The sequence below is a fragment of the Geodermatophilus telluris genome, from assembly GCF_900102745.1.
Lineage (GTDB): Bacteria > Actinomycetota > Actinomycetes > Mycobacteriales > Geodermatophilaceae > Geodermatophilus > Geodermatophilus telluris.
In genome coordinates, this window is the sequence record NZ_FMZF01000003.1 from 452681 (window position 1) to 510351 (window position 57671).

At 76.3% G+C, this 57671-nt stretch carries 53 protein-coding genes and 1 pseudogene (1 of these 54 cut by a window edge); 28 read left to right on the plus strand and 26 right to left on the minus strand.

What is annotated here, in order from left to right; all coding sequences use genetic code 11:
* The 4 genes from BLQ97_RS12540 to BLQ97_RS12555 form a co-directional block, all read right to left on the minus strand.
* The coding region (locus BLQ97_RS12540; RefSeq protein ID WP_245692118.1) for an enoyl-CoA hydratase-related protein at positions 1-182 on the minus strand (182 nt) is incomplete at its 3' end.
* A gap of 11 nt (positions 183-193) precedes the next feature.
* Entirely contained in the window at positions 194-1492 is a 1299-nt protein-coding gene (locus tag BLQ97_RS12545; protein WP_091366187.1) for a sensor domain-containing diguanylate cyclase, read from the minus strand.
* 68 nt (positions 1493-1560) lie between these two features.
* Positions 1561-2814, minus strand: coding sequence for a formamidase (gene fmdA / locus BLQ97_RS12550; RefSeq protein WP_091366188.1), 1254 nt, complete (start codon positions 2812-2814; stop codon positions 1561-1563).
* A gap of 15 nt (positions 2815-2829) precedes the next feature.
* Positions 2830-3108, minus strand: coding sequence for a zinc ribbon domain-containing protein (locus BLQ97_RS12555; protein ID WP_091366189.1), 279 nt, complete (start codon positions 3106-3108; stop codon positions 2830-2832).
* A gap of 196 nt (positions 3109-3304) precedes the next feature.
* Here BLQ97_RS12555 and BLQ97_RS12560 point away from each other — a divergent pair, with 196 nt between their 5' ends.
* The 6 genes from BLQ97_RS12560 to BLQ97_RS12585 all read left to right on the plus strand — a co-directional run bounded on the left by BLQ97_RS12560 (position 3305) and on the right by BLQ97_RS12585 (position 9577).
* Entirely contained in the window at positions 3305-3742 is a 438-nt protein-coding gene (locus BLQ97_RS12560; RefSeq protein ID WP_091366190.1) for a VOC family protein, read from the plus strand.
* A gap of 24 nt (positions 3743-3766) precedes the next feature.
* Complete coding sequence (locus BLQ97_RS12565; RefSeq protein ID WP_175471714.1) at positions 3767-4720, plus strand: hypothetical protein; 954 nt, start codon at positions 3767-3769, stop codon at positions 4718-4720.
* 75 nt (positions 4721-4795) lie between these two features.
* Positions 4796-6340: an acyl-CoA synthetase gene (locus BLQ97_RS12570; protein WP_091366192.1), complete on the plus strand. Its 1545-nt coding sequence runs from the start codon at positions 4796-4798 to the stop codon at positions 6338-6340.
* A gap of 95 nt (positions 6341-6435) precedes the next feature.
* Positions 6436-6897: an ester cyclase gene (locus BLQ97_RS12575; protein ID WP_091366193.1), complete on the plus strand. Its 462-nt coding sequence runs from the start codon at positions 6436-6438 to the stop codon at positions 6895-6897.
* A 167-nt stretch (positions 6898-7064) separates the two neighbouring features.
* A complete protein-coding gene (locus BLQ97_RS12580; RefSeq protein ID WP_091366194.1) occupies positions 7065-8159 on the plus strand; it encodes a hypothetical protein in 1095 nt (364 codons plus the stop codon).
* Between the two features lie 125 nt (positions 8160-8284).
* Positions 8285-9577, plus strand: coding sequence for a Fic family protein (locus BLQ97_RS12585; protein ID WP_091366195.1), 1293 nt, complete (start codon positions 8285-8287; stop codon positions 9575-9577).
* Between the two features lie 288 nt (positions 9578-9865).
* Here the strand turns inward: BLQ97_RS12585 and BLQ97_RS12590 are convergent, their stop codons facing one another.
* Entirely contained in the window at positions 9866-13120 is a 3255-nt protein-coding gene (locus BLQ97_RS12590) for a DEAD/DEAH box helicase (RefSeq protein WP_091366196.1), read from the minus strand.
* 129 nt (positions 13121-13249) lie between these two features.
* Here BLQ97_RS12590 and BLQ97_RS12595 point away from each other — a divergent pair, with 129 nt between their 5' ends.
* Together BLQ97_RS12595 and BLQ97_RS24485 are read left to right on the plus strand one after the other, a co-directional pair.
* Positions 13250-13699: a hypothetical protein gene (locus tag BLQ97_RS12595; RefSeq protein WP_091366197.1), complete on the plus strand. Its 450-nt coding sequence runs from the start codon at positions 13250-13252 to the stop codon at positions 13697-13699.
* Positions 13696-14211 (plus strand): annotated as a pseudogene (locus BLQ97_RS24485) (hypothetical protein); the annotation flags it as partial. The gene BLQ97_RS12595 and the pseudogene BLQ97_RS24485, both read left to right, overlap by 4 nt.
* 14 nt (positions 14212-14225) lie before the next feature.
* Here the strand turns inward: BLQ97_RS24485 and BLQ97_RS12600 are convergent.
* Entirely contained in the window at positions 14226-15302 is a 1077-nt protein-coding gene (locus BLQ97_RS12600) for a DUF2332 domain-containing protein (protein WP_091366198.1), read from the minus strand.
* Positions 15303-15306: 4 nt separating this feature from the next.
* Positions 15307-16050, minus strand: coding sequence for an enoyl-CoA hydratase-related protein (locus BLQ97_RS12605; protein WP_091366199.1), 744 nt, complete (start codon positions 16048-16050; stop codon positions 15307-15309).
* A 122-nt stretch (positions 16051-16172) separates the two neighbouring features.
* Here BLQ97_RS12605 and BLQ97_RS12610 point away from each other — a divergent pair, with 122 nt between their 5' ends.
* Both BLQ97_RS12610 and BLQ97_RS12615 read left to right on the plus strand, forming a co-directional pair.
* Complete coding sequence (locus BLQ97_RS12610) at positions 16173-17252, plus strand: WD40 repeat domain-containing protein (RefSeq protein WP_091366200.1); 1080 nt, start codon at positions 16173-16175, stop codon at positions 17250-17252.
* A 65-nt stretch (positions 17253-17317) separates the two neighbouring features.
* Entirely contained in the window at positions 17318-18496 is a 1179-nt protein-coding gene (locus BLQ97_RS12615; protein ID WP_091366201.1) for an LLM class flavin-dependent oxidoreductase, read from the plus strand.
* A gap of 68 nt (positions 18497-18564) precedes the next feature.
* Here BLQ97_RS12615 and BLQ97_RS12620 read toward each other — a convergent pair whose 3' ends face one another.
* Together BLQ97_RS12620 and BLQ97_RS12625 are read right to left on the minus strand one after the other, a co-directional pair.
* Entirely contained in the window at positions 18565-19404 is an 840-nt protein-coding gene (locus tag BLQ97_RS12620; RefSeq protein ID WP_091366202.1) for an SGNH/GDSL hydrolase family protein, read from the minus strand.
* A 95-nt stretch (positions 19405-19499) separates the two neighbouring features.
* Positions 19500-20066: a TIGR03086 family metal-binding protein gene (locus BLQ97_RS12625; RefSeq protein WP_245692119.1), complete on the minus strand. Its 567-nt coding sequence runs from the start codon at positions 20064-20066 to the stop codon at positions 19500-19502.
* Positions 20067-20145: 79 nt separating this feature from the next.
* On the opposite strand from BLQ97_RS12625, the gene BLQ97_RS12630 reads away from it, so the two are divergent.
* The 6 genes from BLQ97_RS12630 (at position 20146) to BLQ97_RS12655 (ending at position 24475) form a co-directional block, all read left to right on the plus strand.
* Positions 20146-20919, plus strand: a complete 774-nt coding sequence (locus tag BLQ97_RS12630) for a DUF6308 family protein (RefSeq protein WP_091366204.1) — start codon at positions 20146-20148, stop codon at positions 20917-20919.
* A gap of 67 nt (positions 20920-20986) precedes the next feature.
* Entirely contained in the window at positions 20987-21568 is a 582-nt protein-coding gene (locus tag BLQ97_RS12635) for a hypothetical protein (RefSeq protein ID WP_139173619.1), read from the plus strand.
* A gap of 128 nt (positions 21569-21696) precedes the next feature.
* The gene (locus BLQ97_RS12640) at positions 21697-22479 is read left to right on the plus strand and encodes a hypothetical protein (protein WP_139173621.1); all 783 of its coding nucleotides are present in this window, start codon (positions 21697-21699) and stop codon (positions 22477-22479) included.
* A gap of 108 nt (positions 22480-22587) precedes the next feature.
* The gene (locus BLQ97_RS24350) at positions 22588-22887 is read left to right on the plus strand and encodes a type II toxin-antitoxin system VapC family toxin (protein ID WP_425402618.1); all 300 of its coding nucleotides are present in this window, start codon (positions 22588-22590) and stop codon (positions 22885-22887) included.
* Positions 22884-23306 (plus strand): DUF1810 domain-containing protein, encoded by a 423-nt coding sequence (locus tag BLQ97_RS12650; protein WP_342670507.1) that lies wholly within the window; start codon positions 22884-22886, stop codon positions 23304-23306. The genes BLQ97_RS24350 and BLQ97_RS12650 overlap by 4 nt, the downstream gene beginning before the upstream one ends.
* A gap of 110 nt (positions 23307-23416) precedes the next feature.
* Complete coding sequence (locus tag BLQ97_RS12655) at positions 23417-24475, plus strand: glutathione S-transferase family protein (protein ID WP_091366208.1); 1059 nt, start codon at positions 23417-23419, stop codon at positions 24473-24475.
* A gap of 4 nt (positions 24476-24479) precedes the next feature.
* Here BLQ97_RS12655 and BLQ97_RS12660 read toward each other — a convergent pair whose 3' ends face one another.
* From BLQ97_RS12660 to BLQ97_RS12675, 4 genes are all read right to left on the minus strand, one after another.
* Positions 24480-24728: a hypothetical protein gene (locus BLQ97_RS12660; RefSeq protein WP_139173623.1), complete on the minus strand. Its 249-nt coding sequence runs from the start codon at positions 24726-24728 to the stop codon at positions 24480-24482.
* A gap of 344 nt (positions 24729-25072) precedes the next feature.
* Positions 25073-26854: a hypothetical protein gene (locus BLQ97_RS23350; RefSeq protein WP_091366210.1), complete on the minus strand. Its 1782-nt coding sequence runs from the start codon at positions 26852-26854 to the stop codon at positions 25073-25075.
* 53 nt (positions 26855-26907) lie between these two features.
* The gene (locus BLQ97_RS12670; protein ID WP_091366211.1) at positions 26908-27651 is read right to left on the minus strand and encodes an alanyl-tRNA editing protein; all 744 of its coding nucleotides are present in this window, start codon (positions 27649-27651) and stop codon (positions 26908-26910) included.
* Positions 27652-27663: 12 nt separating this feature from the next.
* On the minus strand, positions 27664-28383 hold the full coding sequence (locus BLQ97_RS12675) for a type 1 glutamine amidotransferase (protein ID WP_091366212.1): 720 nt from the start codon (positions 28381-28383) through the stop codon (positions 27664-27666).
* Between the two features lie 127 nt (positions 28384-28510).
* Here BLQ97_RS12675 and BLQ97_RS12680 point away from each other — a divergent pair, with 127 nt between their 5' ends.
* On the plus strand, positions 28511-29131 hold the full coding sequence (locus BLQ97_RS12680) for a putative quinol monooxygenase (RefSeq protein ID WP_091366462.1): 621 nt from the start codon (positions 28511-28513) through the stop codon (positions 29129-29131).
* Between the two features lie 43 nt (positions 29132-29174).
* Here BLQ97_RS12680 and BLQ97_RS12685 read toward each other — a convergent pair whose 3' ends face one another.
* The 5 genes from BLQ97_RS12685 to BLQ97_RS23355 form a co-directional block, all read right to left on the minus strand.
* Positions 29175-30248 (minus strand): acyl-CoA dehydrogenase family protein, encoded by a 1074-nt coding sequence (locus BLQ97_RS12685; protein ID WP_091366213.1) that lies wholly within the window; start codon positions 30246-30248, stop codon positions 29175-29177.
* Positions 30245-31414, minus strand: a complete 1170-nt coding sequence (locus tag BLQ97_RS12690; RefSeq protein ID WP_091366214.1) for an acyl-CoA dehydrogenase family protein — start codon at positions 31412-31414, stop codon at positions 30245-30247. Before BLQ97_RS12690 ends, BLQ97_RS12685 begins: the two co-directional genes overlap by 4 nt.
* Positions 31415-31473: 59 nt before the next feature.
* On the minus strand, positions 31474-34095 hold the full coding sequence (locus tag BLQ97_RS12695) for a SpoIIE family protein phosphatase (RefSeq protein WP_091366215.1): 2622 nt from the start codon (positions 34093-34095) through the stop codon (positions 31474-31476).
* 14 nt (positions 34096-34109) lie between these two features.
* On the minus strand, positions 34110-34907 hold the full coding sequence (locus BLQ97_RS12700; RefSeq protein ID WP_245692123.1) for an alpha/beta fold hydrolase: 798 nt from the start codon (positions 34905-34907) through the stop codon (positions 34110-34112).
* Between the two features lie 88 nt (positions 34908-34995).
* The gene (locus BLQ97_RS23355) at positions 34996-35139 is read right to left on the minus strand and encodes a hypothetical protein (protein WP_175471715.1); all 144 of its coding nucleotides are present in this window, start codon (positions 35137-35139) and stop codon (positions 34996-34998) included.
* 188 nt (positions 35140-35327) lie between these two features.
* Here BLQ97_RS23355 and BLQ97_RS12705 point away from each other — a divergent pair, with 188 nt between their 5' ends.
* Together BLQ97_RS12705 and BLQ97_RS12710 are read left to right on the plus strand one after the other, a co-directional pair.
* Positions 35328-35996, plus strand: a complete 669-nt coding sequence (locus BLQ97_RS12705) for a hypothetical protein (RefSeq protein ID WP_091366216.1) — start codon at positions 35328-35330, stop codon at positions 35994-35996.
* A gap of 203 nt (positions 35997-36199) precedes the next feature.
* Entirely contained in the window at positions 36200-38509 is a 2310-nt protein-coding gene (locus tag BLQ97_RS12710) for a HelD family protein (RefSeq protein WP_091366217.1), read from the plus strand.
* Positions 38510-38653: 144 nt separating this feature from the next.
* Here BLQ97_RS12710 and BLQ97_RS12715 read toward each other — a convergent pair whose 3' ends face one another.
* From BLQ97_RS12715 to BLQ97_RS12725, 3 genes are all read right to left on the minus strand, one after another.
* Positions 38654-39916: a cytochrome P450 gene (locus BLQ97_RS12715; RefSeq protein ID WP_091366218.1), complete on the minus strand. Its 1263-nt coding sequence runs from the start codon at positions 39914-39916 to the stop codon at positions 38654-38656.
* Between the two features lie 51 nt (positions 39917-39967).
* On the minus strand, positions 39968-41587 hold the full coding sequence (locus tag BLQ97_RS12720; RefSeq protein ID WP_091366219.1) for an SIR2 family NAD-dependent protein deacylase: 1620 nt from the start codon (positions 41585-41587) through the stop codon (positions 39968-39970).
* Between the two features lie 71 nt (positions 41588-41658).
* Entirely contained in the window at positions 41659-42246 is a 588-nt protein-coding gene (locus tag BLQ97_RS12725) for a hypothetical protein (protein ID WP_091366220.1), read from the minus strand.
* Between the two features lie 156 nt (positions 42247-42402).
* Between BLQ97_RS12725 and BLQ97_RS12730 the strand changes: the two genes are divergently transcribed.
* From BLQ97_RS12730 to BLQ97_RS12740, 3 genes are all read left to right on the plus strand, one after another.
* Positions 42403-43257: a DUF1206 domain-containing protein gene (locus tag BLQ97_RS12730; RefSeq protein ID WP_245692125.1), complete on the plus strand. Its 855-nt coding sequence runs from the start codon at positions 42403-42405 to the stop codon at positions 43255-43257.
* A gap of 67 nt (positions 43258-43324) precedes the next feature.
* Complete coding sequence (locus BLQ97_RS12735) at positions 43325-44167, plus strand: DUF1206 domain-containing protein (RefSeq protein ID WP_091366221.1); 843 nt, start codon at positions 43325-43327, stop codon at positions 44165-44167.
* A 23-nt stretch (positions 44168-44190) separates the two neighbouring features.
* Positions 44191-45057 carry a DUF1206 domain-containing protein gene (locus tag BLQ97_RS12740; RefSeq protein ID WP_091366222.1) on the plus strand — a complete coding sequence of 289 codons (867 nt, stop codon included), beginning with the start codon at positions 44191-44193 and terminating at the stop codon, positions 45055-45057.
* Between the two features lie 66 nt (positions 45058-45123).
* Here the strand turns inward: BLQ97_RS12740 and BLQ97_RS12745 are convergent, their stop codons facing one another.
* The 3 genes from BLQ97_RS12745 to BLQ97_RS12755 form a co-directional block, all read right to left on the minus strand.
* A complete protein-coding gene (locus tag BLQ97_RS12745; RefSeq protein ID WP_091366223.1) occupies positions 45124-45885 on the minus strand; it encodes an SDR family oxidoreductase in 762 nt (253 codons plus the stop codon).
* A gap of 68 nt (positions 45886-45953) precedes the next feature.
* Positions 45954-47165 (minus strand): acetyl-CoA C-acetyltransferase, encoded by a 1212-nt coding sequence (locus tag BLQ97_RS12750; RefSeq protein ID WP_091366224.1) that lies wholly within the window; start codon positions 47163-47165, stop codon positions 45954-45956.
* Positions 47166-47267: 102 nt separating this feature from the next.
* Positions 47268-47639 (minus strand): STAS domain-containing protein, encoded by a 372-nt coding sequence (locus BLQ97_RS12755; RefSeq protein WP_245692126.1) that lies wholly within the window; start codon positions 47637-47639, stop codon positions 47268-47270.
* A gap of 262 nt (positions 47640-47901) precedes the next feature.
* Between BLQ97_RS12755 and BLQ97_RS12760 the strand changes: the two genes are divergently transcribed.
* A complete protein-coding gene (locus tag BLQ97_RS12760) occupies positions 47902-48216 on the plus strand; it encodes a hypothetical protein (RefSeq protein WP_091366225.1) in 315 nt (104 codons plus the stop codon).
* A gap of 218 nt (positions 48217-48434) precedes the next feature.
* Entirely contained in the window at positions 48435-48800 is a 366-nt protein-coding gene (locus BLQ97_RS12765) for a hypothetical protein (protein WP_091366226.1), read from the plus strand.
* 58 nt (positions 48801-48858) lie between these two features.
* Here the strand turns inward: BLQ97_RS12765 and BLQ97_RS12770 are convergent, their stop codons facing one another.
* Positions 48859-51891, minus strand: a complete 3033-nt coding sequence (locus tag BLQ97_RS12770; RefSeq protein ID WP_091366227.1) for a sacsin N-terminal ATP-binding-like domain-containing protein — start codon at positions 51889-51891, stop codon at positions 48859-48861.
* A gap of 85 nt (positions 51892-51976) precedes the next feature.
* Here BLQ97_RS12770 and BLQ97_RS12775 point away from each other — a divergent pair, with 85 nt between their 5' ends.
* A complete protein-coding gene (locus tag BLQ97_RS12775) occupies positions 51977-53530 on the plus strand; it encodes an aldehyde dehydrogenase family protein (RefSeq protein ID WP_091366228.1) in 1554 nt (517 codons plus the stop codon).
* Between the two features lie 166 nt (positions 53531-53696).
* Positions 53697-54041 (plus strand): nuclear transport factor 2 family protein, encoded by a 345-nt coding sequence (locus BLQ97_RS12780; RefSeq protein WP_091366229.1) that lies wholly within the window; start codon positions 53697-53699, stop codon positions 54039-54041.
* Positions 54042-54060: 19 nt separating this feature from the next.
* Here BLQ97_RS12780 and BLQ97_RS12785 read toward each other — a convergent pair whose 3' ends face one another.
* Positions 54061-55383: an MFS transporter gene (locus tag BLQ97_RS12785; RefSeq protein ID WP_245692128.1), complete on the minus strand. Its 1323-nt coding sequence runs from the start codon at positions 55381-55383 to the stop codon at positions 54061-54063.
* A gap of 97 nt (positions 55384-55480) precedes the next feature.
* Here BLQ97_RS12785 and BLQ97_RS12790 point away from each other — a divergent pair, with 97 nt between their 5' ends.
* Both BLQ97_RS12790 and BLQ97_RS12795 read left to right on the plus strand, forming a co-directional pair.
* Positions 55481-56464 (plus strand): GlxA family transcriptional regulator, encoded by a 984-nt coding sequence (locus BLQ97_RS12790; protein WP_245692129.1) that lies wholly within the window; start codon positions 55481-55483, stop codon positions 56462-56464.
* Between the two features lie 259 nt (positions 56465-56723).
* On the plus strand, positions 56724-57671 hold the 5' portion of the coding sequence (locus BLQ97_RS12795) for a DEAD/DEAH box helicase (protein WP_245692131.1). Its footprint extends 660 nt past the window's final position; 948 of the gene's 1608 nt are visible here — the first part of the coding sequence; it begins with the start codon at positions 56724-56726; its stop codon lies off the right edge, out of view.

Consider the following 57671-nt stretch of genomic DNA (forward strand, 5'->3'; position numbering starts at 1 on the left):
GCGATCAGGCGGGCGTCGCTCGCGACGATGCGCAGGTCGGTGGCCAGCAGCATGTTCATGCCCGCGCCCACGGCCGACCCGCGCACCGCCGCGATCGTGGGCACCCTCACTTGGCCCAGCCGGTAGAAGGAGTCGTAGATGCGGCCCATGCCCTCGTAGGCGTCGGGCGCGACCGGGTCCATGCCGGCGCTGGTCAGCGTCGCGGCGTTGTTGCCCGTGCAACGGCACGGCGCTCCGCCGGCAGGTCCTCGGCCTCGACCACGTGCAGGACGCCGCGGCCGCGCTCCTTCGCGCCGTACATCGCCCGGTCCGCCAGGGAGAGGACCTCGTCCAGCGTCGTCCCGGCAGCGGCCATCGCCAGCCCGATCGACGCCGACACCCGCACGGTCCGCCGTCCTACCTCCACCTCGTCCACCAGCACCGCGGCCAGCCCGTGCCCGATCGCCTCCGCCGCGGTGGCGGACACCCCCGGCAGCACCGCCACGAACTCGTCCCCGCCCAGCCGGCCGACCACTGCCCCCGGCAGCTCCTTCTCCACGTACCGGCGCATCCGCTCGGCCAGCCGCACCAGCAGCTGGTCCCCCACCGCGTGCCCGCCGCGGTCGTTGACCTCCTTGAACCGGTCGACGTCCACGAACAGCACCGCTCCCCCGGCGGCCAGCGCCGCGCGGCCGGTGTCGAGCAGGTGGCTGCGGTTGGCCAGCCCGGTCAGCGGGTCCTGCCGGGCCGAGCGCAGCAGCGCCTGCTTCCAGCCGTCGGCCTTGGTGGCCACGGCGGTCAGCCGGTCCACCGTCTCCTGCAGCCGCCGCGACTGCGCGGCGTCTGCCTCGGAGTCCAGCTCGGCCGTGGCGGAGGCCAGCAGGTCGAGCGTGTCCTCCAGCGGCCGCCCGGCCGCCACCGCCTCGAGCGTGCGCCCCTGCGCCGCCAGCAGCCCGGCGTCCCACCGGTGCCAGGCCACCTGCCGCCGCAGCGACAGCACGCTGCGCACCAGCCGGACCTGGATCTCCAGCACCGCCTGCTCCGCCGGCGTGAACTCCCGCGGCTCGTCGTCGAACACGCCCAGCGAGCCGAGCACGAAGCCGTCCTCGTCGATCAGCGGCACCCCGAGGTAGGACCGGATCGCCCCGGCCACCACCGCCGGGTTGTCGCGGAACACCGGGTGCTCGGCCGCGTCGGCCACCTCCAGCGGCGCCCGCAGCGCCACCACGTACGCGCAGAACGACAGCTCGTCAGGAACGTGCGAGTACGGCGCGCCCGCGCCCTTCTCGGCCGGGTAGCACTGCTCGTCCGGGCCGACCAGGTTGATCATCGCGATCGGCGCGTCCACCGTCCCGGCCATGTAGGCGACGACGGCGTCGAGGTCCTCGATCCCGGCGTGCCCCGGCACCTGGTAGCTGGCGATCGCGGCCAGCCGTGCCTCCTCGGCGACCGCCAGCCGCGGGTTCGGTAGCTCGGTCACGGGCAGGCGGGGCGTCGGGATCAGGGCGCTCACGCGCGGCCACGCTAGCTGCCCAGCGTCACCAGCGGAACACGTTCCGGCACGGCACTGCCCAGGACCACTCAGGCGGACGACCTCGGTGCGCCCATGCCCGGGTCTATGCGCACCGGCCCCGACGCCGACGGCTCGACGTCGAAGTCGAAGATCCCGGTCGGGATGTAGACGGTCGCGCACGAGTTCGGGATGTCGACGACGCCCGACAGCCGGCCCTCGATCGGCGCCGAGCCCAGCAGGAGATAGGCCTGCTCGGGGCTGTAGCCGAACTTCGTCAGGTAGTCGATCGCGTGCAGGCAGGCCCGCTGGTAGGACAGGTCGGAGTCCAGGTAGTGCTGCTCGTCGTCCAGCGTCACCGAGGTGCCCGAGAAGGCCAGCCACCGGTCGTAGCGGGGCTCGACGTTGCCGGGCAGGAAGATCGCGTTCTCCGCCACCCCGTACGTCTCCATCCCGCCCTTGAGCAGGTCGACGTGCAGGTCGATGAAGCCGCCCATCTCGATCGCGCCGCAGAAGGTGATCTCGCCGTCGCCCTGGGAGAAGTGCAGGTCGCCCACCGACAGCTTCGCCCCCGGCACGAACACCGGGTAGAAGACGCGGCTGCCGCGGGTGAAGTTCTTGATGTCCTGGTTGCCGCCGTTCTCCCGCGGCGGCGCGGTCCGGGCGGCCTCCGCGGCGACCCGGTCGAACTCCGCGCCGGACAGCGACCCCAGGATCGCGTCGTCCGGCAGCGGCGGCAGGGCCAGCGGCGGGTTGCGGTCGGGGTCGGTGGCGATCAGCGCGCCCTCCCGCCGGTTCCAGCGCGCCAGCAGGTCCGCCGACGGCGCGGTGCCCATCAGCCCGGGGTGGGTGATCCCGGTGTAGGACACCCCGGGCACGTGCCGCGACGTCGCCGTCTGCCCGCGGAAGTCCCAGATCGCCTTGTACGCGTCGGGGAACTGGTCGGTGAGGAACCCGCCGCCGTTGGTCCTCGAGAAGATGCCGGTGTAGCCCCAGCCCTGGCCGGCCAGCGGGCCGGAGTCCTCCTGCGGGATCGGGCCCAGGTCGAGGATGTCGACCAGCAGCAGGTCGCCGGGCTCGGCTCCCTCCACCGCGATCGGCCCCGACAGCGCGTGCACCCGGGACAGCGGCGCGTCCCGGACGTCGTCGGCCGAGTCGTCGTTGTGGATGGCGCCGTCGAACCACTCGCGGCAGTGCACCCGGAAGACGTCGCCCGGGCGCACGGTCACCGCCGGCGGGATGTCGGGGTGCCAGCGGTTGTGGCCGACCAGCTCCTGGTCGGTGAACGACCTGCTGGAGTCGAGCGGGAAGACGACCTCGGGCACGGCGGACCTCCAGGATCAGGGACGGGGCAGGCGGGCGTGGACCGGGTTGTGCACCCGTGGAGCGGCCGGCCGGGACGGCGCCGCGGAGACCACGGCGGGCTGGTCGGCGGTGCGCTCGGTGCGGTCGATCAGCGCCCGGTTGCGGGCCGAGCCCAGCGACAGGCGCGGCGCGGTGAAGACCCGGGGCGCGGGGGTCGCGCAGTCGGGGCAGGGTTCGGCGTCGGCCGCGGTGCCGATCGGCCGGGCGACCTCCAGCACGCCGTGCTCGGCGCACCGGTACTGGTAGACGGCCACGCGGTCCCCCCTCCGCTCCGACCCGGAGCCTCGGGGGTCGCAGGACGGCAGGCCAACCCCCCGACGGCCCGCGACCTGCGCGTGCTCACCCGGTGACACGAGCAGCTCACCCCGCGGCGTCGGGGCCGTCCGCCTCTGTCGCCGCGGGCGTCGCCGGCACCACGCTCCGGACCCCACCGGTTCTCAGGAGGACGACGTGACCGTCTCCGCAACCCGGCCGGCCATCGCGGGCTTCCACCACTTCTCGATCACGGCCACGGACCTCGACGCGAGCGTCGCCTGGTACCGGCGAGTGCTCGGGCTCGAGCCGCTCCCGATGACGTTCCCCCACTACGGCGCGGAGGAGTCCGGGCACGCCGTCGTCCTCCTCGAACCGGCCCAGGGGTGGGCCATCGGAATCCACCGCCACGCCGCCAACCCCGGCACGCCGGCCAGCGAGACGGTGACCGGCCTCGACCACTTCGCGCTGGCGGTCTCCTCCCGCGAGGACCTCGACGCCTGGGCCGCCTGGCTCGACGAGCAGGGCGTGCCGCACGCCGGCGTCACCGACACCACCGACCCGATGCCGTACTCGGTCCTGGTGTTCCGCGACCCGGACAACATCCAGCTAGAGCTGGTGCACCTGCCGGGCTGAGCCACGGGCGTGTCGCGCGCCGCCGTGACCGCACTGGCCGTCCTGCTCGCGGCCGGCTGCACCGGCGGGGACGCGCGGGAGCGCCTGCAGGTGCAACGCACCGTCGACCTCGACGCGGCTGTCGGCACCGACGTCACCGTCCTCGACCTCGCCCCCGGGAGCCCGCCCGTGGCCCTCGTCCGAGGCGGCGACGGCGGCAGCTGGCTGGTCACCCCGACCACCGGTGTGGTCCAGGAGGTCCCCGCCGCCGAGCCGGGCAGCGAGCTGGTGATCGCCGACGACGGCATGCCGCTCGTCGTCGGCACCGTGCTCACCCGCCCCGACGGCACCGTCCTCCCCCTGCCGGGGACCGGACCCCCGAGCGCCGCCGTCCTCGACGGCGACACCCTCTACCTCGCCCACGACGAGCAACTGACCGCCGTCGACGCGCGCACCGGCGAGGCCGGGACCACCGCCACCGCGCCCGGCCGGGTCACCCACCTGGCGCGTACACCCGACGGCCTCGCCGCCCTCGTCCACCGGGACGGCGTCGAGCTCCTCCGCCTCACCCCCGACCTGCGACACGTCGGCGACCCGGTCGCGGTCGTCCCGGAGGAGGTCGGCACACCCACCGACCTGCAGGTCACCGCCGACGGCACCGTCGTCGTCACCGCCTACACGAACGAGGCGCAGGACGCCGGCCGGCTGGTCACCGTCGTCGACGGCGTGGTGCGCACGCAGGTCGACCTCGAGGGCACCGACGACACCGCCCTCGACGTCGCCGTCGACGGCGACCTCGCGTACCTCGTGCTGTCCGCCTCCTACCACCCGGCCGAGCTGACGGCGGTCGACCTGGCCACCGGCGAGGTCACCACCGTCGCCGGGCTGTGCGGCGGCGCCGGCGCCTTCGGGGCGATCGCCGCGGACGGCGGCACGGTCACCGTCGTCGGCTCCTGCCTCGGCGCCCACCCCGCCACCACCGCCTTCGTCATCGGCTGACCGGGCCGTCCGCCCCTGGCCCGCCGCACCCCGCCGGCGCGACGCTGCGGACCCGCACCGGAGGGAGAGGTCCCCGTGTACGTCACCCAGGGTCTGCACCGCCACGTCCAGCAACGCCCGCACGATCCCGCCACCGTCTGCGCCGGCCGCACCCGCACCCACGCCGAGTCGGTCGACCGCATCGCCCGCCTCGCGGCCGCCCTGCAGGAACTCGGCATCCGCGACGGCGAGCGCGCGGCGATCCTGTCGCTGAACTCCGACCGCTTCCACGAGTTCCTCGCCGCGACGCTGTGGGCCGGCGGCGTCGTCGTCCCGGTCAACATCCGGTGGAGCGTCCCCGAGATCGCCGACTCCCTCGCCGAGGTCGACGCCCGGGTGCTCGTGGTGGACGACGTCTTCACGGCGTGCGTCGACGGCATCCGCGCGGCGCACGGAGGGCTGCGGTCCGTCGTCCACGCGGGGGACGGGCCTCCCCCCGACGGCCTGCTGTCCTTCGAGGAGCTGGTGGCGGCGCACGAGCCGGTCGAGGACGCCCGCCGCGGCGGCGCCGACCTGGCCGGCGTCTTCTACACCGGCGGCACCACCGGCCGGTCCAAGGGCGTCAAGCTCAGCCACGACAACCTGCTGACGTCGTCCATGGGCGGGCTGGCCACCGTCCCCTTCCCCCGCGACTGCGTCCTGCTGCACGCCGCGCCGATGTTCCACCTCGCCGCCTTCTCCACCTGGGTCAGCGGCGGCGTGGTCGGCGGCACGCAGGTGATGATCCCGGTGTTCGACCCGGTCGCCGTGCTCACCGCCGTCCAGGAGCACGGCGTCACCGACCTGCTGCTGGTGCCCACGATGGTCCAGCTGGTGGTCGACCACCCGCGGGTCGACGAGTTCGACCTGACCAGCGTCCGGCGGGTGCTCTACGGCGCCTCCCCGATGTCCGACGCCCTGCTCGGCCGGACGATGAAGGCGCTGCCCAACGCCCGGTTCATGCAGGCCTACGGCATGACCGAACTCGCCCCGGCGGCCACGGTGCTCACGCCCGAAGACCACGAGGACCCGCGGCACCGGCGCTCCGTCGGCCGCGCCGCCCCGCACGCCGAGGTGCGCGTGGTCGGCCCGGACGACGCCGAGCTGCCGCGCGGGGAGGTCGGCGAGGTCGTCGTCCGCGGCGGCAACGTGATGCTCGGCTACTGGGACCGGCCAGCGGAGACCGCCGAGGCGCTGCGCGGCGGGTGGATGCACACCGGCGACGCCGGCTGGATGGACGAGGACGGCTACCTGTACCTCACCGACCGCCTCAAGGACATGATCATCTCCGGCGGGGAGAACGTGTACTCGGTCGAGGTGGAGAACGTCCTCGCCCAGCACCCGGCGGTGGCCACCTGCGCGGTCATCGGCGTCCCGGACGAGACGTGGGGCGAGCGCGTGCACGCCGTCGTCGTCCCGGCGGCCGGCGCCACCGTGACCCTGGAGGACCTGCGGGCCTTCTGCGCCGACCGGCTCGCCTCGTACAAGACGCCGCGGTCGGTGGACGTCGTCGACGCGCTGCCCGTCTCCGCCGCCGGGAAGGTGCTCAAGCGGACGCTGCGCGAGCCGTACTGGGCCGGGCAGGAGCGCGCCGTCCACTGACGCCCCGCTCAGGTGGCGGAAGTCTCTGGTCCGGCACGTCGGCCCGGGGAGCATCGGGGACGTCATCGAGGACACGCGCGGAAGGAGCTGCTGCCATGACCCAGACCACGGGTTCGACGGTCTCGAAGGACCGGGCGCGCGAGGCGATGATCCGCTTCATGGCGGCCTGGGAGCAGGGGGACGTGTCCGCCGTCGACGAGGTGTTCGCCGAGGACCTCGTCTACCACGGGCCCCCGTTCCCGGACATGGGCCGCGACGGGTTGCGGGACTTCGTCGCCGCCTTCCGATCAGGCTTCTCCGGCATCCACGTCCAGGTGCACGAACACGTCGTCGACGGGACCACCTCCGTGCACCGCTGGACGGCCGAGGCCGACCTCTCCGGGACGACGCCGCTGCTCCCGGGGGTGGAACCGACCGGGAACCACGCGTCCGCGGACGGCGCGCACGTCCTGCACTGGACCGGGGACAGGGTGTCCGAGGCCTGGCACATCGGTGACTGGCTCGGCTGGCTGACCAAGGCCGGCGTGCTCCCGCCCGCTCCGGGCATGGGCGGCTGAGCCGGGTTCCGGGCGGAACGGCGGTGCGGCGGCCTCGGGGACGGCCGGCCGAGGTCCCACCGCACCATCGCCGCCCTGACCCCTCCACGGCCACCCCGGGCGGGTTGTCCACAGGTCCTCTCGGATCGGACGGGTCGTGTCGGCGGACGCTCCTAGCGTCCGCCGACATGACCACGACCGGACGACGTCACTCCCTCCCGATCGACCCGCAGGTCGCCGCCGACTGGCAGGCCATGGTGGCGAACGCCCTGCGCGCCGGCGCGGACTCCCCCACGCCCGGTCCGCTGCTCGCCACCGCGGCGATGCTCCTGGGCATCCCCGCGGGCGCGATGGAACCCGCCGTGACCGCCACCGTGGTTCGCGGGATCGCCGCCTGGGACCGGCCAGAGTGCTCCGCCGGCGCCGTGGCGACGGCCGCGCTCACCGGCGACGAGGGCCTGCGACGGGAGATGCGTCGCGCCGCCGCCGACCGCGGGCACGCCCTCCCCCGGTGGCTCGCTGAGCTGCACCGTGCCGAGCCCGTGAGCCGCGCCGTCGAGCTGAGCGGGCCGTTCCGCGACGTAGACGAGTTGGTCGTCGGCGCGACCGTTCCCGGTGGTCACGCGCTGACCGCCGTCGTCCGGGTCGACAACGAGCTCGGCTCCCGGGCCGTCGGAGGCGTCGCCTACGAGGAGCGTCTCGACGACGTCGTGGCGCGGATCGCCGGAGGCACCCCGGACCTGTCCGTGCGGGACATCGCGCCCGCCGACGCGCGTGCCCGGCTCACCGGTGCACTGCGCGGACCGGACCTCGATGCCCTGCTCGGCAGGGAGGCTCCCTGGCCTCGGCTGCGGCCGCTGGTCCGCTGGCTGGTCGCGCGGCTGCCCTCCGGTGGCGACGCGACCGTGCCGGGAGCGGTCGAGGACGTCGACCTCGACGACGTCGCCGCGGCCTTCCTCGCCAGTCCCTGGGGACGTCCGTGGACCAGTGGGCACCTGGCGCCGCTCCTCGAGGCGGTCCTGGGCGACGGCCTGGCCAACGGGCTCGGCGACCCGCTGTCGTGGGCGCCGCACCACGTCGCCCGGCTGCTCGATCCCCAGAGCTCCGCGCTCCTCGACGTCGATGCCGGGCGTGCGCCGGAGCTGCTCCGCGACCTGGTCCGGTACGGCCACGCCGAGCGCGGTCTGCGGCCCGGGCTCACGGACGAGACCCTGGCCGCGATCGACCGGTGCTCCGCCCCGTTCCTCTCGGCCGTCCGCTCGTGGCAGGACGAGGGCCGGTGAGCCGCTGGCCCGTTCCACGTCGCGCGGGCGGCCGAGCGCCACGCGATCCTTGAACGAACACACCGACCATCAAAGGATCGTGTCGGAAACTTTGACGGGCGCCTCCCGCGTGCAAGGTTGAGGACGTGGCTGAGTGGCTCGACGCGGTCTGGGACCACTCGGACCTCGAGATGGTCCCCCGCTCCGACCGACGTGCCGGTCCCTACCGGCAGTACCGCCCCGACCTCGTCACCTCGCGACCGCTCAGCATGTCCGCCGAGGTCAATCGCCGGGCAACCGTCGCCGAACGGGCCGTCCGCGACCTGGCGAGCGGACCAGGGGCGCGGGCACTCGAGGGGCTGTCGCGGTTCCTCCTGCGCTCGGAAGCCATCGCCAGCTCGCTGATCGAGGGCATCGCGCCCTCACCGCAGCAGGTCGCGCTCGCCGAACTCGCTCAGGACGAGGACGTCCGCGGCTTCGGCGACCAGGCGCGCCTGGTGGCCAACAACATCACGATCCTCCGCAGGGCGGGCGAGGACCTCGCGGCCGGCGATGCCGTCACGGTCGCCGACGTCGAACAGCTGCACGCCGCGCTGTTGCCGGACGAGAAGCACCACGGACTCCGGCGGGTCCAGAACTGGATCGGCGGCTCGAGCTGGCATCCGCTGTCCGCCGACTTCGTCCCGCCCCCGCCCGACCTGGTCCCGGGGCTGATGGGTGACCTCGTCGAGTACCTGAACGGCTCCGTGCACGCGCCTCTGGTCCAAGCGGGCATCGTCCACGCGCAGTTCGAGACGATCCATCCCTTCACCGACGGCAACGGCCGGGTGGGACGAGCGCTCATCCACACCGTGCTCACCCGGCGCGGCCTGACGCCGTCAGCCATCCTCCCGGTCAGTCTGGTCCTCGCCACGCTGCGCGGGCGCTACGTGGACGGCCTGACCGCCTATCGCTACTCCTCGGCGCCCGACAGCGCGGAGGCCGCGTCCGCCGTCGCCGCCTGGCTCGACCTCTTCCTCGAGGCGACGACCGTCGCCGCCGAGCAGGCAGCCACCTTCGCCGAGCAGGTCACGCAGATGCAGGACGAGTGGGAGACGAGGCTCGCCGAGCACCGAGCGGCCCGAGGGCGCCGCGAGACACCGCGAGCGGACTCGGCGACGTCGCGCATCCTCCGCACGCTGCCCGAGATCCCGATCCTCACCACCCGCACCGCTCAGCGACGCCTCGGGGTCTCCTTCCCCGCTGCGCGCGCTGCCCTGGAGGAACTGGCCGACGCGGGCATCCTCGGGCGCCGCTCGGTCGAACGCGGGACCACCGGCTACACCGCCACGGACGTCTTCTCGCTCGTCACGGTGACCGAGCGACGCCTGGCCAGCACGCGCTGGGACACGCGGGTGTCCGAGCCGAACCGACCCGTGGCGGCGCCGCCGCCCGGCTGACCTCCCGCTCCGCAGGACCGCACGGACCTCGGTGACCGGCCTCCACCCGTCGTAGGTCCCCGGCAGGGTCGTCGTCGTGCGGACGACGCGGCCCCGGGCTCCCACAAACCCGGGTCCGCACCCGGGCGCGTCCAGCGCTGTCATCGCCGAGCGCATGCGGCGGGTGGCCAGGCGGGACAACGTCCGTCGCCGGGAGGGCGAGCCTCCGACCTCGCTCCTCCGACGCCGAGGTCGCGCCTCGCGGGGGCGCCCACGGGCAGGCCACGAGTCCGTCGGCGGTCGCCCGGCTCAGGTGAACAGGCCGCGGATGTCCTCGGCGGTGAGCGGGCCGGTCAGCGCGTCGTCCGCGTCGTCCATCACGCGGGCGAACAGATCGCGCTTGCGCTCCTGCAGCGCCAGCACCTTCTGCTCGATCGTGTCGGCGGCGACGAGCCGGTAGACCATCACCGTCTTGTCCTGACCGATGCGGTGCGCGCGGTCGACCGCCTGCGCCTCCGCGGCCGGGTTCCACCACGGGTCGAGCACGTACACGTAGTCGGCCTCGGTCAGGTTCAACCCGAACCCACCGGCCTTGAGGCTGATCAGGAAGACCGGCGCTCCGCCGTCGCGGAACGAGGAGATGACCGCATCCCGGTCCCGTGTCGACCCGTCCAGGTACGCGTACGGCAGGCCGGTGGCGTCCAGCCGGCTGCGCACCGCGCCCAGGAAGCCGGTGAACGAGCTGAACACCAGCGCACGGTGACCCTCGGCGACCACTTCCTGCAGGTGCTCGAGGAGCGCGTCGGCCTTGCTCGACCCGATCCCGGCGTACCCGTCGTCGACCAGCGCGGGATCCAGCGCCAACTGCCGGAGCAGCGTCAGCGAGCGGAAGACGGTGAACCGGTGGGCCTGCAGGTCGTCGACCAGCCCGAGGACCTTGCGACGCTCCCACTGCAGGTGCGTGTCGTACACCTTCCGGTGCTTCGGGGTGAGCACCACCTCCAGGACCTGCTCCTGCTTGGCCGGGAGCTCGGCGGCCACCTGCTCCTTGGTGCGCCGCCGCATCAGCGGCCGGATCCGCCGCCGCAGCGCGTCCAGCCGCTCGGGGTCCCGACCCCGCTCGACGGGGTGGCGGTAGTGCTCGGTGAACCGCTGCGGGCTCGGGAACAGCCCCGGCGCCACGATCGACAGCATCGACCAGAGGTCCATCAGGCTGTTCTCCAGCGGCGTGCCGGTGATCGCGAGCTTGAACCGGGCCGGCAGCCGCCGTGCGGCGGCGTACGTCTTCGCCTGGTGGTTCTTCACGAACTGCGCCTCGTCCAGCACCAGCCCGCTCCACGGCAGCGCCCGGTACTCCTCCTCCCCCAGCCGCAGCAGCGTGTACGAGGTGATCACCAGGTCGGCGCCCTCCGCGACGGCGGCCAGTGACGTCCCGCGTCGTCGGCCGGTCCCCTCGACCGTCCGCACCCGCAGGCCGGGCGCGAACCGCTCCGCCTCCCGCGCCCAGTTCGACACCACGCTGGTCGGCGCCACCACGAGCACCGGGGCGGTCAGCTCGCCGGCCTCGGCCGCCCGGCACACCAGGGCCAGCGTCTGCAGCGTCTTCCCCAACCCCATGTCGTCGGCGAGCACCCCGCCCAGTCCGACCTCCCACAGCGCCGCCAGCCACTGGTAGCCCTCCAGCTGGTACGGGCGCAGCTGCACCGCCAGCCCGGCGGGCGCGGCGGGCCGCGGCAGGGTGTCCACCTCGAGCAGCGTCTGCACCTCGCGCGCCCAGCGCTCGCTCTGCTCCTCGACCACGCCCAGCTCGACGAGCTCCTCCCACAGCCCGGCCTGGTAACGGCTGATCCGCAGCCCCGGCCGGTCGGTCTCCTGCAGCGCTCGCGCCTCGTCGATCAGCGTCCGCAGCCGGTCGAACTCCGGACGGCGGACGTCGAACCACGTGCCGCTGGGGAGCAGCAGGTGCTCCTCACCCGCCGCGAGTGCCGCGAACAGGTGCACGAACGGGATGTCCTCGCCGTCCACGGAGACCGTGACACCGAGGTCGAACCAGTCGCCGTCGTCGCGGTCCACCGCCGACACCGCGACCACCGGCGCGGACCGCGCCTGCCGGAAGTCCGGTGCCGCACCGCTCTCCTCGACCAGGACCCCGGCGTCGGCCAGCCGCGGGAGGAACTCGGTGACGAGGACGACGGTGTCCATGCCGGAGAGCTCCGCGGTGGCGATCGGCCGCGGCGGTGCGACGTGCCACAACCGCAGCAGTCTCTCCGGTGGGGCGGGCAGGGCGGCGAGCAACCGGCCCTCGGCGGCGGTGTCGCGGCCGGCGTCCGGGGTGACGCCGGTGCCGGGCGCCAGGGGCACCCGTCTGACCGTGTCCCCCGCCCGGTACAGCACCGACCAGGCGAGCCGCGCGCGGTGCCCGGCCTCGTGGGCGACGGACAGGCACAGTTGCGGCGGCGCGATCTCCGGCAGCTCGACCGACCCGTCGGAGGAGCGCACGGGAAGGCCCCGGCTCAGCGCCGGGTAGAAGGCTTCGAGAAAACGGGCGCGGTCGGCTGCCGGCACCCGGACCGACCCCCGGGCCACCAGCCGCTCGACGCTGCGCGGCACCCGCTGCAGGGGGACCAGCACCAGCCCCTCGTCCGCCACCGGTCCCGCGGGCACGCCGTCCGCGGCGGGCGGGACCGCGACGCCGTGCGGGGGGCTGCCGATCGGCAGCACCGACTCGACGGGGACCCGGACGCCGTCGCCCAGCTCGACCACCGCCTGCATCCGCAGCCCGCCACCGTCCTCGGCGCGGACGTCGACGACCAGCTCCCCCGGCTCGGCGACGCGCACGGGGCCGCCGCGCGTGGTCAGCAGGGCGACGCCGTCGTCCACCGCCTGCCGCAGGCCCGGCCACAGCCCGGGACCGAACTGCTCCAGCAGCACCGGTGGCTCCGAGCCGCCGTACCAGTAGTTCTGCACGCCGCTGCCCGCGTGCGACGCCTGGTACAGCGCCTGCAGCGCCGCGGAGTGCGCCTCGTTCCGCCGACCGGTGAAGTCGTAGGGCAAGGTGCGCCACGACACACCGCTGCGCACCCAGCGGCCCCGCGCCCCGGGCACGACCGGGCGCAGCCGCACCGACCGCCTCGTCTGCGGGTACCGCGCCGCCTCGACGTCGAACTGCAGCGCGATCGGGGTGGCCGCACCGGACGGCCCGGAGGTCCCGACCAGGTCGGCCAGCGCGTCCTCCCACTGCGGCGCGCGGGGCGCCACCGGCGCGGCCGGGGAACTCCCGCGGGCCGCCGTCAGCAGCGCGGCGACGTGCTTGCAGTCGACCTGCACGGGGCAGCTGCACTCGCCCCACCACCGCGCGTGGTCGCCGTCGTAGGACGCGACCGTCCGGTACACCCGCCGCTGGCTGCCCGTCACGAAGGCCGTCAGCTCCGCGGTCACGGGCACGTACTCGATCCCGTGGACCCGGCCCTCGAGCGCGTACGCCCGGCCGCGACCGAACGCGTCGCCCTCGACCGACCGCCGGATGGCGGCGTCGGTGAGGACCGACCTCAGCTCGGGGAACACGGCCGCGAGAGTAGGAGCGTCGTGCGACGAGCGGGCGGCCGTCCACAGACTCGGTCTGGTCAGGTCGCTCCCGCCCGGAGCTGTGGAGAACCTCCGGAGACGGTCCCGGCCGGTGCCACGGTGTCCCGCGTGACGACACCTCCCCTCGCCGACGTCCCCGTCCACTCCTCCCTCGCGTTGACCCGCCGCTGGGTCGACCTCTTGCGTCCTCCGTCGTTCGACGGCCGCAGCCTCTGGCTGGCCTGGTTCGCCGCCGACGGCCGGCAGTCCCCCGTCCTGGTCCCCGTGGAGGACGTCCCCCTGCTGCCCGACCGGCAGCTGCTCGCCGGGCTGCTCGACGTGCACGCTGAGGTGGCGGCTTCCCTCGGCCCGGACGGCGCGCACCTGGCCATGGCGCTGTGCCGTCCCGGCGAGCCGGCGGTCACCGAGGACGACGACGGGTGGGCCGTCGCCTGTCACGAGGTGCTCGACGACGCGCTCGACGGCACGTGGAGCCTGCACCTGGCCGCCGGGGGCCGGGTCGAGCCGCTCGTCGACGTGCCGTGGGCCTTCCTGCGGCAGGCCGGCGGTGCCCGGTGAACGCCGAGGAGCCCTGGTCGCCGGGGCAGGCCGCCGTCCCGCAGTGGACGCCGCAGCCGGGCGCCCGGGCGGTCGACGCCGTCCCGGCCCTGCCACCGGCCGGTCGTCGCCGCCGTCGTGGCGGACTCCTCGTCGCCGCGGCGGTGCTCACGGTCGCTGCGGTGGTCGGCGGCGTGGTCGCCCACCACGTGCTCGGTTCGCGGCCGGCCTCACCGTCCGAGGTGGTCGAGCAGTACCTGACCGCCGACCAGCGCCACGACTGGACCGCGTCGTGGGCACTCCTCTGCTCCGCCGAGCAGGAGGCGACCGGATCCTTCGAGCAGTACGTCCGCCTGAAGAACGCGGTGATGGCCAGCACGGGACAGGACGTCGCCGATGTCACCGTCGTCGTCGGAGGATCCCGCACCCGGGCGGTCTCTCCCTCACGGTCCTACCTGGTCACCTTCTGGGTCGGGCACGACGGCTCCATGCACCGCGAGGAGATCGGCGTCGTCGAGCAGGACGGCGAGTTCCGCGTCTGCAGCGGTCAGCCGGCCGTCACGTGTGCCTCCCCGTCGCTTCGAGGGACCTCCGCCAGCCAGGACAACAGCCGGCCCCGCGACCAGCACCGGCCCACGGCCTCGGCGCGCACCACCGCCCCGTCGAGCACCGTCACGCCGACGGTGCTGTGCCCGGACGCCCGGCGGTCGCCCAGCGTCGGGACCGCCGGCGCGACGCCGACCCCCTCCACCGACACCCACGCCACCGCCCGGTGAGCCGCGACCTCGTCGAGCCGGTGCAGGAAGCGCAGCCGGCTCTGCAGCGGGTACCGCGACAGCGCCCACGTCGTGGTGACGACGGGCAGCGCGCCGCCGGGCACCCGGGCGACGGCGTCGGGCAGCACGTCGACGGCGTCCCCGCGCACGAGCTGCGGAGGGTCGGCCGCCACGAGCGCGAGCTCGGCCGCGAGCTGCGCCGCCCGCTCCGGCCGGTCGGGCGGCACGCAGGCGCGCAGCCAGCGGACGTCGTCCGGGTCGCTCACGTCGACCGGGTCGGGGTCGACGGCGACCCGCGCGACCACCTCGGGCACCGCTGTCGACGGGACCGGCCGGCCACCCACCACCGACGCCGACAGCCGCACCGGCGACGCCGGGTCGCCCACCACCTGCCCGGTGTCGTAGGCGATGCCCAGCCGGTCGAGGTGCGGGTTCAGCGCCGGCGAGCCGACGTCGACCAGCCCGACCGCGTCCGCGCCCGCCCGCCGCGCCGCCTCAGCAACGGCCGGGTACAGCACGGCGCAGCGGGTGGCCTCGACGGTCCGCACCGGCCGCCGCACGGCGAGCGCGTCGGCCGACAGCAGCACCGCGTCGACCGCCGCGGCGGCGGCCGCCTCGCCGTCCCCCTCCGCGTGGGCGGCGGCGAGCGCCGGGGCACCGCCGGCCAGCGCGAGGTCGTGCAGCGCGGCGAGCACGCCTGCGGGCTGCCGGGCCCGCACCGCCTCCAGCGCCCGCAGCGCCTCGGCGGACCCACTCAGCGCGAGGGCCACCCGCGCCTGCAGCGGCGACGTCCCGGCGTCCTCGCCGAAGCGCCGGAGCGCCTCGGCGAGACCGCCGCGCGAGGCCACGGGGTCAGCGGGCCTGCCGGCGCATCGACCACATCTGCGCCGGGCGCTCGAACTGGCTGGCGACCTCCCAGCTCACCGCACCGTTGACGACCTCCCGCCGGAAGTTGCCCACCGCCACCCGCGCCAGCTCCGGGTCGGCGGCGACGCGGCGGGCCAGCTCCAGCGCGCGCGGCTCGACGTCGGCGTCGTCCACCGACTCCCACGCCAGGCCCAGCTCGACGGCCTTCGTCCCGTTGACCTCCTCGCCGAACAGCGCCATCGCCGCGACGGCCCCGCAGCCGATCAGCCGCAACAGGATCACGAAGTGCCCGCCGCCGGGGTGCATGCCGCGCTTGAGGAAGCCGGCGATCAGGCGGGCGTCGCTCGCGACGATGCGCAGGTCGGTGGCCAGCAGCATGTTCATGCCCGCGCCCACGGCCGACCCGCGCACCGCCGCGATGGTGGGCACCCTCACCTGGCCCAGCCGGTAGAAGGAGTCGTAGATCCGGCTCATGCCGTCGTAGGCGTCGGGCGCGGCCGGGTCCTGGCCGGCGCTGGTCAGCGTGGCGATGTCACCGCCCGCGCAGAACGACTTCCCCACCGCGCGGACGACCAGCGCGCCGACCTCCGGCTGGGCGTCGACCTGGTCGAACACCTCGATGAGCCGGCCGGCCATGTCCGGCGTGAGCGCGTTGCGCCGGTCGGGCGCGTTGAGCGTCACCACCGCCACGCCGCCGTCGACCTCGAGCAGGACCTCGGCGTCAGCCACGAGCGCACCTCCACGTCGGGGGCCCGGCACCGCCGCCGGCCCGTCAGCGCATCAGACCACGACGCCCGGTTGCCGCCCCCGCCGGGACGGACCCACACTCGGCTCCCGACCCCGGAGCCCGCATGCCGTCCGCCCGCCGCGCCGCCTGTTCCGCCCTCGTCGCGCTGGTGGCCGTCACCGGGTGCACCGGTGTCGAGGGCGAGCCCGGCCCGGCACCGCGGACGTTCACGGAGAACTTCGGCAGCGCCGACCTCGACAGCGTCGCGCCTGCCGGCGTCGACGTCCTCGACCTCGCGGCCGTCCCCGACGGCGGGAGCCTCGCCCTGGTCGCCGACACCGCCGACCCGCGCGTCGGCTACCTGGTGCCGATCAGCCAGGAGGGGCTCGGCGACGTCCGTCGGGTCGAGGACGTCGGCACGCAGCTGTTCGTCACCCCCGACGGCACCGCGCTCGTCACCGGCCCGGGCCGGCTCACCCGGGTCCCGCCCGGCGGGGCGCTCCCCACGGTGGTCGAGGTCGGCGTGGTGGGGGATGCCGCCGCCCTCTCCCCCGACGGCCGCCGCCTCTACCTGGCCACGGACGACGGCCGGCTCGCCGCCGTCGACGCCGCAACGGGCGAGGTCACGGCCACCACCGCCCTCGCCGAGGGGCTCACCGTGCAGTCCCTCGCCGTCCGCCCCGACGGCGGCCCCACCGCGCTGCTCAGCGACGCCCGCGCCCCCGACCTCGCCGACGTCGCCGCCCTGGCCACCTGGGACGACGACCTCCAGCAGACCGCCGGCCCGATCGAACTCGCCCCCGACCAGCCGGCCAGCATCCCGTCGGCCCTGCAGGTCACCGACGACGGCACCGCCGTCGCCACCCTCACCGCGGGCTCGGGCGACGACCCGTTCCGCGTGGTCACCGTCGCCGGCGAGGAGGTCACCACGTTCCCGATCCCCGGGACCGACCGCACGCCCGCCGACCTCGCCGTCTCCCCCGACGGGCGGGTCGCCTACCTGCCGGTGGTCGGCTTCGAGGTCGAGTCCGGGGTGGTCACGCTCGACCTGTCCGACGGCGACCAGCTCGCCGCCGCGCAGCTGTGCCCCGGTCAGGGCGCGTTCGGCCAGGTGGCGCTGGCCGCCGACGGCGCAACGCTCACCGTCGTCGGCTCCTGCACCACCGCCCAGGCACCGACGTCACTCGCGTTCATCGCGGGCTGACCCTCGCCAGCACCGTGTGACCTGCACCACCATGTGCAGCATCCCCGAACCGAGGAGGACCCCTCATGGACCGGCTGCGTTTCGGCACCTTCCTGGCCCCGTTCCACCCCGCCGGCGAGAACCCGACGCTCGCCCTGCAGCGCGACCTGGAACTGGTCGAGCACCTCGACCGGCTCGGCTACGACGAGGCCTGGATCGGCGAGCACCACTCGGCCGGCACCGAGATCATCGCCTCCCCCGAGATCTTCATCGCCGCGGCCGCCGAGCGGACCCGGCACATCAAGCTGGGCACCGGCGTCACCTCGGTCGCGTACCACAACCCGCTCTGGGTGGCCGAGCGCATGGTGCTGCTCGACCACCTCACCCGCGGCCGCGCGATGCTCGGCTGCGGCCCCGGCTCGCTGCCCACCGACTCGATGATGCTGGGGCTCACCCCCACGGACACCCGCGAGCTGCTCGAGGTCGACCTCGACATCATCATGCGGCTGCTGCGCGGCGAGACGGTCACCGAGCAGACCAAGACGCACAACCTGGTCAACGCCCGGCTGCACCTGCGCCCCTACACCCAGCCCTGCTTCGACATCGCCGTCGCCGCGGTCGCCTCCCCGACCGGCCCGCGGATGGCCGGCCGGCACGGCGTCGGGCTGCTCTCCATCGGCGCCACCCTCACCAAGGACGGCTTCGACGCCCTGGCCCACCACTGGAACGTCGTCGAGGAGCGGGCTGCGCACTTCGGCCAGACCGTCTCCCGGCGCGACTGGCGGCTGGTCGGGCTGATGCACATCGCCGAGACGCGCGAGCAGGCCTACGCCGACGTCCAGTACGGCATCGAGACGTGGTTCCGCTACTTCCAGAAGACGGCGGCCTTCCCGCAGATGGCCGTCGAGGGCGGCGACGCCAAGGAGATGATCGACTTCATCAACGAGGCCGGCATCGGCGCCATCGGCACCGTCGAGGACGCCCGCGCGCAGGTGCAGCGGCTGTGGGACCAGTCCGGCGGCTTCGGCGCGATGCTGCTGCTCGGCCACGAGTGGGCCAACCCGCAGGCCACCAAGCGCTCGTGGGAGCTCATCGCCCAGCACGTCATGCCGCACTTCCAGGGCGGGGAGATCAGCCACGCGCAGGCGACGCTCGACGCCAAGGAGTACGCCGGCGGCAAGCGCGAGGACTACGCCGCCGCGCAGCTGCAGGCCGTCGCGACGATGACCGAGCGGTACGAGAAGGAGAAGGCCGGCCAGAGCTGACGGCGGTGGTGGGGTGACGGTCCGGCCGTCACCCCACCGGCCCGCCGGGCAGCTCCCGCGCCCGGACCTCAGCGGGCCAGCGTCGCGTAGAGCTGCGCGGCGATCTCGGCGTGCCCGGACGGGTTCGGGTGCAGGCAGTCCCGCCCGCCGACGTACTGGCTCGCGTCCAGCTCGCCGTACAGGTCGGTCACCTGGGCGCCGGTCTCCCCCGCGACCGCGCGGATGACGTCGTTCAGCCCCGACTGCAGCGAGAGCACGCCCGGGACGGTGCCGCCCTCCAGGACGACGTCCGCGATCGCCGGTGCGGCGGGGTTCACCCCGGTCAGGAAGCAGGAGCCGATCGGGTTGTAGTAGGTCGTCACGACGACCTCGGTGTCCCGTCCGGCGGCGGCGACCAGCGACCCGAGGACCTCGGTGAGGCGCTGCCGCACGCCGGCCAGCGCGGCGTCGACCGTGGCCCGGCAGCCCGCCGGCGCTGTCGTGGCGATGCAGGCGGCGACGATGGGCGTGAAGACGTCGTTCCCGCCGATGGTCACCGTGACGACCTCGACGTCGTTCTTCGGGTCCTGGTCGGCGTCCCGCTCCGCGATGACCTCCAGCGCCCGGGGCAGCTGCTGTGCCAGCAGGGACGCCGTCGTCGCGCCGGGCACGGCCAGGTTCACCAGCTCGACGTCCGCCAGCGACTGCCCGGTCGCCTTGTCGGCCGCCGGGTTGTAGTCCTCGTCGAGGAGGTCCTCGAGCAGCGCGGGGTAGCCCGCACCCGGCGCTGCACCGACACCGGCGGGCACGGAGTCGCCCAGCGCCAGGTAGACCGGCGACCCGAGCGGGGAACCCGGATCAGCGATCGCCGGAGCCGCTGCCACCAGCGGCAGGAGCGCCGCCAACCCGACCACCAACTGCCTGCGCATGATCTCCCCCGATCGTGGACCGCCCCGTGCCGCTTGCACGCGGTGTGAGCACCTCACCGCCGGCAGCACTCACGGACCAGGGTCCGAGGACCGTGTCAGGCCGGCGGTCGCCACCCCGGGTGGCGGCCGGTGGCGCCGAGCAGCCGGTCGAGCGCCGGGGCGCCGTCGGGCACGGGGACGCGCGGGCCGTAGAGGCCGGGCGGGCGGTCGTCGCCGAAGGAGTCGGCGAAGGCGCGGCACGCCTCGGCGCTCGCGTCGTCCACGGCGTAGGGCTGGCCGGTGGCGACGGCGAGGTCCCAGCCGTGGACGACGACCTCGTCGAGCGCGACGACGGCGGCCACCTCGGCGGGCATCTCGACGCCGCCGGCGGCGGTCGCCCCCTCGTGCGCCGCGGGGTCCCGCCACGCGGCGGCCAGCGCGTCGAGCTGTGCGGGGACGTAGGTGCGCCAGTCGGCGGGCAGGTGCGCGGGGTCGGTGGAGGCGGTGCCGTCGACGGGCGTCTTCTCCGCCGCCATGCGGAAGGCGTAGGCGAGACCGGCCAGGTGGCCGAGGACCCCCGCCACGGACGTGCCCTCGCACGGGGTGGGCGCGGACAGCTGGTCGTCGCGGACCCCGGCCACCACGCGCGCCACCGCGGTCGCCGCCGGTCCCAGGTCGAGCATCGGCATGTCGGTGGTGACCCGCCGCGCCGCCGGGACTCATCGGCCACCGGCGCCGAGTTCCCGGGGCGAGAATGGCGCCGTGACAGGGGGACGGCGGGACGACGCTGCCCTGGTTCTCCCCTCCGCCGGTCCCGACCCGATCCCGCTGGGCACCGCGCTGGCCGCCGTCCTCGGCTACGCCCGCGGACGCCGCCCGCTCTTCTTCCGCTCCCCCAGCGCGCCGCACGGCCGCTGGTTCCAGGTGCTCGCCTACGGCTTCGACCGCTTCGACGGCCAGCCGCCGGAGACCGCCGACCGGCCCACCGACCGCGACGTGCTGCTGGCCGAGGGCCTGCACGGCCGGCTCGACCCGGTCGGGTGGCGGGCGGTGCGCACCGACCTCGACGAGGTGTGGCCGCTGCTCGGCGACCTGCGCGCCCGCGCCGGCGGCCGACCGTTCTGGGAGCTCCCGGACGACGAGTTCTCCGTGCTGGCCGAGCCGGGCACCGCGGGCGCCGTCCTCCGCTCGCTCACCGACCGGCCGACCGCGCGCCACGTCGTCGCCGCGCTGCACCACCGCCACCCCTCGCTGGTGCCGCTGGTCGACGGCGTCACGCGGCGGCAGCTGTGGGGGCACCTGCGCGAGGGCGACAGCGGCCCGGAGGCGTGCATCTCCCGGGAGGTGCACGCGAACGCGGCGGCCTTCGCCCGCCTGGAGACGGCGACGGCGACGCTGCTCGGCCGGCCGGTGACCCGCCTGCGACTGCATGACGTGCTGGTGTGGCTGGCCGGGTCGCTGCGGATGACGCACGCGGTTGCCGTCGGGCGCGCGCTGGCCGCGGAGTCGGGACTGGAGGCCGCGCTCGCGCGCTGACGTCCTTCGGGTGGCTCTCCACAGGGTCGGCCCACGCGGCGCGGCGATCTGGCTATCGTGCCCAGCCGTGCGTGATCACAGGGGGCGGATCCGACTGGCGGCGGCGCTCGTGCTGGGGACGGCGCTGCTGGCGGGCTGCTCCGAGGACGCCGCGGCGCCCAGCGAGAGCCTGCCCTCGGCCACATCCGCGCCGACGACCGAGGCGCTGCCCGTGGTCGGTCCGGCCGACTTCCCCGTGCCGCCGGCGGCCCGCACCCAGGACGCCGCCGGCGCCGAGACCTTCCTCCGCTACTGGATCGACCTGCTCGAGCGGCAGCAGGCTGTTCCGGCAGGCCAGCCCCTCCGCGACCTCGGACCCGACTGCGGCGAGTGTCAGCGCATCGCCCGGGTCTTCGACGAGACAGCGGCCAGCGGGTGGAGGTACCAGGGCGGCGAGTTGACGCTCAACGACGTGCCCGCGCCCGTCATGGAGGGCGAGACCGCCTACGTCAGCTTCGGGATCCGGCAGGAGGCCGTACAGCGGGTCGACGCCACTGGAGCTCCGGTCGACGACGGTCAGGACGTCGCGCCCAATGTCTTTGGTGGCATCAACCTCATTTGGTCGGCCGCGAGTCAGTCCTGGGTCGTGACGGGCTTCGGCTACGGATGATTAAAACTGCACTTCGTAGCCTGTTCGCGTTACTGATTGTGTCGGTCATCGCCGTTGTGAACGCCGACTCCGCCGCAGGCGACTGCAGCTACTCAAGATGTCCCGAGACGGAGCTCGATGCAGGCTCGGTGACAACCGAGTACTCCGGCGCCGCTATCGGCGGGTTGATCGGCGACGACGGCAGCGGAGGGGACGGGCTCGGCCCGTTCTACGTGTACCGGCTGCGCCAACCGTGTGTCCTGGTCGAGGAGCGGGGCGACCTCTGCAACGCGCTCGACTTCCAGGCATGTCCGGCCGATCCGGGCCGGGTGGTCCGCTTCCTCACCGTCCAGCAGCGGGCCGTGGTCCGCGCCAACGGTAGCGCTGCCATCCCGGTCCCTGGAGGAGCACAGCCCGGCGACTTCCTCGGGGACTGGGTCGACCTCCGGACCGAGTGCCTGGACATCACCGCGCTCAACCCGCCGCCGTCGCCGGACGAGGTGTTCAGCTACTTCCAGCGCCTGCCGCTCCCCCAGCTGACCACCCGGCACGCACCGCCCGGCGACGGCCTGTCCGGGCTCCCGGTCGCCTTCTGGACCGACTCGCCCACCGCCCAGACCTTCACCGTGGACATCCGCGGCTTCACCGTCGTCATCGCCGCGGAGGCGCAGCAGTTCACCTGGCGCACCGGAGACCCCGCCGTGCCGACGCTCACCAGCACCGAGCCCGGCGGCCCGTACCCCGACCAGGCCGCCGAGCACCTGTACCGCTCGGGCACCTGGACGGCCGGCCTCACCGTGACCTGGGGTGCCACGTTCACCGTCGACGGCAGCGCGCCGGCCGACGTCCCCGGCACCACCACGACCGACGGCCCGCCCGTCACCTTTGACGTCGTCGAGGCGACCGCCGTCCTCACCAACCCCTACGACTGACTGCGCAACGTCCCCGACGAGGTCGTCGAGCGCCTCACCGCGGCCCAGGGGTGGTCGGCACTCGACACCTGGCGCCGCCTGGGGGTCACCCGTCACCCGGCCCCCGGGCTGCTCGACCGCGTCTGGCAGCTCCGCGCGACCGTCACCCCCTACGACGCCACCTACGTCGCGCTCGCCGAGGCCCTGGGGTGCGCGCTGGTGACGGCGGACGGCCGGCTGGCCCGGGCGTCCGGACTCTCGTGCCCCGTGACGGTGGTCCCGCGCCAGCTCCCGGCGAAACCTCCTGCGAGAGGGTGGTTGTGGTCGCCGACACGCGCGGACATGCCGTCCCGAGCGGCACCAGGTGCCTACTCGGCCCGTGCCGTGTCCGTTCCCCCACGCGAACGACCGGGTAGGGCATGGCCGTGAGCGGCGACCCGTACGGCCTGCGCCGCTTCGTCGACGCCCAGGCCGGCAGCTACGAGCAGGCGCTGGCCGAGCTGCGCGCCGGGCGCAAGACCAGCCACTGGATGTGGTTCGTGTTCCCGCAGGTCGCCGGGCTGGGCCGCAGCCCGACGGCGCAGCACTACGCGGTCACCGGCCTCGACGAGGCGCGCGCCTACCTAGCCCACCCGGTGCTCGGCCCGCGGCTGGTGGAGTGCGCGCGGGTGCTCACCGAGCTGCCGGGCACCGACCCGGTGGCGGTGTTCGGCCCGGTCGACGCCGTCAAGCTGCGCTCGTCGATGACGCTGTTCGCGTACGCCGACCCGGACGAGCCGGCCTTCCGCGCCGTCCTCGAGCAGTACTTCGCCGGCGAGGAGGACCCGGCGACGACGGCCCGCCTGTAGTCCCGAGCCACGTCGTGCTCCGCCCCGCAGGTGTGGGCAGAGCACGACTCCGCTGGACACCAGGTGCCGCCCGGCGGGCGGAGGCACCCGGTCTCGGCGAGGCTGGGCCGGTGAGCGACGACAACAGCGGGTCCGGGTACGTCACCAGCGGTCAGGAGTACGACCGCGACACCAACTACCTGGAGGACCGGATCACCGCCGACGGGTCCAGCGGGTGGGCCGTGGAGCCCGGCCGGTACCGGCTGGTCATCGCCCGCGCCTGCCCGTGGGCCAACCGCGCGGCCATCGTGCGCCGGCTGCTCGGCCTGGAGCCGGTCATCTCGATGGGCATCTGCGGCCCCACCCACGACGAGCGCAGCTGGACCTTCGACCTCGACCCCGGCGGCCGCGACCCGGTGCTCGGGTACGAGCGGCTGCAGGAGGCCTTCTTCGCCCGCGACCCGCAGTACCCGCGCGGCATCACCGTGCCGGCGATGGTCGACCTCCCGACGAAGGCCGTCGTCACCAACGACTTCATGCAGATGACGCTCGACCTCTCCACCGAGTGGACGGCGCACCACCGCGACGGCGCCCCCGACCTCTACCCCGAGGAGCTGCGGGACGAGATGGACGAGGTGATGCAGCGCGTCTACACCGAGGTCAACAACGGCGTCTACCGGTGCGGCTTCGCGGGCTCGCAGCGCGCCTACGACAAGGCCTACGACCGGCTGTGGACGGCGCTGGACTGGCTGGAGGAGCGGCTGTCGACGCGGCGCTTCCTCCTGGGCGACACGATCACCGAGGCCGACGTCCGGCTGTTCACCACGCTGGCCCGCTTCGACGCCGTCTACCACGGCCACTTCAAGTGCAACCGGCAGAAGCTGACCGAGATGCCGGCGCTGTGGGGCTACGCGCGCGACCTGTTCCAGACGCCGGGCTTCGGGGACACCACCGACTTCCCGCAGATCAAGGAGCACTACTACGTCGTGCACGCCGACATCAACCCGACGCAGGTCATCCCCATGGGCCCGGACACGTCGGTCTGGCTGACCCCGCACGGGCGCGAGGAGCTCGGGGGCTCACCGTTCGGCGACGGGACGCCGCCGGGGCCGGTCGCGCCCGGCGAGGAGGTGCCGGCCGACCACGGGCCCGGCGGGCTCGGCCACCGTCCCGACGAGGAGCGGCACTAGCGGGTCAGCACCCGCCCCCGCCGCCGTCGCAGCCCCCGCCGCCCCCTCCGTCGAAGCCGCCACCGCCCCAGCCGCCGCTGTCGGCGGTGCCGGCGACGTAGGTGCCGCTGACGAGGTGGCCGACGTCGTGCGCGCGGCTCGACCGGCGCCCGGGGACGGCAGGACGCCGTCCGGCGCCGGCTCGGGACCGCTGCAGGCCGAAGGCCAGGAGGAGGAGCGCCGCCACCATCGCGAGGAGCACCACTGCCGTCATGGCGGAACTGTCCCGTGACGGAGGCCGGTGCGCCAGTGCTGGCGCCGCGTCGGTCGCCCCCACCTCCTCGTCGCCGTCACCGGCGTCAGCGCAGTGCGGCCGGCGGAGGTGGCGACCGTCTCGTCGGGCGCCACCTCCGCCGCCCTTCACGTCGGGCGGGGAGGTCAGGGGTCCCGCGCGCGAGCGCAGGTCGCCGGCAGCGGTACCCCCATCCCCGATACCTCCCCGCCCGGTGGCCCCGGCCCAGTCGCCCAGGTCGGGGTCACGCCGGGGAGGCGTGCACGACCGACCGGTGCGGGGAGCGGGAGGACCGGCCCCGGCGGCGGCGTGCACGCCGGGGAGGGTCAGTCGGGCGAGAAGCCGGGGTCGGCGAGCGTCGGGGCGGCGACGTGGTGGACCTGGGCGCCACCGCTGGACACCGAGGCCACGAACCCGGGCGGACCGGCCACGAGGACGGCCTCCGGGAAGGCCTGCAGCCCCGCGGACGACGACGAGGCGACGGGTCCGGGTGCCGGCGCCGGAGCGGTGGGCAGCGGCACCGGGTGGGAGGCGGGGACGCCGACGGGGACGGTGCTGTCGGCCAGCGGCGGAGCGGACGGCGTCGACGCGCGGGTGGCCCCGGCGCTCCGGTGCGACCGCTCGGGGGTCGCGGACGGGGTGTCGGACACCGACGGGGCGAGTGCGGCGACCACCAGCGACAGCGACACCTGGACCGCCGGCGCCACGACCGAGCCGGTCGCGAGCACCACGGCACGGGTCTTCTGCGGGGTGGGCGTGCCGGCCTGAGTCACGGTCGTGGTCACCGAGGTGCCGACCGGCTCTGCGGCCTCTGTCGCCGGCGCCGTGACCGCCTTCCCCGCGTCGGCGACCGGCGCGGTGACCGCCTCCTCCACGGCCGGGACGACGGGCGCCGGGGCGGGCTCCTCGACCACCGGCGTCACCGCCTCGACGACCTCCTCGGCGACGGGCGGGAGGACCGGCGCGACCACCTCGGCCGCCGGCGCAGCCACCTCGGCCACCGGTGCGACGGCCGGCGCGACCGCGTCGACCATCCCGGTCACGGGTGCGGGGTCGGGCACCACCGCGTCCACGGTGGGCACCGCTGCCTCGACGACGGGGGCGACCGGTCGCAGGACCTCGGTGGCCACGGGAGGGACGCGCTCGACGACCGGCGCCGCCACGTCGACGACCGGCGCCGCCACGTCGACCACCGGCGCCACCGAGCCGACGACCGGCGCGACGGCCTCGATGACCCGTGCCGGCGGAGCGACGACCGGCGCCGCCACGTCGACCACCGCCACGACGGCCTCGACGACGGGCGCGGCTGCCTCGACCACCGGCGCCACGGGCGGGACGACCGCGGTCACGGGCTCCAGGACCGGCGTCACCGCGTCCACCACAGGCGTCACCGCGTCGACGACCGGCGCCACGGGCGGGACGACCTCGACCACGGGCTCCAGGACCGGTGGCACCGCCTCGACGATCGGCGCGGCCACAGCGGGCAGCTCCGCGACCTGCAGCCCGGGCGGGAGGGCCCCGGTGGCGGGTGTCGCCGGTCGGGCCACCGGCGGGACCGCCCCGACGACCGGTCGGGCCACGGCAGCCACGTCCTCGACCACGGGCGTCACGGTCTCGACCACGGGCGTCACGGTCTCGACGACCGGCTCCACGGTCTCGGTCACCGGCTCGACGACCGGGGGCACGACCTCCGCGACCGGCTCGACGACCTCCTCGACAGGCGGCTCGGTGACGGCGTCCACCACCGGCGCGGCCTCTTCGACGACCGGCGCCACGTCCTCGACGACCGGCTCGACGACCTCCTCGACAGGCGGCTCGGTGACGGCGTCCACCACCGGCGCCACGCCCTCGACCACCGGCTCGGTCACGGTCTCGGCGACCGGCTCCGCCACCTCGACCACCGGGTCGACGACCGGCTCGGTCACCGCGTCGACGGCGTCACCGGCCGACCCGAGCAGGTCGCCGTCGTCGGCCCGCGCGGTGCCCGGGAGGGCGAGCGCGAGCGCATACAGGCAGCTCAGCAGCCCGACCAGCAGGAGGGCCCGGCGCACCCAGCACGGACCGACCGCGAAGCCCGCGGCCGCCTCGGCTGAGCGCCCACCGTCCATCACCCCACAGGCTAGAGCCGCTCCACCCGATCCGCAGCACGGACGGAACTGGATCAGACGATTCGCACCCGCAGCCGCCGGAACCCGCGGCCCTTGTTCTCCATCTTGACCACCTCGACCCGACCCACCATCGCCGTCGAGGCCACGTGCGTGCCGCCGTCGGCCTGCAGGTCCAGCCCGACGACGTCGACGATCCGCACCTGCTCGATGTCCGGCGGCAGCAGGTCGGTCGCGGTGCGGATGAGGTCGGGGATCGCGTAGGCCTCCTCGCGCGGGAGCGTGCGCACCACGATCGGCCGGTCGGCGGTGATCTCGGCGTTGACCGCCTCGGCCACCCGGTCCTTGAAGTCGGCGGGCACCTCGGCGAGGTCGAAGTCCATCCGCGCGGTCAGCGGCTCCATGTTGCCGCCGGTCACCTTGGCGCCGAAGTCGCGCAGCACGACGCCGGTGAGCACGTGCAGCCCCGAGTGGGTGCGCATCAGCGCCGTCCGCCGCTCGTCGTCCAGCGCGCCGCGGACGGCGGTCCCCGGCGGCGGCAAGGGGTCGCCCTCGACCGGCAGCAGGTACAGCTCGTCGCCCCGCCGCGTGCCGGCGATGCGGGTGCGGACGCCGCCCCACAGCAGCACCCCCTCGTCCGGGGGCTGCCCACCGCCGCCCGGGTAGAAGGCCGACCGGTCGAGCACGATGCCCTGCTCGGGGTCGGCGGCCACGACGGTGGCGTCCCACTCGCGGACGGTGGCGTCGGCCAGGTCGAGGCGGTGGGTGTGTCCGTGCCGGTCAGCGCTCACGGTCGGCATCCTGTCGGACGCTCAGGCCGCGGCCTCGACGTCCTCCGCCCGCGCCAGGAACGCCGCCACCAGCCGCGCGCACGCCGCGGCCGAGGCCTCCCGCCGCTGCGCGATCTCCACCCGCAGCCCGGGCACCAGCGCGGCGGCCTCCGGCGGCGGCGGGCCGGTCAGCTCCCAGGTCTCCTCCCACGCCGAGAACGCGCCCGGGTCGATCTCCGGGTGGAACTGCACCCCCAGGTGCGGGCCGGACGCGAACGCCTGCACCGCGCGGGCGGTCCGCGCCACCTCGACCGCGCCGGGCGGCACGGTGAACCGGTCGCCGTGGTACTCGAACCACGGCCCGGCCGGCACCAGCTCCGGGTCGGCGGTCTCCACCGACAGGAAGCCGTGCTCCCCCGCCGGCGCGGGCGCGACCACCCCGCCGAGCACCCGTGACAGCGCCTGCCCCCCGAAGCAGACGCCGAGCACCGGCGTCCCGGCGTCCACCGCGCGGCGCAGGTAGGCCAGCTCGGCGGCCAGCCAGGGCACCGTGTCGTCGTGGGCGGCCGCGCCGGAGCCCATCACCACGAGCGTGCGCAGCGTGCCGGGGTCGGGCAGGTCGGTCAGCAGCGGCGACGGCCCGACCGCCGTCCCGACGACGACGTCGAGGCCCTGGGCCTCGAGGGCCGGCCGGATCGTGCCGACCAGCCGGTGCCCCCGCGAGGGGTCGGCGTCGTGGACCAGGACGAGCGCGGTCTGCATGCCCCCATCATCGGCAGCGGGCCGCCGTCCCCGGCGCACGGGGAGGGGCTTCCCCCGGCGCGCGACCGCGGGAATGCTGTCGGGTGCGGCGGTGCCGCGGGGCGCCGCCGTCCCGGAGGAGGACGGCATGTACGCACGGTCGACCACGCTCAACGGCGCCCCCATGACCATCGACGACGGCATCGCCTACGTCTGCGACGAGGTGATGCCCGCGGTGACCGCCATGCCGGGCTGCGTCGGGCTGTCGATGCTGGCCGACCGGGAGAGCGGGCGGTGCATCGTCACCTCCTCCTGGCACGACGCCGAGGCGATGCGGGCCAGCGCCGAGGGCGTCCGCGGGCTGCGCGAGCGCGCGGCGAGCATCTTCGGCGGCCCCCCGGAGGTGCACGACTGGGAGGTCGCGGTCATGCACCGGCGCTCCGAGGCACCGTCGGGCGCGTGCACGCGGGTGACCTGGACGAAGGCCGACCCCGGACAGGTCGACCGCGTCCTCGACGCCTACCGCTCGGTGATGGTGCCGCGGATGGAGGACTACGCCGGCTTCTGCAGCGTGAGCCTGTTCCTCGACCGCGCGCAGGGCCTGTCGGCGTCCGCGGTGACCTTCGAGGACCGCGACTGCATGGAGGCCTCCCGCACGCACGCCCGCGCCAGCCGTGACGACTTCGCCCGCCTCATGCGCATCGAGATCACCGACCACGACGAGTTCGACCTCGTCCTGGCGCACCTGCGGGTCCCCGAGACGGTCTGAGGGCCGGCGGGCCGGCGCCTGCCGCGGCGCCGGCCCGGCGAGTTCAGACGACCCGGGTGAGGGCCGGCCAGAGGTCGTCGCCCCCGCCGGCGACCAGCCCGGCGCCCAGCGCACGCGACCAGGCCAGCTCGTTGCCGGCCTCGTCCCGCCACGACCAGCAGCGGCGGGTGAGGTGGTGCAGCCGGTACTCCTGGGTGAACCCGATCGCGCCGTGCACCTGGTGTGCCCGCTTGGCCACCACCTCGACCGCGCAGCCCGCCCGCACCTTGGCGGCCGCGGCGGCGAGCACCACGGTGTCCTCCCCGCGGTCGAGCGCCTGGACGGCGGCGTCGACGAGCGCGGCGGTGGCGGTGACCTCCCCGGCCATCTCCGCGAGCTCCATCTGGATGGCCTGGAACTTCCCCAGCGGCCGGCCGAACTGCTGCCGCTCGCCGGCGTACTGCACCGTCCAGGCCAGCACCTGCTCCAGCGCCGCGGAGACCTGCACCGCCCGGGCCAGCGCGTACCGGGCGCGCACCAGCTCCGCCTGCGCCGGCGACAGCAGCGCCCCGGGCACCCCGACGCCGTCGAGCACCAGCGACCCGCGCGGCTCGCCGGCCAGGTTCACCGCCCGCGACGCGGTCAGCCCCGCGGTGTCGACGACGGCCAGCACCGCACCCTCGATCCCGGCCGGCGGGGCCGCCAGCACCGCGACGTGCCGCGCGACCCCGGCCCACGGGACGTCGACCGCGGTGCCGGTGAGGGTGAAGCGGCCCGGGCCGTCGCCGTCGTCGGAGGGCTCGGCGGTGACCGCTCCGTCCACGGCGATGGTCAGCGGCTCCTCGGGCGCGGGCAGGTCGAGGTCGGCGGCCAGCAGCGCGGGCGCGGCCACCAGCAGCTGCTCGGCCACCGGCACCGCCCCGGCACCGGCGGCCAGCGTGCGGACGACGGCCACCGCGTCGGCCAGCTCGCCGCCGGAGCCGCCGGCCTCCTCGGGCAGCCCGACGCCGGTGAGCCCGGCCTCGGCCAGGTCGGCCCACAGGCCCTCGTCCCACGGCCGCTCGTCGGACAGCAGCAGCGGCTCGTGCCCGGCGAGGATCTCCCGGACGGTCTCGACCACCAGGTCCTGATCGCTCATCGCAGTCCCAGCCCTCGTGCCACGATCCCGCGCAGGATCTCGTTGGTGCCGCCCCGCAGCGTGTAGCCGGGGGCGTGCAGCTGCGCCTCGGCCAGCGCGCGGCCCAGCGGGTCGGGGCTGTCCAGCGACGCGGGGACGTCGACCACGCGGCGCACCTCGTCGACGACGTCCTGCTCGAACGTCGTCCCCACGTCCTTGACCAGCGCCGCCGGGATGTCGGGCAGCTCCCCGCGGTCGAGGGCGGCGGCGATCCGCAGCGACAGCTGCCGCAGCGACAGCGCCCGCGCCGACAGCCGGCCGAGCGTGGCCAGCTGCGCGGGGTCGCCGGTGGCGGCGGCGCGGCGGCCGAACTCGGCCAGCAGCGGCCAGGTGGAGAGGAACCGCTCGGGGCCCGACCGCTCGAAGGCCAGCTCCGCGGTCACCTGGTGCCAGCCGGCGCCCTCGGTGCCCAGCACCATCTCGCCGGGCACGACGACGTCGTCGAACACGACCTCGTTGAAGTGGTGGCCGCCGTCGAGGATGCGGATCGGGTTGATGCTCAGGCCTGGCAGCGACAGGTCGACCAGCAGCTGGGTCAGCCCCTGGTGCTTGCCGCGCGGCCCCTCCCCGGGCGGGCCGGTCCGCACCAGCACGATCCCGTAGTGCGAGTGGTGGGCGTTGCTCGTCCACACCTTGGCGCCGTTGACCACCCAGTCGCCGTCGGCGTTGCGCGCGGCGCGGGTGCGGATGGAGGCGAGGTCCGAGCCGCTGTCGGGCTCGCTCATGCCGATGACGAAGTAGCACTCACCGGCGGCGATGCGGGGCAGGATCTCCTTGCGCTGCGCCTCGGTGCCGTAGCGCAGCAGGTTGGGCCCCGACTGCCGGTCGGCGATCCAGTGCGCGGCCACCGGGGCGCCGGCGGCGAGCAGCTCCTCGGTGACGGCGTAGCGCTCCATCGCGCTGCGCTCGTGCCCGCCGTACTCCTTGGGCCAGGTCATCCCCAGCCAGCCGCGGGCGCCGAGCTTGCGCGAGAAGTCGGGGTCCACGCCGGACAGCCAGGTGTCCACGTGGGTGGTGAAGGTGCCCGCGGCGAGCTCCTCGGCGAGGAACTGCCGCACCTCGAGGCGGACCTGCTCGGCGGCCTCGGACGGCGGGGCGGGCGCCAGGGTCAACTGGTTGCTGCTCATACCGGATCGGTCCCCACGTCGGCGTGGTGGTCTGTCAGCGTCGGTTGTACAGCACCGCCTCAGCGGTCCTCGTCGCCACCGGGGCGGACGTCGCGGGCCAGCTGGCGCAGCTCGCCCACCGCGTCGCCCACCGCGCCGGACAGCCGGGTCAGCGCGCCCGACACCAGCCGGCGCACCGCGGCGGGGTCCAGGCCGAGGAACGAGCCCAGGCCCGCGGCGACGTCCACCCCGGGGAAGCCCGGCGACGGCGGCCGCTCCTCGGTGCGCCCGGGCGACCAGCGCATCGCGTCCCCGGAGACGGTGACGTCGCCGGCGGCGCCGTCCAGCACGTCGGCCAGGGCGTGCGGCACCGGGTCCGGCACCGGGTCCGGCGCGGGGTCCGCCACGGCGGAGGACCGCGGCAGGTCGTCGGCACCGGGCAGCCGGGTGAGCACCAGCAGCGCGACGTCGTCGGCCCGGCGGGAGCCGGTGAGCGCGGCCAGCAGCCGGTCGCACAGCGCGTCCGGGTCGGCCGGCCCCTCCCCCGCCGCCTCCGCGGCCACCACGCGCAGCCGGTCCAACCCGGCGTCGAGGTCGGCGGTGCGGCTCTCCACCAGCCCGTCGGTGAACAGCACCAGCGTCGCGCCCTCGGCCAGCCGGCCCGACCACTCGCGGGCCGGGCCGGGCGGTGCGCCGAGCACCCGGCCGGGCGTGACGGGGAGGAACTCGGCGCGGCCTCCCTGGACCAGCAGCGGCGGCAGGTGCCCGGCCGAGGCGATCCGCAGCTCCCCGGTGGCCGGGCGCAACGTGGCGAACAGGGCGGTGGCCATCCGCGGCAGGTCGAGCAACGGCCAGCTGCCGTGCAGCCGCTCGACCAGCGACCCCGGGTCCGGGCAGTCGACCAGCAGCGCCCGGTGCACGCTGCGCAGCTGGCCCATGGTCGCGGCGGCGGTGACGTCGTGGCCGACGACGTCCCCCACCGCCAGCCCCACCCGGTCGCCGCCGGGCAGCGGGACGACGTCGTAGAAGTCGCCGCCGACGTCGGCACCTCGGCTGCCGGGCAGGTAGCGCACCGCCAGCGCCAGCCCGGGCACCGCCGGCGGCTCGGGCGGCAGCAGGCTGCCCTGGAGCGCGTGCGAGGTCCGCGACTCCAGCTCGAAGCGCTGGGCGACGTCCATCCCCTGCGACATCTGCAGCGCCAGCTGCTCGGCGGTGTCGACGTCGGCCTCGGTGAACCGGCCGCGGCGGGCGTCGGCGCCCAGCGAGATGACGCCCAGCGGCCGGTTGTCCACCAGCAGCGGCACGCAGATGAGGTCGGTCAGCCCGAGGGCCCGGCTGACCGCCAGGTGCTGCGGGGAGGTGCTGATCCGCACCAGCATCGCCTCGTCGACCCCGCGGGCCCAGATCGTGCGGCGCTCGACCATCGCCCGCACCGAGGGGTGCGTGCCGTCGCGCTGCGGCAGGTGCTCGTCGCGCAGCTGCTCGACCAGGTGCCGGCGGGCCGGGTCGGCGTGCGCGACCACCGGCGCGGTGAGCCCGCGCTCGGTGAGCAGGTCGATGACGCAGATGTCGGCCAGCCCGGCGACCGCCAGCTCGGCCAGCCGCTGGACGGTCTCGCCGACCTCCCCGGCCGTGGCCAGCACCCGGGCGGCGTCGAGGAGGAACGCCGAGCGGGCGGCCTGGCGCACCGTCTCCTCGTGCAGCCGCACCCGCTCCAGCGCCTGCCCGGCCTGCCGGCCGAGGGTGGCCAGCAGCTCGGCGTCGGCCGGCGAGAGCGCGCCGCGCGTGCCGGGCTCGGCCAGGCTGATCAGCTCGCTGTCGTCGGTGACGCCCAGCAGGAGCACCAGCGCGCCCAGGTGCCGGTCGTCGGCGGCCGACACCGGGACGACGACCAGCGCCTCCTGCCCGGCCTCGGCCATCGCCCCGGCCAGCCCCGGCCAGCGCTGGTAGAGCTCCGGGCCGACCGGTGCCGCACGCACGCCGCCGGTGCGCACCAGCTCCGCGCCGGCCGGTGCCGCGGTGGCCAGGTGGGTGAGCAGCTCGGGGCTCAGCCCGTCGGAGGCGACCAGCTCCACCGGCACCGTGCCCTCCCGCCGCGCCCCGGGCACCGGGTCGGCCAGCCACAGCGCGGCGCCGCCGGCCTCGAGCGCACGGCGCGCCCGGCGCACCACCACGTCGGCGACCTGCTCGGCCGACCGCGCCGCGGCCAGCTCGGAGACGACCTGGTGCAGCGTGCGGGCGCGCACCTCGGCCTCGGTGGCGGCCTGCTGTGCGGCCAGCAGCGCGCGCTCGTACCGGCGGCGCGAGCTGGCCTCGAACACCGTGGCGCGGACCAGCAGCGGCCGGCCCTCGGCGTCGCGGACCTCGACGGCGTTGAGCAGGCACGGCAGCACCGACCCGTCGGCGCGGACGACGTCGAGCGCCACCTCGCGCACCGCCCCCTGCAGCCGCAGCAGCGGCGCGAGGTGGGTCTCGAAGAACACCCGTCCGCCGGCGCTGAGCAGATCGGGCAGCCGCTGGCCGAGCACCTCGTCGGGACGCCGCCCGGTCCAGCTGCAGAACGTGCCGTTGACCTTGACCACGTGCGCGTCGGGCAGCATCGAGAGGTACCCGCAGGGGGCGTTCTCGTAGAGGTCGGCGGGGTCCTCCTCGAGCAGCCGCGCCAGCCCCTCCGGGCGGGCCGGTCCCTCGTCGAGCGCCATCGGGTCCCCTCGCCTCAGGTGCCCGCGAGGAACGCCCGGATCGCCGCCGTCGTCTCCTCCGGCGCCGACAGGTGCGGGCAGTGACCGGTGGCGGCCAGCTGCCGGAAGACGCTGCCGGGCACGTGCTCGTGGACGTAGCGGCCGACCACCTCGGGGGCGATGGCGTCCCGGGTGCACTGCAGCACCAGCGTCGGCACGCGCACCGTCGGCAGGTCACCGCGGTTGTCGGACAGGAAGGTGACGCGGGCGAACTGGCGCGCCACGCCGGGGTCGGTGCGGCAGAAGCTCTGCGTCAGCTCGGCGGCCACGCCGGGGTTGTCCGGGCCGGCGACGACCGGTGCCAGCACGGCCGACCACTGCTGCGGGTTGGCGTCGAGGGAGTCCAGCAGCGCGGCGACGTCGGCGCGGCTGAAGCCGCCGGTGTAGCCGTCGTCGTCGACGTAGCGGGGGCTCGGGCCGACCATCACGAGCGCGCCGAAGCGCTCGGGCGCCGCCTGCGCGGCGAGGACGCCGATCATCGCGCTGACCGAGTGCCCGACGAACACGACGTCGGTCAGGTCGAGCTCGCGGCAGATCTCCACGACGTCGGCCGCGTAGCCGCGCAGCGAGCCGTAGCGCTCCGGGTCGTAGTGGGTCAGGTCGGAGCCGCCGGAGCCGACGTGGTCGAAGGTGACCACCCGGTGGTCGACGGCGAAGTCGGGGGCGACGGCCCGCCACATGCTCTGGTCGCAGCCGAACCCGTGGGCGAACAGCATCGGCCGGGCGCCGGCCGGGCCGCTCACGTGGACGCAGTTCCGCGTGATCACGCGCACCCGTCGAACGTAACGGACGACGCCGTCCCTGTCGCCGTCCGTCAGTGTCCGAGTGCGTGCCGGAACCGCGCTGTACCGCGGCCCCGGGTCACCAGCGCGAGGTGCCGCAGTCGGTGCAGCGCTTCTTCGCGGTGGTGGTCTCGCACCGGCAGTTGGGGCAGGTCCAGGTGGCCCGCGCCGGGCGGTCGGCGGTGGTGTCCAGCGTGGTGGTCTCCAGCGTGGTGGTGCTCACGGTGTGCTCGTCTCCCTGGTCGTCCGGGTGAGCACCCGAGGGTAGGCACAGGACATGTCGTCCTGATGACTTGCGGGTTGCGTGCAAGTCGGTGTGCAAGACGGGTCCCAGTGGTGCACAGGTGTCCCGCGGGAGCGTCCTCGCAGCGAGCCGGAGGGACCGGCTCCCACCCGAGGAAGGCACCCGCCGTGACCCGCACCCGCCTCACCCGCACCCTGCTCCGCACCGCCGTCCCGACCGCCGCCGTCGCGGCCGCGGTGGTCGCCGGCGCCGGCGCCGCGTCGGCGACCACGATCGCCTACAACGCCTACGACACCGACGCCAACGGCTACTACGACGCCTACGCCTTCGACGACAGCGGCGACGGCTACGAGGACACCTGGGCGATCGACTGGGACGAGAACGGCCTCGTCGAGCAGGTCGCCCTCGACACCGACCTCGACGGCTGGGCCGACACCTGGGCCTTCGACACCGACGAGGACGGCTACGTGGAGGAGGTCGGCGTCGACACCACCGGCAACGCCCAGCCCGACGAGTGGGGCGCCGACACCGACCTCGACGGCTACCTCGACCTGGTGGCCCACGACGTCGACGACGACGGGTACGCCGACTTCTCCGAGCCCGCCACCACGGCGTCCTACGCCTACGCCACGGTGAGCTACGTGTTCGCCGAGGCCGACGGCTGGGTCTACTGGGAGAGCACCGTCGAGTACGGCTACGGCCTGACCTCCGACGGCGCGGCCGCCGACAGCGGCATCACCTCGCTGACCGGCGGCGAGCCGGGGGTCACCGCCCAGATGGAGGACACCGAGCCGACCGGCGGCCTGGTCGCCCAGGCGCTGCTCGAGATGTTCTGACAGCGCCGACCGTCCTGCCGGTGCCCGGGCCCGACGGGCCCGGGCACCCGGACGCCGGCGCGCGGGGAGACCCGACACACGCGCCGGAGGGGTGACAGGAGGGTGCCGAAAGGCGCAGGATGGTCGATTGCCGCGTGTGCCGGAAAAGGGCACGGAATGGCGGCGAGAAGTGAACGGCGACCATTCTAGCAGAGGGAAGTGCATTGCCGGCGACCCCGTCCGACGTCGTCCCCGACCGCGAGCTCGCGCACGAGCAGACCTACGTCAGCGACCTCTACACCCGCCTCGACGCCGCCCGCGAGCTGGCCACCCGGCGGCTGCGCCAGGCGATCTCCTGGCCGGCGGTCGACCCGCAGGCCCTGCAGGAGCGCGACGCCACCGTGCGGTTCCAGACCGAGCGGGTGACCGCCCTCGACGCCGCCGAGGCGGGCCTGTGCGTGGGCCGCATCGACCGCACCGACGACGGCGCGCTCTACATCGGCCGGATCGGCCTGCCCGCCGACGACGCCGGCGGTGACCCGGCACTGGTCGACTGGCGGGCCCCGGCGGCCCGGCCCTTCTACACCGCGACCCCGGTGCACCCGCTGGGCATCGAGCGGCGGCGGCACATCCGCACCCGCGGGCGCACCGTCGTCCGGCTCGACGACGAGGTGCTCACCGGCGGGGTCGCCGGCTCCGGGCTGACCGGCGAGGCGGCGCTGTTCGCCGCGCTGGACGCCTCCCGCACGGGCCGGATGACCGACATCGTGCGCACGATCCAGGCCGAGCAGGACCGGATCATCCGCGCCGACGACCGCGGGGTGCTCGTCGTCCAGGGCGGGCCCGGCACCGGCAAGACGGCGGTGGCGCTGCACCGCGCGGCCTACCTGCTCTACACCCACCGCGAGCGGCTGGCCCGGCGCGGGCTGCTCGTCGTCGGCCCGACGCCGACGTTCCTGCGCTACATCGCCGACGTGCTGCCCGCGCTCGGCGAGACCGGCGTGCTGCTCGCCGGGCTCGGCCAGCTGCGGCCGGGACTCGACGCGCGCGGTGAGGAGTCGCCGGAGACGGCGGCGGTCAAGGGCCGGCTGGAGATGGTCGACGTGCTGCGCGCGGCCATCGCCGACCGGCAGGTGGTGCCCGACGCGCCCCGCGAGGTCGTCGTCGACGGGTTCCCCCTGCGGCTGCGGCCGGTCGACGTCTCCCGCGCCCGCACCGCCGCCCGCCGGGCCGACCCGCTGCACAACCTGGCCCGCCCGGTGTTCGTGCGGCGGGTCGTCGACCTGCTGACCCGCCGCTACGCCGAGCGCATCGGTGCGGGCGTCGACGCCGGCCGGGACCTGTTCGACCGCGAGGACGTCGCCGCGCTGCGCCGCGAGGTGGCGGAAGACCCCGGGGTGCGCTCGCTGCTGGCGCAGCTGTGGCCGGTGCTCACCCCCGAGCGGCTGCTCACCGACCTCTACGCCGACGCCGACCGCCTCGCCCGGGCCACCCCCGGGTGGTCCGACGCCGACCGGGCGCTGCTGCACCGCGCGCGGGGTGCGGGGTGGACGCCGGCCGACGTGCCGCTGCTGGAGGAGGCCGAGGAGCTGCTCGGCTTCGACGACAGCGCGCAGCGGGCCCGCGCCGACCGGGACCGCCGCCGGGCGCTGGCCCGCGCCCAGGAGACGCTCGACGTGCTGCACGGCTCCCGGTCGGTGGACCTCGAGGACGAGCACCTGGAGGCCGAGGTGCTCAGCGCCGGCGACCTGCTCTCCGCCGAGGACCTCGCCGACCGGCACCGCGAGCTCGACTTCCGCACCACCGCCGAGCGGGCCGCCGCCGACCGCACCTGGACCTTCGGGCACGTGGTCGTCGACGAGGCGCAGGAGCTCTCGCCGATGGCCTGGCGGCTGCTGGTGCGCCGCTGCCCCACCCGCTCGATGACCGTCGTCGGCGACGTCGCGCAGACCGGCAGCCTGGCCGGCGCCGACCGCTGGGACGCCGTGCTGCGCCCGCACGTCGGCGACGCCTGGCGGCTGGAGGAGCTGACCGTCAACTACCGGACCCCGGCCGAGGTCATGGCCGTGGCCGCCGACGTGCTCGCCGCCTCCGGCACCGGGCTGCGCCCGCCGCGGTCGGTGCGCACCGGCGGGGCGCTCCCGGCCGCCGAGCTGACCGGGTCGCCGGGGCTGGCCGGCCGCGCGGCGGCGGTGGCGGCCGACCTGGCCGCCGGCGAGGGGACGACGGCGGTGCTGGTGCCGCCGAGCCGGCTGGCCGGCGTGGTCGCGGCGCTGCGGGAGCTGCGGCCGGACGTGCAGTCGGGTCCGGGCGCGGACTCCTCCGCCGGGCCGGTGGTGCTCACCCCCGGCGAGGCCAAGGGGCTGGAGTTCGACGCGGTGGTGCTCGCCGATCCGCAGGGGGTGCTCGACGAGGGCGTGCGCGGGGTCAACGACCTCTACGTGGCGCTCACCCGGGCCACCCAGCGGCTGGTCGTGCTCTCCCCCGGCCCGCTGCCGGCCGTGCTGTCCCGGCTGGAGGCCGCCGCGGCGTGAGCCGCCCGCCGGCGGCGGCACCCTGCGCCTCCGGCGTCCTCGTGCTCTGCCCCCGCACCGTGGGCAGAGCACGAGGACCGGCGGGACACCCCTGCCGCCCTCCCTCGTGCTCTGCCCCGCCGGTGCGGGCAGAGCACGACCGGGTCACGGGACGGGTGCTGCCACCGGGGTCGCGGGGCGCCAGAGCGCGGCGGGCCGCAGGACGACGCCGCTGGCCGGGCGGGCGGGGATCCGCCGCAGCGAGATGGTGAGGTCCTGGTCGGCGGGGATCTCCACCGGCAGCCGGGCCAGCCGGGGTGCCAGCGCGGCCAGCAGCGCCACGGTGAGCTGTTCGCCCGGGCAGCGGTGGTTGGTCCGCGGGTCGCCGCCGCCCTGGGGCACCAGCTCGAACGCGCCGATCTCCCGGCCGAGGAAGCGCTCGGGCCGGAAGGCGTAGGGGTCCTCCCACAGGTCCGGGTCGTGGTTCTGCCCGAAGAGGTCCAGCAGCACCATGGCGTTGCGCGGGATCGTCTGGCCGCCGAACTCCAGCCGCCGGGGCGCGCGGCCGCCGATGAACGGCGCGAACGGGTAGAACCGCCGCACCTCGTGCGCCCACGCCTCGGCGAAGGCGGGGTCGGCCTCGGCGAGCCGCGAACGGTACTCCGGCCAGCGGGCCAGCGCGTGCCCGGAGAAGGCCACGAACCAGGCGACGGCGGTGGTCGGCCGGATCACGTTGAGCAGCTCGACGGCGGCCACCCGCGGGTCCAGCGGCTGCCCGTCGGCGTCGCGGTGCGCGGCGACGACGCCCAGCGCCGACCCGGCCGGCACCGGCACCTCGCCGGCGCGGACCCGCTCGACCAGCCCGGCCAGCCAGTCCTCGCGCCGGCCCCGCGCCCGCCGGGCGCGCCAGTGCCGCGGCCCCCCGGTGGCGAAGCCGTCGACCATCGCCAGCAGGTCGCGCGCCAGCGCGGGCACCTCCTCCGGCGCGACCGGCACCCCGGCCCACCGGGTCACCGCGCCGGCGATGACCTGCGCCGACTCCTCGAAGAGCACGACCTGCGGCCGCGTCAGCCAGTCCCGTGCGGCGGCGTCCCAGTCGGCGCCGGCCCGCCCGGCCAGGTCCGCGACCCGCTCGTCGTCCATGAGCACCGACACGAACATCGCCTTGCGCACCCGGTGCGCCTCGCCGTCGAGGGTGTGCACCGCGCCCTTGCCGAACAGCGTGCCCTGCACCGGCTCGGGGATGGCGTGCGCGCGGTGGACGTGCTGCTCGTCGTAGAGGAAGCGCGCGGCGTCCGGGCCCTCGATCGCGACCGCCGGCAGCCCGCCCAGCCGGGTCCCGGCGGCGCGCCGGCCGCGGGCCCGGCGCAGGTCGGGCATCCAGGCGTAGCCCTTGGCCAGCAGGGCGAGGGAGTTCTCGAGACGCATGCCCCGCCCCTTCCCGCGCGGGGCGGGCGGCAACCCCGGGCGGGCTCCGGCTCAGCCGGGCCGCTGCTGCTGCAGCCGGTCGTCGTGCGGCTCGGAGGCGGCGTCGGCCGGCTCCCCCGCGCCGTCGTGGCGGCGGCCCGCCGAGCGCCCGTGCCCCAGCCGGCGCAGCAGCGCGGCCACCTCCCCGGCCGCCGACGGCGCCTGCGCCCCCTCGGGCACCCGCGCCGCGACGTCCTGCAGCGCCTCGGCCAGCGCGCGCTCCTCCCCGCTGAGCATGCCGCGGTAGGCCGGGTCGAGCAGGTAGCCGGTGGGCGGGGTGGACAGGCAGCCGATCAGGTCGAGCAGCACCTCCAGCCGGCGGGCGGCCTCGGCCGGCGAGGTGTCCGACCGCGACATCGCGACCGTCTCCACGTCCTGCTCCCACAGCCGCGCGCGGGCGAGGTCCTCGCGCAGCGCCAGCACCGTGCCCGACCGGTGCCGCGGCTCCCGGTCGGGCCCCTGGACGGCGCTGCGCACCTGGTGGGCGATGCGGACGAGGTCGTCGTCGAGCATCGAGGTGCCCACGAAGAGCACGTGCCGGGTGAGCAGCAGCGAGTGCAGCACGCCGGCCAGCGCCGCCCGGGAGTCGCCGAGCTGCAGGTACTCCTCGCGGGTCAGCACCACCGACTCCGGGTGCGCGGCGTCCCCGTGCAGCTTGAGCAGCCACGGCCGGCCCGGCTGCGGCTCGTCGTAGGGCAGCACCGACAGCTCCCGGCCGATGTCGGCGGCGGCGAGCTCGACGAGCGGGTCGTAGTTGGTGGTGACGAACTCCTGCACCGGCAGGTCGGCGATGAGCGCGTGGGCCAGCGCGTAGTGGCCGGGACCGAAGCGCTCCCGCACGAACTCCTGCAGCCGGTCGCGGCCCAGCTCCCGCGCGAGCAGCGCCGCGGAGTCCTCGGGTGGCAGCCGGGCCAGGCCGGCGCGCAGGTCGTCGTCCAGGCCGGAGCGGCCGGCCAGCTCGTCGAGCAGCTGCTCCCAGGTGGGCAGGCCGGCGGCCGCGCTGACGCCCGCGCCGATGAACAGCGCCAGCTGTCCGCGGCGGGCCCGCTCCCCCAGCTGGTCGGCCAGCGACCGCAGCGGGTCGGGCAGGGCCCAGCTGGTGGACTCGCCGCGGCGGATCCGCTGGGCGGCGGCCAGGTCGCTGGGTCCGCGCAGCACCAGCGCGACGTCGAAGCCGTGCTCGGCGGCGGCCTCGCGCAGCACCGGCAGCAGCTGCTGCAGCAGGTCGCCGCGCCGTCCGGCCGCCCCGCCCCAGCCGGTGCCCAGCGCGGGCAGGCCGACCAGCCGCCGCGCCCGGCCGTGCACCGGCTCGGGCACCTCCCGCCGGGCGACGGCGGCCAGCGCCTCGCGGGCGCCGTCGAGCAGCCAGTCCAGGCCCCGGCCGCAGTCGTCCACGGTGTCCAGCAGCCACGCGCGGCGCGGCCCGGAGCCGGGGACCTCGAGCACCCGCTCGCCGCCCGACCACTCCAGGTCCACGCAGATGCCCGTGTCGTCCTCGTCGGCGACGAGGTCGGTGGGCAGCAGGTCCCGCCAGCTCGCGGCGACCCGCAGGGTGCGGCCGGTGGGCACGAGGACGTCGTCGCAGGACAGCCGGGTCAGGTCGGCACCGACGACGAAGACGTGTCCGCTCACGCCGGTGCCCTACCCACCGACGTGCCGAGCCGGAACCCGACCGGCCGCGGCGGGCCGGCCGGGGAGGCGGGTCAGGCCCCGCAGCCCCCGGCACCGCACGCGCAACCGCCGCAGCCGGCCGGCCGGGCGAGGACCGGTCGGGCGGCGACCGAGCGCAGCGCGGCGGCACCGACCAGCAGCGGCACCGCGGCCAGGCCCGCGGCCAGCGCGGCGACCACCGTGGCGACGTCTGCCGCGCGCCCGGCGCCCTGCACGGCCGCGGTCCCGGCGAGCAGGCCGCCGACCAGCACGGTCCAGACCGCCAGCGCGGCGCCGGCACGGCGGGCGGTGCCGCCGCGGGCCAGGGCCACGGCCGTGGCGGCCAGCAGCGCCGACGGCACCCCGGCCAGGAGCGCCCAGCCGGACAGGGAGGCCGACACGGCCGCGGCGACGACCGCCGCGGCGCCGGCGAGCAGCGCCGCCGCCCCGGCCGGCGCCGCGCCGGCGCGCAGCAGGACCGCGCCGCGGGCGGCGGCGAGCACGCCGAGGCCACCGAGCAGCAGGCGGGCACCGAGGTCGCCGGTCAGCACCGCCGCGACGGCCAGGACCAGCAGCACGACGCCGAGCGCCGCGCGCACCGGCCACGCCCGGCGGGCCGCGTCGTGCTCGCTGCGCGTCACCGCGCGGAGGGTCCGTCCTGCCGTGCCGGTCGCCGTCGGGGTCGCCACGCCCCCAGTGTCCCTGATGCCCCGCGGCGCGGGACGCCCGGCGCGGGCAGCCGGTGCGTGCGACGCTCCCGGGGCCGTGCGGACGACGCGGCGGGGACGGCGGGGGGCGTGGCGGAGGACACAGCCGGCGACACGGCACCGGTGACCCAGCGGGCCGCCCACAGCCCGGTGCTCCGGCACACCGCGCGCCTCGGCCTGCTCGGCTACGCGCTCATCCACCTGCTGGTCGCCTGGCTGGCGCTGCAGCTGGCCTGGGGCCCGGGGCGCGCCCGCACCGCGGGCCGCTCCGCGGACTCGGCCGGCGCGCTCGACGTGCTGGCCGAGTCGCCGTTCGGCGACGGCCTGCTCTGGGCGCTGGCCGCGGCGCTGGCGGGCCTGTGCGCGTGGCAGGCGGTCGAGGTGCTGCGCCACCACCGGTCGGTCCCCGGGCCGGGGCCGCGGCGGCGGGCGGTGCTGGTGCAGGTGGTCAAGACGGTGGGCACCGCGGTGCTCTACGGCTTCCTCGCCGTCTCGGCCGCGCGGGCGGCGCTGGGCCTGCGGGCCGGGCGGCGGGAGGAGCAGGAGACGGTGCGCGGGGTGCTGTCCTGGCCGGGCGGGCAGGCGCTCGTCGTCGCCGTCGCCCTGGTGGTGGTCGGCATCGGCGTCTACCACGTGCGCAAGGGGTGGCGGTCGGACTTCCTCGGCGAGATCGACCTGTCCACGGTGTCCCCCGCCCTGTGCACCCTGACCACCCGGCTCGGGCAGGTCGGCTTCGTGCTCAAGGGCGTGGCGCTGGTGCTCGTGGGCGGGGTGGTCGGCTGGGCGGCGGCCACCTTCGACGCGGCGACGGCCACCGGCCTCGACGGGGCGCTGCGGGCGGTGGCCACCGGCCCGCTCGGTCCGGTCCTGCTCACCGCCGTGGCGACCGGGCTGGCCACCTTCTCCGTCTACCTGCTGGCCCGCGCCCGGCACCCGGTCGGCTGAGCCGACGCGGCACCGTGCGCTGTGCCACGCTGGACAGTCACACGGGGGTGCGAGAGGAGACCTGGCCATGAGCGGTCCGGGGACAGCAGCGGGCGCGGCCGGCCGGGCGGGCCAGAGCGACGCCCTGGAACACCTCGCCCGGGTCGGGTTGATCGCCTACGGCATGGTCCACGTGCTCATCGCGTGGCTGGCGCTGCAGCTGGCCTGGGGCGGGGGCAGCGGCGAGTCCGCCGACCAGTCCGGGGCGCTGGCCACCCTGGCCGAGTCGCCCGTGGGCAAGCCGCTGCTGTGGGTGCTCGCCATCGGGCTGGTCGCGCTGGCGCTGTGGCAGGCGGCCGAGGTGGTCCGCTGGCGCTCGGGCTGGTCGGCGTCCGGCGACGCGCGGAAGCGGGCGGTGCAGAAGTCGGTCAAGGCCGTCGCGAAGGCGGTCGTGTACGCGGCGCTGGCCGTGCTGGCGTTCCGGTTCGCCACCGGCGGCGGGCAGTCCAGCTCGGGCCAGCAGCAGCAGACGGCCGCCGGTGTCTTCGGCTGGCCCGGCGGGCGCTGGCTGGTCGCCGTCGTCGGGCTGGTCGTCATCGGGGTCGGCGTGCACCACGTCGTCAAGGGCTTGAGGAAGGGCTTCCTCGAGGAGATCGACCTGGCCTCGGCGCCCCCGGCGGCCGAGCGGACGGTGACCCGGCTCGGTCAGGTCGGCTACCCCGCGAAGGGCGTCGCGCTGGGCCTGGTCGGCGCGCTGCTGGTCTACGCCGCGGTCACCTTCGACCCGGCCAGGGCCTCCGGTCTCGACGGCGCCCTGCGGACCATCCTCGACGCGCCCTTCGGCCGGGTCCTGCTGACGCTCGTGGCACTGGGGATCGCGGCGTTCGGCGCGTTCTGCTTCGTGCGGGCGCGGTACCCCGAGCGGACCTGAGCGGCGTCCCCGACGATCGGTCGGTGACCCGGTACCGGCCGCTGCTCGACCGGGTGCACCGCGTCGTGACGACGGCGCGGGAGGTCACCGACCACCCGGTGCTGGAGGCCCTGGCCCGGGTCGGGCTGGTCGCCTACGGCGTCGTCCACCTGCTCATCGGCTGGCTCACCTGGCGGCTCTCCCGCGGCGCGGGCGGCACCGACGCCGACCAGACCGGGGCGCTGGAGACGGTGGCGCGCACGCCCGGCGGGGCGGTGCTGCTGTGGGCGATCGGACTGGGCCTGCTGGCGCTGGCGCTGTGGCAGGGCGGCGAGGTGCTGCTGTGGTGGCGCGGCCTGCTCGACCGCGAGCACCGCACCCGCACGGCGGTGGTCTGCGCCAAGTGCCTGGCCAAGGCCGCGGTGTACGCCGTCCTCGCGGTCACCGCGCTGCTGTTCGCGGTGGGCGCGGAGTACGAGGCCGACGAGCGGCTGCGCGAGCTCACCGGGGAGACGCTGGAGGTGCCCGGCGGCGCGGTGGCGGTCGGGACGGCGGCGGTCGGCGTCCTCGCGGTGGGCGTCTACTCGCTGTGGCGCGGGGTCACCGGCGGGTTCATGCGCGACGTCGACCTGCCCGCCGCGCCCGACCGCTGGGAGCCGGTGATCGAGGGGGTCGGGCGGGTCGGCTACGCGGCCAAGGGGGTGGCGTTCGGCGTCGTCGGCGTGCTGCTGTTCCGGGCGGCGACCACCGCCGACGTCTCCACCGCCACCGGTCTGGACGGCGCGATGACCGCGATCGGCCGCACCGGCGCCGGGCCGTGGCTGCTCGGCGTCGTCGCGGCGGGGTTCGCGGCGTTCGGCGTCTACGCCCTGGCTCGCGCCCGCTACCCCGACCGCGACCCGTCGTCCTAGCGGAAGGACCTCCCTGCCCCCCACCGCTCGCACGCTCGCGGCGGGCCCCTGCAGGGAGGCCGCGTCCTACGTCCGCGGGCCGCCGGCCACGTAGACGACCTGGCCGGAGACGAAGCCCGCGCCCTCGCTGACGAAGAACGAGACGGTGTGCGCGATGTCCTCCGGGACGCCGCCGCGCGCCACCGGGATCGCCGCGGCCCGCTCGGCCACGTACTCGTCCCAGTCGCGGCCGAGCCGCTCGGCGGTCGCCTTCGTCATCTCGGTCTGGATGAACCCCGGCGCGATGGCGTTCGCGGTGACGCCGAACTTCCCGAGCTCCAGCGCGAGCGTCTTGGTGAAGCCCTGGAGGCCCGCCTTCGCGGTGGCGTAGTTGGCCTGGCCGCGGTTGCCCAGCGCCGAGGTGGACGACAGGTTGACCACCCGGCCCCACTTCGCGTCCACCATGTACCGCTGGCAGGCGCGGGTCATGAGGAACGAGCCGCGCAGGTGGACGTGCATGACCAGGTCCCAGTCGGCGTCGGTCATCTTGAACAGCAGGTTGTCGCGGGTGACGCCGGCGTTGTTGACCAGCACGACCGGCGGGCCGAGCTCGGCGGCGATCCGGTCGACGGCGGCCTGCACCTGCTCGGGGTCGCCGACGTCGGCCCCCACGCCCAGCGCCCGCCCGCCGGCCGCCTCGATCGCCCCGACGGTGGCGGCGGTGGCGGCCTCGTCGAGGTCGATCACCGCGACGGCGAAGCCGTCGGCGGCCAGGCGCAGCGCGGTCGCCGCACCGATGCCACGGGCGGCGCCGGTGACGATCGCGACGCGGGCGGGGGTCTGGGTCATGGGTGCTCCTCGGGGTCGGGGGCTGCCGGCCGATCATGCCGGGCAGCCCCCGGCACCCGCCCGGTGGGCTACACGCGCTCGAACAGCGCGGCGAGCCCCTGCCCGCCGCCGATGCACATCGTCTCCAGGCCGTAGCGGGCCTCGCGGCGGGCCATCTCGCGGGTCAGCGTGGCGAGGATGCGCCCGCCGGTGGCGCCGACCGGGTGGCCCAGCGAGATCCCGGAGCCGTTGACGTTCACCCGGTCGAAGTCGCCCTCGGTGAGGCCCCACTCGCGGGTCACCGCGAGCACCTGGCTGGCGAAGGCCTCGTTGAGCTCGATGAGGTCGACGTCGGCCAGCTTGACGCCGGCCAGGTCGAGCGCCCTGGCCGTCGCCGGGACCGGGCCGATGCCCATCGTCCGCGGCGGCACGCCGGCGACGGCCCAGGACACCAGCCGGGCCAGCGGGCGCAGGCCGAGCTCGGCGGCCTTCTCCGGCGAGGTGACCACGCAGACCGCGGCGCCGTCGTTCTGGCCGCTGGCGTTGCCGGCGGTGACGGTGGCCTCGGGGTCGTCCCTGCCGAGGATCGGCCGCAGCTTCGCCAGCGTCTCGACGTTCGAGTCGGGGCGGATGTGCTCGTCGCGGTCGACGACGGTGTCGCCCTTCCGGCCCGTCACGGTGACCGGGACGATCTCGTCGGCGAACCGCCCCTCCGCGGCGGCCGCGGCGGCCCGCTGGTGGCTGCGGACGGCGTACTCGTCCTGCTCCTGGCGGCCGATGGAGTACTCGCGGCGCAGGTTCTCCGCGGTCTCGAGCATGCCGCCGGGCACCGGGTGGTGCACCCCGCCGGCGGTGACCCGACCGCGGGCCAGGCCGTCCTGCAGCAGCACCCCGGGGCCGGCCTTGACCCCCCAGCGCATGGCCTGCGAGTAGAACGGCGCGTTGCTCATGGACTCGGCCCCGCCGGCGAGGACGACCTCGGCGGCGCCGGTCTGCACCTGCATGGCCGCGTAGAGCACCGCCTGCAGGCCGGAGCCGCAGCGGCGGTCGACCTGGATGCCGCCGGCGGTCACCGGCAGGCCGGCGTCCAACGCCGCGACCCGGCCGATCGCCGGGGCCTCCATCGTGGGGTAGCAGTGGCCGAGGACGACGTCGTCGACCGACTCCGGCGGCAGGCCGGTGCGCTCCATCAGCGCCCGGACGACCGTGGAGGCGAGGTCCTGGGCGGGCACGTCCCGCAGGGATCCCCCGAAGCCCCCGACCGGGGTCCGCAGCGGCTCACAGATGACCGCGTTCCGCACGGCGTCCTCCTCGTCGACACGGCCGGCTCCGCCTCGGACCGGCGCCGTCGCCGAGTCTGCTCCTCCACCTGCGCCCGTGCGCAGCCAGGTGGAGGCCCGTCCTCAGGCCGCGCCGGCTCCGGCGCGGGGCTCGACCTGCTCGACGCCGAGGAGCTCCCACAGCCCGGTCACCTGCAGGGCGCGGGCCACGGCGCGGGTGCCCACGAGGACCCGCAGCCGGACGCCGTGGCCGACGGCGGTGCGGTGCGCGATCGCCAGGGTGGACAGACCGGCCGAGTCGAGGAAGGTGACCGCCTCGAGATCGACGGTCACCGAGCGGGACCCGTCGGCGAAGGCCTCGTCCAGGGCGCGGCGCAGCAGGGGTGCGGTGGAGCAGTCGACCTCACCGGCGAGGACGAGGCGCGCGGCCCCGTCGACGGCGTGGGTCTCGACGGTGAGCAGGTCGTCGGTGGGGCCAGGGGAGATGGTGGTCACGGTGCGCTCCTCGGTCGAGGGCGGGCCCGTGCGGATGAGAGCGGCCCGGGAGCCACACCACGGCGCAGAGTCCAGCGTTGGCGTTCACGGCTGTCGTTTGAACCGCACCGAGGACGTTAGGCCCGGGACCGGTTGTGCACAAGGGGGTCCGGCCGGCCGCGGCCGTACCGTCCGACACAGCCCCGTGTGTCCGAACCGGCCGGTCACCTGCGGGAACGCGCTCCCGACCGGCAGTGCGTCCGCCGCGGGGATACTGGTCGGCGTGAGCAAGCGGCTGGTCCTGGCGGGGCTGATCTGGGCGGCGGTCTCCGCCCTCGCGTTCCTCGGCCTGGGCAACGTGATCATGGCCGCGGGACTGTCCGTCTTCGGCCTCGTCCTGCTCGTCGTCCTGGCGATGGCGGGCGACTGGGAGCAGCACCCCGACTTCGAGGAGCGCGAGATGTACCGCGCGCAGCGCCGGGCGGTCCGGTGGCAGCGCGGCGCCGGCGCCCGGGCGCGCGACCGCGAGCGCTGGGAGGCCCACCAGGCGCGCCGGGCCGCACGCAGCCGCACCCCGGGCGGGGACGACCGGGCCTGACCCGGGGTCCGGGAAAACCGGTCGACCGGTCCGGGCGGCCGGCCCTACGGTCGGCGCATGCGCTCCTGAGCCGCCCTCGCGACGACGCCCGCGTCCGCACCGGACGCCCGCGGGTCGAGCCCCGCGCTCCCCGCTCCCCTCGCGCCCGGACTCCGGCGCGCTCCTCCCCTGGCTGCCGGCCGTCCGCGGCCGGTCCGACCTCCCCCCAGGAGGCCCCCGTGTCACGTCCCCTGCGCTCCCCCGGCCCGGCGGCGACCGCCGCTCGCGCCACCCTGTCCGCCGACGACGCCGCCCGCTTCGACCGGCTCGTCTCCGCCGTGCTGACCTCGCCGGGCGCCGCCCTGGGTCCGGCCCTGCGGGCGCAGCTGCCCGGTCCTGCCGGGGTGCGCTGGCTGCGCACGGCCGGGCTGCCGCCGACCACCCGTGCCGCGGCGCTCACCGCCGAGCAGTGGCTGTCGCTGTACCGCTGCTGGCGGTCGGTCGCGTCGGTGCCGCACGCCGGCCGGTCCGGCCGCGCACCGGTCGGCCGCCCGTCGGCCCACGGCCACGCACCCGGCGCCCTCGCCGCCCCGCGCTGGTTCTAGGCCCCCTGCAGGGGCCCGCCGTGAGCTGGCGAACGGTGGGGGGCAGGGGGTCCTTCTCCTAGCCGACGGCGTCCTCCGCGGCGAGGTCGGCGGCCCGGCGGGGGTCGGCGAACGCCTCGGCCAGCGCCTGGCGCAGCGGCCACGCCCCGGCCCGCCAGGCCAGCGCCCGGCCGAGCGCGGGCGCGGTGCCGTCGACGTGGTCGGCGTCGCCGGCCGGCCACCAGGGCACCGGCCGGCCGCCGACGAGCAACTGCTCGTGGACGGCGACCTCACCGTCGAGCTCGGCGACGCCCAGCCGGGCCGCGGCCAGCGCGGCGCCGGGCAGCGCCGACCAGGGGTGCCGCCGCACCGGGTGGCTGGTCACCGTGCCGGTCACCCGCTCGGAGGCCAGCGGCAGGTCGAGCAGGTCGGCCACCGCCGCGGGCGCCCCGCCCGCGGGGACGAGCACGCCGTCGACCAGGGGCTGCAGCCACGGCGCGTCGAGCACCAGCACGGACTCGCGGCCGGGGTCGGCCACCCGGTCCGCCGCGACCCGCACCCCGGCCGGCGGGTCGACGTCCACGTCGTCGAGGGCCTCGGCCAGCCGGGCGTAGACCGTGCGCAGGACCGCCGGCGACACCGTCCGCCGCGGGTCGCCGAGCCGGTCGAGCAGGTCGAGCGCGGCGTCGACGTCGGCGAGCACGTCACCGACGGTGGCCGGCGGGCGCAGCCGCTCGAGCACCCGCGGCGGGCCGGACGCCGGGTCGTACAGCCCCTGCAGCTCGCGGCTGCCCGGCGCGCACAGCCGGTCGGGCCGCCGCCCGCCGAGCACCGGGTGGGTGGTCAGCCACCAGCGCAGGTAGCCCGGGGCTGCCACGCCGCCGACGACGACGTCGGCCCACGCCTCCTCCGCCGCGTCGGCCAGCAGCGCCAGCGCGCCGGGCCAGTCGGCGACGAGCTCCAGGTCGCGGACGGCGCACAGCGGCGGCCAGGCCGGCGGCGGGCCGGGGGGCAGCCGGTCGAGGACGGCGTCGGCCCACGCGCCGGCGGCGTCGACGTCGAGGTCGTCGGGGTCCTCCGCGCGCACCAGGGCGAAGGTGACCAGCACGCCGGCCGCCCGCAGCGCCGCCGGGTCCTGGGCGTCGGCGAAGGCGGGGTCGAGCAGGCCCAGCGCGCCGTCCTCCAGGACCGCCGCGAGCGGGGCGCCGGGCACCAGCAGCTCCCCCGCCGGCGCCCAGGCGCCCTCGGCGTCGGGCAGCGCCAGCTCGGCCAGCCACGGCAGCTCCCCGGGCGCGGTGCCCGCGGCCGCCACCAGCGCGAGCACCGCGCGGGCGAGGTCGGCGGGGTCGCCGTCGGCCCAGTCCTCCTCGACGGCGTCCACCGACGCCTCCACCGCGGCGCGCACCGCCGGGTCGGCGAGGACCGCCGCCGCGGTGGCCGCCCGGGCGCCGAGCCGCTCGAGCAGCCGCCGCGCGGCGGGCGGGGCGACCGCGTCGGGGTGCGCCACCCGGAGCGCCAGCGGGCCCAGCCGCTCGACGGGCAGGTCGTCGGCCGGCAGCAGCACGCCGGCCGGTCCGGGCGCGGTCCGCCCGTCGGCCAGGGGGACGGGCAGCGCGCCGAGCTCCTCGCGGTCGGCGCCGTCCAGCGAGGCGTACAGCCGCGCCCACCACGCCGGGGGTCGGGCCACCCCGCCGACGGCCTCCGCCACCTCGGCCGGTCCCACCCGCCGGACGCCGAGCGCGGCCAGCGCCGGGGCGCCCTCGCGCCGCCCCCAGCCGGCCGGCAGCAGGCCGGGCAGCACCCCGGCCAGGACGGCGGTGCGCTCCTCGGCGCCGTCGTCGAGGGCGGTGGCCCGGGCGGCGGTCTGACGGCCCTCGGGGTCCTCGGCCAGCGGCAGCCAGGGCGTCGCGCGCAGCCGGTCGAGCGCCGCGCTGCCCAGCGCGGCGTCGAGCGCGGCGGCGGCCAGGCCGGTGCGCGGCACGAGACCCAGGACGGCGGGGTCCGGCGCCAGCGCGGCGAGCAGGCCCGCGTAGGCCTCCGCGCAGACGCCGACCAGCGCGTCGGTGACCGGGCCGGGGGCGACGTGCCGCCGGTCGGGGCCGAGCGGGAACGGGGCGACCAGCCGGGCGGGCAGCGACAGCGGCTCGTCGCTCGGGGTCGGCGCGTGCACCACCTGGCGCCCGGGCAGCGGCTCGGGCCGGCCGTCGTCGTCGAGCGGCACCGCCCAGGTGACGGTGTAGCCACGGCGGGCGCGCTCCTCGACCGGGCGGCCGGCGAAGAGCTCCTCGGCCAGCTCCCCGGTGCGCTCCTCCACCCGCCAGGTCCGCGTGCGGTCGCCGTCGCGCAGCCGGGCCAGCGGCGGGGTGTGCGCGCACGCGAGCGTGTGGGTCGCGCCGTCGACGACCACCTCGATCTCGGCCAGGCCCGGCAGCGCGAGCAGCAGCTCGGCCGGCAGCTGCTCCAGCGCGGTGCGGACGGCGACCCGCGAGCCCGGGCGCAGCGGCAGCACGACCTCGGTGGCGTGGCCCTCGGGCGGCGCCCCCTCGGCCGGCCAGGGCAGCCGCAGCACCGGGACGGCGCCCTCGCGGCGGGCCACTTCCTCGGCGAGCGCGGCGACGTCGGCGACCTCGGCACGGGTGCGGGCGGCGCTGAACCGCACGCCGCCGTGCAGCGAGTGGACCGCGGGCTCGTCGGAGACGGCGAGGACCGCGGCGAAGCCGACCCCGAAACGGCCCACGGTCTGGACCGGCGGCCCGCCCGCAGCTCCCACGGTCGCTCGCCCGTCGCGCTTGGCCGACGCGCGCAGGCTGGCCAGGCCGCCCACCCCGTCGGCGTCCAGCGGCGCCCCGGTGTTGGCCGCGTGCAGCACCTCTCCCCCGCCGCCGACCCCGCTCCCGATGGTGGCCAGCTCGAGCCGCAGCCGACCCGGGACGCCCGCCCGGACGGCGGCGTCGGCCGCGTTCTGCGCCAGCTCCACCAGCAGCCGGTCGCGGTACCCGCCGCGGACGAGGTCCTCCTCGGCGTTGGCGTCCTCCCGGAAGCGCGCCGGGGAGGCGGTCCACGCGGCCAGCACCCGGCGGCGCAGCTCCGCGGTGGCGAAGGGGTCGGACACGGCCTCAGCATGGCAGCGCGCGACCGGCCGGGCGGGTCCGCGAACGGAGCTACGCACCGGTAACTTGCCGGGTACCCTCCGCCGCATGTCGCTCGCCGAGCAGATGGACACCGTCACCGACGCCGTCGCGGGCACGGTCGACCGGCACGCCACCACGGAGACGTTCGAGTCGACGGACCCGGCCACCGGTGCCGTCGTCGGCGTCTTCCCCGTGCACGACGTGCCGGCGGTCACCGCGACCGTCGAGCGCGCCCGCCCGGCGGCGCAGCGGTGGGCCGGGCTCGGCTTCGACGGCCGCCGGCAGCGGCTGGCCGCCTACCGCGGCCACCTCGCCCGGCGGCTGCACGAGCTGGCCGACCTGGTGCACCGGGAGAACGGCAAGCCGCACGCCGACGCCGTCCTCGAGATCGCCCTGGCCGTCGACCACCTGGCCTGGGCCGGGGCGCACGCGCGCCGCGCCCTCGGCCCGCGCCGCGTGCGCGTCGGGGCGCTGGCGGCCAACCACGCCGCGCACCTGGAGTACCAGCCCCTCGGCGTCGTCGGCGTCATCGGCCCGTGGAACTACCCGGTGTTCACGCCGATGGGCTCGATCGCCTACGCGCTGGCCGCGGGCAACGCCGTCGTGTTCAAGCCGTCGGAGCACACGCCGGCCGTCGGCGCGTGGCTGGCCGCCGCGTGGCGGGCCGCCGTCCCCGACGTCGCCGACGCCTTCCAGGTGGTCACCGGGTACGGCGAGACCGGCGCGGCGCTGTGCCGGGCGGGCGTGGGCAAGCTCGCCTTCACCGGCTCGGCGCCCACCGGGCGGAAGGTCATGGCCACCTGCGCCGAGACGCTCACCCCGGTGCTCATGGAACTCGGCGGCAAGGACGCGATGATCGTCGACGACGACGCCGACGTGGCCGCCGCCGCCGACGCCGCGGTCTGGGGCGCGATGAGCAACGCCGGGCAGACCTGCATCGGCATCGAGCGCGTCTACGCGACGTCGGCCGTCTACGACCGGTTCGTCGCCGAGGTCACCGAGCGGGTGCGCGGGCTGCGCCCGGGGTCCGACGACGGAGCCGCCTACGGGCCGATGACGATGGCCGCCCAGGCCGACGTCGTCCGGCGGCACCTGGAGGACGCGACGGCCTCCGGCGGGCGGGCGGTCCTCGGCGGCACGGTGGACGGCGGGTCCCCCGACGCCAGGTACGTGGCGCCGACCGTGCTGCTCGACGTGCCCGAGTCCTCGGCCGCGGTGCAGGAGGAGACCTTCGGCCCCACGCTGACCATCACCCGGGTGGCCGACGCGGAGGAGGCGCTCGAGCGCACCAACGCGACCTCCTACGGTCTGGCCGGCGCGGTGTTCTCCCGGTCGCGGGCACGGGCGATGGACCTCGCCCGCCGGATGCGCAGCGGCATGACCAGCGTGAACTCGGTGCTCACCTTCGCCTCGGTGCCCGCCCTGCCCTTCGGCGGCGTGGGGGACAGCGGCTTCGGCCGCATCCACGGCGAGGACGGGCTCAAGGAGTTCACCCGCGCCAAGGCGATCACCCGGCAGCGCTTCCGGCTGCCGGTGGACCTCATGTCGTTCGGCCGCCCGCCGGCCGCGGCCGACGCGCTGGCCCGGGTGATCGGCGTCGTCCACGGCCGCCACCGGTGAGCTCGCCGGCCTGAGGACCACCACGGCCGGTGGTCCTCGCGCACTGCGGGTGCTGCGGGACCGGCACGGCGCGAGGAACGCGCGCAGACCGGGTGGCGGGGGCTGGTGCCGGCCGCACGGGCGGAGCACCCTCGGGCGCCCGACCGGGGGTGACCGAGGAGGAGCCATGGCCCGCACCCCGCAGGAGATCTTCGAGCAGCACGTGGCCGCGATCCAGGCCGGCGACGCCGACGCCGTCGCGGCCGACTACGCCGAGGACGCCGTCTTCATCACGCCCGAGGGGGTCATCCGGGGCAGGGACGAGATCCGCAGCGCCTTCGCCGGGCTGCTCGGCGAGATCCCCGACGCCACCTGGGACATCCCGGTCCGGCACTACGTCGACGACGTGCTGTTCATCGAGTGGACGGCGGTGTCGGAGAAGGCGCGCGCCGAGGGCGTGGACACGCTCGTGTTCCAGGGCGACTCGATCCGCGTGCAGACCGTCCGCTTCACCCTCGAGCCCACCGGCTGAGACGGGCGGACCCGCCGTCTCAGCCGTGGGTGGTGGCGGCCGAGGCGGTGGTGGGTTCGGTGGGGACGGCGGGCGGCCCGGCCGGCGCCGGGCGGCGGCGGATCGAGATCGACAGCGCCGCGGCCACCAGGCACAGCGCGCCCGCGCCGAACCAGGCCAGGTCGTAGGAGCCGGTCACGTCGCGGATCACGCCGCCACCGAAGGCGGCGACCGCCGAACCGACCTGGTGCGAGGCGAACACCCAGCCGAACACGACCGGTGCCCGGGCGCCGAAGTGCTCGCGGCACAGCGCCAGCGTCGGCGGCACGGTGGCCACCCAGTCCAGGCCGTAGAAGACGATGAACGCGACCATGCTGACGTGCAGGTCCGGCCCGAACAGCGGCGGCAGCAGGAACAGCGACAGCCCGCGCAGCGCGTAGTAGGCCAGCAGCAGCACCCGCGGGTCGGTGCGGTCGGTGAGCCAGCCCGAGAGCACGGTCCCGGCGATGTCGAAGACGCCGACGACGGCCAGCAGCGAGGCCGCCGTCGTCACGGGCATGCCGTGGTCGTGCGCGGCGGGGATGAAGTGCGGCTGCACCAGCCCGTTGGTCGACGCCCCGCAGATGAAGAAGCCCGCCGCGAGCAGCCAGAACGGCCGCGACCGGGCCGCCTGCGCCAGGCCCTGCAGCGCCGCGCGGGCCGCGCCGGTGCGCACCGGGTCGACGTCGTCGGCCGCGGTCCCGCCGTAGGGGACGGTGCTGACGTCGCGGGGCCGGTCGCGCAGCAGCCAGGCGACCAGCGGGACGACGGCGAGCGCGGCCGCCGTCGTCCCCAGCGACGCCGCGCGCCACCCGCCGCTCGTCTGCGCCACCGCGGCGACGACGGGGAGGAACACCAGCTGCCCGGTCGCGCCGCCGGCGGTGAGGATGCCGCTGACCAGCCCGCGGCGGGCCACGAACCAGCGGCCCGTCACCGTGGCCACCAGCGACAGCGCCATCGACCCGGTGCCCAGCCCGACGGCGAACCCCCACAGCAGCACCAGCTGCCAGCTCGCCGTCATGAAGACGGTCAGGCCGCTGCCGAGCGCGGTGAGCAGCAGCGCGCAGACGACCACCCGCCGGATCCCGAACCGCTCCATCAGGGCGGCGGCGAACGGCGCGGTCAGCCCGTAGAGCGCCATGTTGACCGCGACGGCGGCCGAGATCGTCGAGACCGACCAGCCGAACTCCGCGCGCAGCGGGTCGATGAGCACGCCGGGCACCGCCCGGAACGCCGCGGCGCCGACCAGCGCCAGGAACGTCACCGCGGCCACCCACCACGCGGGGTGCACTCGGCGGGTGCGGGCGGGCGCGGTCGTCGTCACGTCGAGAGAGCATGACCGACGGCCCGGCGGCCGGGCCAGTGGCCCGACGGCCAACACGTGCAAGGATCCGGCCATGCGATCAGGCCCGAGTCCGGCCATGAGCGCACCCACACCAGCGCCCCGACCGCACGAGGTGGTCGTCGTCGCCGTCGACCGGGTGGTGGGCTTCGAGCTGGGGCTGCCCTACCGCCTGCTCGGCCTGGCCGAGGACGAGCACGGGCGGCCGCTCTACCGGGTGCGGGTGGCCACCCTCGACGGGCGGCCGGTGCGCACCGCCGACGGCTTCTCGGTCCTGCCGGAGCACGACGGGTCGGTGCTCGCGGAGGCCGACACCGTGGTCGTGCCCGGGATCATGGGCGGCCCCGCCGTCGTCGAGGGGCTCATCCCCGACGGGCTGCGCGACGCCCTGCGGGAGGCCGCGGGGCGGGCGCGGATGGTGTCGGTCTGCACCGGCTCGTCGGTGCTCGCCGCGGCCGGCCTGCTCGACGGGCGGCCGGCCACCACCCACTGGCGGGACGCCGAGGCCTTCCGCCGCAACTTCCCCGCCGTCCGGCTCGACCCCGACGTGCTGTTCGTCGACGACGGCGACGTGCTCACCTCGGCCGGGGTGGCCGCCGGCATCGACCTGCTGCTGCACCTGGTGCGGCGCGACCACGGCAGCGAGGTGGCCAACCGGGTGGCGCGGCGCAACGTCGTCGCCCCGTGGCGGGAGGGCGGGCAGTCGCAGTTCGTCGAGCGGACGCTGCCCGAGCCCGGCGACGCCGGCACCGCGCCCACCCGCGCCTGGGCGCTGGAGCACCTGGCCGAGCCGCTCACGCTCGCCGACCTCGCCCGGCACGCCCGGATGAGCGTGCGCACCTTCACCCGGCGGTTCCGGGAGGAGACCGGCCTCTCGCCGCTGCGCTGGCTGGCCGCCCAGCGGATCGCGCTGGCCCGCAGGCTCCTGGAGTCCACCGACGCCTCGGTGGACCGGGTCGCCGCCGACGCCGGGTTCGGGACGACGGCGTCGCTGCGCCAGCACCTGCGTGCCGCGATCGGGGTGGCGCCGGGCGCCTACCGCCGCACCTACCGCGGCGCCTGAGACCCCTCCGGACGGGTGGGTGTGACACGCGACTCGCCTGGCCGGCGGCAGGATCGGCGGTCGCGTCTGGTTGAGTGGGGGTACCGGCGCCGCCCCCGCTCACCCGGAGCGCGAGGACTCGACGTCGGGCTGGTGCAGCGCCACCGAGGCGCGCCCGGCTGTCCGACGTCATCGACGGCGCGACCCGCCCGGACCCCGGGCCGGCGTGCGCCCGCGTGCGGTGACCGAGGACGGCGACCCGAGTACCACCGAGGAACCCATGACCTCCCCGCAGTCCCCCACGTCCGCCGGCTCCCGGCCGCGCCGCCGTCGCGGCGGCCGCGGCCGCGGCGCCGGCAGCCCCACCGCCGGCACCCCCGCCGGCACCGCGACCGGCACCGCGACGACGACGGTCCCGGTGGCCGCGCCCGCCGAGATCCCCGCCGGCGACGTCGCCACCGTGCTGCCCACCGACACCACCTTCGCCGCGCTCGGCGTGCCCGCCCCGCTGGTCGAGGTGCTCACCGCCAGCGGCATCACCGCGCCGTTCCCCATCCAGGTCGCCACGCTGCCCGACAGCCTGGCCGGCCGCGACGTGCTCGGCCGCGGCCGCACCGGCTCGGGCAAGACGATCGCCTTCGCCCTCCCGCTGGTCGCCCGGCTGGCCGCCTCGACCACCCGGCGCCAGGCCCGCCGGCCGCGGGCGCTGGTGCTCGTCCCCACCCGCGAGCTGGCCAACCAGGTGCTGGCCACCGTCGAGCCGCTGGCCACCGCGCTCGGCCTGCGCGCGACCACCGTCTTCGGCGGCGTCGGGCAGAACCCGCAGGTGCAGGCGCTGGCCGCCGGTGTCGACGTCGTCGTCGCCTGTCCCGGCCGGCTCGAGGACCTCGTCGGCCAGGGCCACGCCGACCTGTCCGCCGTCGAGGTCACCGTGCTCGACGAGGCCGACCACATGGCCGACCTGGGCTTCCTGCCCGGCGTCAAGCGGCTCCTGGACCGCACCCCGCGCGGCGGCCAGCGGCTGCTGTTCTCCGCCACCCTCGACAACGGCGTCGACGTGCTCGTCAAGCGCTACCTCGAGTCGCCGGTGACGCACTCGGTCGACCCGGCCGTCGCGCCGGTGGCCGCGATGACCCACCACGTGTTCCAGGTGTCGGCCGCCGACAAGCCCGAGGTGGTCCGCCAGCTGGCCTCCGGGCTGAGCCGCAGCGTGCTGTTCACCCGCACC

What these genes read in the sequence shown, in the direction of transcription:
- BLQ97_RS12575 (WP_091366193.1), top strand. Translation starts at nt 6,436, where the DNA reads ATGACCCAGACCACGGGTTCGACGGTCTCGAAGGACCGGGCGCGCGAG.
- BLQ97_RS12580 (WP_091366194.1), top strand. Translation starts at nt 7,065, where the DNA reads ATGACCACGACCGGACGACGTCACTCCCTCCCGATCGACCCGCAGGTC.
- BLQ97_RS12610 (WP_091366200.1), top strand. Translation starts at nt 16,173, where the DNA reads ATGCCGTCCGCCCGCCGCGCCGCCTGTTCCGCCCTCGTCGCGCTGGTG.
- BLQ97_RS12615 (WP_091366201.1), top strand. Translation starts at nt 17,318, where the DNA reads ATGGACCGGCTGCGTTTCGGCACCTTCCTGGCCCCGTTCCACCCCGCC.
- BLQ97_RS12620 (WP_091366202.1), bottom strand. Translation starts at nt 19,404, where the DNA reads ATGCGCAGGCAGTTGGTGGTCGGGTTGGCGGCGCTCCTGCCGCTGGTG.
- BLQ97_RS12625 (WP_245692119.1), bottom strand. Translation starts at nt 20,066, where the DNA reads ATGCTCGACCTGGGACCGGCGGCGACCGCGGTGGCGCGCGTGGTGGCC.
- BLQ97_RS12660 (WP_139173623.1), bottom strand. Translation starts at nt 24,728, where the DNA reads ATGACGGCAGTGGTGCTCCTCGCGATGGTGGCGGCGCTCCTCCTCCTG.
- BLQ97_RS23350 (WP_091366210.1), bottom strand. Translation starts at nt 26,854, where the DNA reads ATGGACGGTGGGCGCTCAGCCGAGGCGGCCGCGGGCTTCGCGGTCGGT.
- BLQ97_RS12670 (WP_091366211.1), bottom strand. Translation starts at nt 27,651, where the DNA reads ATGCCGACCGTGAGCGCTGACCGGCACGGACACACCCACCGCCTCGAC.
- BLQ97_RS12675 (WP_091366212.1), bottom strand. Translation starts at nt 28,383, where the DNA reads ATGCAGACCGCGCTCGTCCTGGTCCACGACGCCGACCCCTCGCGGGGG.
- BLQ97_RS12680 (WP_091366462.1), top strand. Translation starts at nt 28,511, where the DNA reads ATGTACGCACGGTCGACCACGCTCAACGGCGCCCCCATGACCATCGAC.
- BLQ97_RS12685 (WP_091366213.1), bottom strand. Translation starts at nt 30,248, where the DNA reads ATGAGCGATCAGGACCTGGTGGTCGAGACCGTCCGGGAGATCCTCGCC.
- BLQ97_RS12690 (WP_091366214.1), bottom strand. Translation starts at nt 31,414, where the DNA reads ATGAGCAGCAACCAGTTGACCCTGGCGCCCGCCCCGCCGTCCGAGGCC.
- BLQ97_RS12695 (WP_091366215.1), bottom strand. Translation starts at nt 34,095, where the DNA reads ATGGCGCTCGACGAGGGACCGGCCCGCCCGGAGGGGCTGGCGCGGCTG.
- BLQ97_RS12715 (WP_091366218.1), bottom strand. Translation starts at nt 39,916, where the DNA reads ATGCGTCTCGAGAACTCCCTCGCCCTGCTGGCCAAGGGCTACGCCTGG.
- BLQ97_RS12735 (WP_091366221.1), top strand. Translation starts at nt 43,325, where the DNA reads ATGAGCGGTCCGGGGACAGCAGCGGGCGCGGCCGGCCGGGCGGGCCAG.
- BLQ97_RS12745 (WP_091366223.1), bottom strand. Translation starts at nt 45,885, where the DNA reads ATGACCCAGACCCCCGCCCGCGTCGCGATCGTCACCGGCGCCGCCCGT.
- BLQ97_RS12775 (WP_091366228.1), top strand. Translation starts at nt 51,977, where the DNA reads ATGTCGCTCGCCGAGCAGATGGACACCGTCACCGACGCCGTCGCGGGC.
- BLQ97_RS12780 (WP_091366229.1), top strand. Translation starts at nt 53,697, where the DNA reads ATGGCCCGCACCCCGCAGGAGATCTTCGAGCAGCACGTGGCCGCGATC.
- BLQ97_RS12790 (WP_245692129.1), top strand. Translation starts at nt 55,481, where the DNA reads ATGAGCGCACCCACACCAGCGCCCCGACCGCACGAGGTGGTCGTCGTC.